Here is a 57,671-nt window from a genome sequence, read left to right as displayed (position 1 = left end):
CCCCAACCAGTACGCCCCCGGCACGGGCGACCCCGTGCTGCGGCAGGCCGTCGCAGAGCACCGCCGGCGCCACTGGGGCGTGACGGAGGACCCCGCCACGCAGGTCATGATCACCACGGGTGCCACCGAGGGCATCGCCGCGACGGTCCTGGCGTTCGTGCGCCCGGGCGACGAGGTCGTCACGGTCGAGCCGTTCTACGACTCGCACGCCGCCACGATCGCCCTGACCGGCGGCCGACACGTGAGCGTGCCGGTGGAGGCGCCGGACTTCCTGCCGGACCCGGCGCGGGTGGCGGACGCGATCACCGACCGCACGCGCCTGCTCATCGTGAACACGCCGCACAACCCCACGGGCGCGGTCTATCCGCGGGAGCTGCTCGAGGAGCTCGTGGCCCTGTGCCGGTCCCGGGGCGTGCTGATCCTCTCGGACGAGGTCTACGACCACCTCGTCTACGAGGGCGAGCACGTCAGCCTGCGCTCGGTCGCGGGCGCCGAGGACATCGCCCTGACGGTCTCCAGCGCGGGCAAGGCGTTCGCGGTCACCGGGTGGAAGGTCGGCTGGCTGACCGGCCCGGCCGAGCTCGTCGGGGCCGCGCGCGCCGTCAAGCAGTTCCTCACCTACTCCTCCGGCCCCGCCTTCCAGCGCGCGCTGGGTGCCTACCTGCCCACCGACGACGCCGAGCGGCACCTCGCCGGCCAGCGCGAGCGGTACCGCGACGCCCGGGATCGGCTCGTGGCGGGCCTGCGGGAGGCGGGCCTGGACCCGGTCGTCCCGGCGGCGGGCTACTTCGTCGTCGTGGACCTGGCCCCGTGGGGTGTGACGGACGCGGCCGAGGCCGCGGTGCGGTGGACGCGTGAGGCCGGCGTCACGGGCATCCCCGTGGGCGCGCTCTGCCGCCCGGACGGGGGCCACCTGCGGTCGTGGCTGCGGCTGGCGTTCTGCAAGTCTCCCGATGCGATCGACGAGGCGATGCGCCGCCTGGCCGAGGCGGCCCCGCGGCTGCGCACGCCCTGACCCCCGACGCTTTCGTTGACGAAACGGCGGCCCCCGGAGCACTTTCGTTCGGGAAACGGCGGTCCCCGGAGCATTTTCGTTCGGGAAACGGCGGCCGCCGTGCTCGCGGTTCCGTGCTGAGCCCAGTCCGTTCCGCCCTCCCGTCTCCCCGGTGAGAACGGGCCGAGATGCCGCCGTTTCCCGAACGAAAACGGGCCGACACGCCGCCGTTTCCCGAACGAAAGCGGGTGGGCGGGGTCAGCGCTCGTCCTGCCAGAGGTACAGGGCGGTCTCGCCGTAGACGCGCACCTCGACCTCCTCGAGGCCGCGCGGCCGGCGCGGCGCCGCGTCTCGGGCCGCCCGCTCCAGCACGAGCAGCCCGCCCGGGGCGAGCCGCCCGGCCGCCGCCTCCACCGCCGCCTCGAGCGGCGGGCCGGCCACCGGGTACGGCGGGTCGGCCAGGATCAGGTCCACGGGCGCGGTCTCCGCCGCGAGCGCCTGCTCCACGCTCCCGGCACGCACGCGCACGACGTCGGCCCCGCGCGCCCGGTTGACCAGCGCGGCGTTCGCGCGGCACGCGGTCACGGCCTTCCGGTCCCGCTCGACCAACAGCACCGATGCCGCTCCGCGGCTGGCGGCCTCGCACCCCAGGGCGCCGGAGCCGGCGTAGAGGTCGAGCACGGCCGTCCCGTCCAGCCAGTCGCGGGCCTCGAGCCAGGAGAACAGGGCCTCCTTGGTGCGGTCCGTGGTGGGGCGCGTGCCGGTGCCGGGGACGGCGGTCAGGGGCCGCCCGGCGGCCGCGCCGGCGATGATGCGGGACATGGCTCAGCCCTTCTCGAGGTAGTCGGCGGCGGTGAGGTGCTCGGCCTCCCAGCGGGCCACCTCGGCGGCGAGTGCCGGGTGGGCGGAGAGCCCGGGGCCGGCCGCCATGACCTGCGCGACGGCGTCGGCGGCCACGGCGATCAGCGGGGCGTCGGCGATGACGTCCACGTGGTGCAGCCCCGAGGCCAGCCCGGACTGGGCGGCGCCGAGCACGTCGCCGACGCCGCGCTGGGCGAGGTCCTCCTGCGCAATGCGCATGCCGTCCTGCTCCTGGGCCAGGACCTCGAGCCGGCGCAGCGACGGGTGCCCGTCCGGCAGGCGCGTGGCCAGCAGGCAGACCGCCGCCCCGGGCCCGCGGCCCACGCGGCCGCGCAGCTGGTGCAGGGTGGACAGGCCGAAGTCGTCGGCGTCGAGGATCGCCATGACCGTCGCGTTGGGCACGTCCACACCCACCTCCACGACGGTGGTCGCCACGAGCACGTCCGTCTCCCCGCGCGCGAAGGCCTGCATCGCCGCGTCCTGCTCGGCCTGGTCCATGCGCCCGTGCACGGCGTCGATCCGCAGCCCCGCCAGCGCGGGGAGACCCCGCAGCCGGGGTGTCATCTCCTCCACGTTGGCGTGACCCGGGTCGGCGTCGTCGGGGTCGATGCGCGGGCACACCACGAACGCCTGGTGGCCGGCCGCCACGTGCTCGGCGATCAGCTCCCACACCCGGCCGATCACGCGCGGGCCGTGGGCCATCCGCGCCACGTGCGTGGTGACCGGCTGACGCCCCGACGGCAGCCCCTCGAGCACCGACAGGTCCAGGTCGCCGAACACCGTCATCGCCACGGAGCGCGGGATGGGCGTGGCGGACATGACGAGCAGGTGCGTGCCGGGATTGGCCCGCCGCAGGGCCTCGCGCTGGTCCACGCCGAAGCGGTGCTGCTCGTCGACGACGGCCAGGGCCAGCTCGGCGAAGCCCACCTTCTCGGAGAGCAGCGCGTGCGTCCCGACGGCGATCCCGGCCTCGCCGGAGGCCAGGGCCAGCAGCGCCTCCCGGCGCGCGGCGGTCTTGAGCGAGCCGGTGACCAGCACGACCCTCGTGGCCGGGCCATCGCCGGCCCCGAGGGTGCCGGCCTCCGCAAGCGGGCCCATCAGGCGCAGCAGGGCACGGTGGTGCTGCGCGGCGAGCACCTCGGTGGGCGCCACCAGGGCGGCCTGGCCGCCGGCGTCCACGACCTGCAGCATCGCCCGCAGGGCCACGAGCGTCTTGCCCGCGCCCACGTCCCCCTGCAGCAGCCGGCTCATCGGGGCGTCCCGGGCCAGCTCGGCGGACAGCTGCTCCCCCACCGCCACCTGGCCGGGCGTGAGCGCGAACGGCAGACGGGCGTCGAGGGCCTCGAGCAGGCCCCCGGGCCGCGGCGGGCGGGGCACGGCGGGCACCGCCCGTTCCCGGTCCCGGCGCCAGGCGAGCGCGGCCTGGACGAGCAGCGCCTCACGCAGGGCGAGCGCGGTCCGCGCCGGGCCGGTGGCGGCGACGTCGTGCGGGGCGTGCAGGTCCCGGTACGCCTGGGCGGTGCCCGGCAGCGGCGCGTCCAGGTCGAGCGCCGCGGCGGCCTCCGCGCGGATCCGCTCGGTGAGCAGCTCGGGGATCCGTCCCAGGTCGACGGTCTCGAGCACCCGGGCGACGGCGGAGCGGACCGTCCACGAGGGCAGCTTCCCCGTGGCCCGGTAGAGCGGGACCGGTCGCACGTCCACCTCCCCCGGGGCGACGTCGTCGTCCAGGAGCGCGAAGTCCGGGTTGTTCAGCGTGATCCGGCCGCGGTACTCGGTCGTGCGGCCCTGGAACATGGCGGTCATCCCGGGGGCGAGGCGGCGGCGGGCGTCGTGGCCGTTGAAGAAGGCCATGGACAGGCTCGCCCCCGGCACGCCGGCCACGGACGGGTCCGCGACGGTGACGTCCACGATGAACCCGGGCCGGCTGTGCATGCGCCGCGTGGTGACCGACTCCACGACGGCGACGACGGTCACCTCGGCGTCGTAGGGCAGCGCGGCGATGGGGGTGAGCTCGCCGCGCTCGATCCAGCGGCGCGGCACGTGGTCCAGCAGGTCCCCGACCGTGGTCAGCCCGAGCTCCCTCTCGAGGCGGGCGGGCAGCTTCCCACCCAGCACCTCGGACAGGGGCAGGTCGGTGACGGGGGCCTCAGCGGCCATGGCACCCGTCCGGTGCGGCGTCGTCGCCGTGCGACGGCCCGGCCAGGTCGGTGACGGTCAGGCCCTCGACGTCGCCGGCGGCCCGCAGGGGGCCGATCGCGTCCTCGGCGCGGGGCACGTGCACGTGGACCCGCCACGGGACCCGGCCCTGCCCGTCACGGGCGGTCCCAAGGGGGGCCAGGATCACGGCGTCCCCCACCTCCGTCAGCCGACGGCGCAGCTCGGCCGCGGCGAGCGGGGTGAGGGCCAGGGTGCCCATCACCTCGACGGCCCCCTCGGCCGGCGCCTCCGCCGCGGCGGCAGGCTCGGCCTCCGCGGCGTGGGCGCCCTCGCCGTAGCCGGGGAGGGCGGTGGCCAGCTCCTCGTCCACGGGCGTGCCCGTCACGACGGCGCGCAGCGCCTCGAACACCCAGAGCAGCCCGACGGCGCCGGCGTCCACGACGTGCGCCCGGGTCAGCGGGGCGAGCAGCGACTCGGTCTCCTCCACGGCCTGCACGCAGTCGGCCAGCATGAGGGTCACGGCCGGGCCGAGGCGCACGGCCGGGTCCGCGTCGCCGGCCACCGCGGGCGTGTCGGGAGCCTGGGTGGACGAGCGCGCGAGGCTGCGGGCGGCCGCGGAGAGCACCGTGAGGATCGTCCCCTCGCGCGGATCCGACAGGGCCTGCCGGGCGGCCCGGTCGGCGGCTCCGAACGCCGCCGCCAGGGCGAACGCGTCGACGCGCTCCCGGCCGCGCAGGGGCTCGGCCATCCCCGCCAGACTGACCGCGAGCAGCATGCCCGAGTTGCCCCGGGCCGAGTCCAGCGCGGCCGCGCCCGCGTGCGCGAGCACGGCGCCGGCGTCGTCCTGTGCGGGGCAGGCGTCGGCCGCGGTGCGGGCCGCCGTCAGCGTGGCGAGCATGTTCGTGCCCGTGTCCGCGTCCGGGACCGGGAAGAGGTTCAGGGCGTCGAGTCGCGGCGCGGCCCGGCCCACGAGCTCCTCCGCGAGCGCGAGCCAGTGCCGTACCAGTGACGGCCGGGACGGCGTGCTCACTGCGCGACGGTCTCCCCCAGGGTGCCGGTGCGGATGCCCTCGCCGAGGCGGGCGATCGCCGCCCAGTCCGGCCACACGACGTCCTCTCCGGTGTCCGTGTAGCCCACGCCCACGGACGGCACCGTGCTGGTCACGATCGGGGCGTCGCGCGCATCGCGCAGGGACCACGCCAGGTTCGCGAGGGTGCTCGAGTCGAGCTCGTCGTCGAGGGTCAGGAAGGGGGCGAACTCCTCGACGGCGGCCTGCACGCGGCTCGGGTCCGAGAGGGTGTCGCGGGAGAGGAACGCGGCCACGATGGCCTTGACCAGGCGCTGCTGGTTCTCCACACGGTCGAAGTCGCTGCGCGGCAGGTTGTACCGCTCCCGTGCGTAGGCCAGGGCCTTGTCCCCGTCCATCTGCACGGTGCCCGCGGGGAAGTCGATGCCGCCGGTCGAGACGAAGGCGCTGGGGTTGTCCACGCTGACGCCGCCCAGGGCGTCCACGAGGCCCTTGAAGCCGGCGAGGTCCACGGCGATCACGTGGTCCACGCGTGCCTGGAACATGTTCTCCGCGGTGGCCACCGTCAGCGGGATGCCGCCGTACTGGTAGGCGGCGTTGACCTTGTGGTCCCCGTGCCCCGGGATCGGCACCCACATGTCGCGCATGATGGACATGACCTGGATCTCGCTGCGGTCCCCGGGCACGTGGACCCACATGAGGGTGTCCGACCGGCCGGCGGAGTCACGGCCCTCCGCGCCCGCGTCCTCGCCGACGAGCAGCACGTCGAGTGCCTGCTCGTCCGCCTTCTCGTCCGCGTCCGGGGCGACGGGGCCCTGGGCGCCCTCGGCGGCCTGGTCCGCGTCCATGCCGGGCGGCGGCGCGGTGGGCTGCTGGGCGGACGCCCCCGCGGCACCCGGGCGGCCCGACTCGGCGGGGAACGCGCCGCCGTCGAAGCGCTGGGTGTCCTGGTCGATGGTCCGGGCGATCCCGCCGACGTACACCGCCGCCGCGATGCCCACGGCCAGCAGCGCCACGAGCACCACCGCCAGGGCGATCAGCCACGGGCGGCGACGACGACGGCGCCGCCCGACGGCGACGTCCTCCTGCGGGGGGCGGGGGCGGGGGTCCGCGGTGCTGCTCACGTGGGCTCCTGAGGCGGGGACGGGAACGGTCTCGCCCATGCTAGGGCACGGGCCCCCGCGGGTCCCGGCGCCGCACGTATCCTGGGCGGATGGAATCCCGCCGTCTGCGTCGTCTCGTGCCCCTTCTGACCGCGATCGCCCTCGGCGCCACGGCCTGCACCGGACGGGTGGCCACGGTGGAGGCCGCGCCCCACGCCGCTGACCCGGCGTGTGCCCCGGCCATGGTGGCCATGCCCGACGCCCTGGGCGACCTCGACCTGCGCCCCACCGACAGCCAGGCGACGGCCGTGTGGGGTGACCCGGCCGCCGTCGTCCTGCGCTGCGGCGCCGAGGTCCCCGGCCCCACCACGGACCGCTGCATCTCCGTGGACGGGATCGACTGGGTCGTCCGGGACGAGGACGAGAACTGGCGGATCACCACCTACGGCCGTGACCCGGCCGTGGAGGTGCTGTTCGGCAAGGACCAGGCCAGCTCGGACACCGTGATGGTGGGCCTGTCCTCGGCGGTCGCGCAGATCGAGCCCAGCGGCGGCTGCGTCGGCGTGCAGGACGCCACACCCGTCGGCTGAGACCGGCGCGGACCGCGTCAGTGCAGGCCGACGCCCCGTTCGAGGGCGAGGTCCAGCAGCTCCGAGATCAGATCGTCGTAGGACAGGCCCGTCCGCTCCCACATGGCCGGGTACATGCTGATGGGCGTGAAGCCCGGCATGGTGTTGATCTCGTTGACCACCCAGCGCCCGTCCGGGGTGAAGAAGAAGTCGCAGCGGCCCAGGCCGGATCCGTCCACGGCCTCGAAGGCGCGGATCGCCAGGGCGCGCAGCCGCTCGATCTCCTCCTCCGGCAGCTCGGCCGGGCAGGACAGCTGGGTGGTGCCGGTGTCCTGGTACTTCGACTCGAAGTCGTAGAACTGCGTCTCGCCCTCGTCGTGGGCCACGACGATCTCCCCCGGCAGCGAGGCGCGCGGGGCGGCGGAGCCGTGCCCGTCGAGGACGGCGCACTCGATCTCGCGGCCGACGATGCCCGCCTCCACCACGACCTTGGGGTCGAAGCGCCGGGCCTCCTCGACGGCGGCGCGCAGACCCGCGGGCTCGGTGACGCGGGTGATGCCGAAGGAGGAGCCGGCGCGGGCGGGCTTGACGAACAGCGGGTAGGCGAGCGCCCCGGCGCGGGCGAGGGCCGCCTCCGGATCGCGCGCCCAGTCGCGGGCGGTGATGGTCTCCCACGGGCCGACCTCGAGGCCGGCGGCCTGGAAGGCGACCTTCATGAAGTGCTTGTCCATGCCGACCGCGGAGGCGAGCACGCCGCAGCCCACATAGGGCAGACCCAGCGACTCGAACATGCCCTGGAGGGTGCCGTCCTCGCCCCAGGGGCCGTGCAGCAGCGGGAACACGACGTCCACCGGGCCCAGCGAGGAGCCGTCGGCCGCGGTCAGCTCGACGGTGCCGTCCGGCAGGGCGCGCAGGCTCACCGGGGCCTCGGGCTCCGGCACCTCCGGCAGGGCGTCGCCGTCCAGGCGGAACGAGGCCACGTCCAGCTCGTCGTGCGACCACAGGCCGGAGCGGGCCACACCCACCGGCACGACGTCCCAGCGCTGACGGTCGGCCGCGTGCAGCACGCCCGCCGCGGTCACGCAGCTGATGGGGTGCTCGCTCGAGCGGCCGCCGAAGAGCAGGAGCACGCGGGGACGCGCGTCGGCGGCGGCCTCCGGGGCGGGGGTGGCGGTCATGCGGTGCGTCCTTCCGACTTCAGGTCACGGGCGAGCAGCAGCTCGGCGAGGCGGTCCACGGCCACGTCCCCGGCGACCACCCGGTCCATCAGCTCGCTGATGGGCATCTCCACACCGTGGGCGCGGGCGGCGTGCACGATGGCGGAGACGGACTTGATGCCCTCGGCCGTCTGGCTCATGGCGGCCACCGCCTCCTCCGCGCTGAGGCCGGTGCCGATGTGGCGGCCGGCCGTGCGGTTGCGGGAGAGGGGCGAGGCGCACGTGGCCACGAGGTCGCCCAGGCCGGCGAGCCCGGCCATGGTGTCCGTGTCGCCGCCGAGCGCGACGGCCAGCCGGGTGGTCTCGGCCAGGCCCCGGGTGATGACGGAGGCCTTGGAGTTGTCCCCCAGCCCCTGCCCGTCGCAGATGCCCACGGCGAGCGCGATGACGTTCTTCACCACGCCGCCGATCTCCACGCCCACGACGTCCGTGTTCGTGTAGGGCCGGAAGGTCCGGCCGGCCGTGAGGGCGGCGATGCGCTCCGCCGTCGCGCGCGAGGCCGAGGCGACCACCGTGGCGGTGGGCTCGCCGCGCGCGATCTCGAGGGCGAGGTTGGGTCCGGAGACCACCGCGAACCGGTCCGGGCTGAGGCCCAGCTCCTCCGCGCAGACCTGCGACATCCGCGCGTCGGTGCCGCGCTCGAGGCCCTTGACGAGGGAGACCACGACGGCGTCCGGGGCCAGGTCGGCGCGCACGGTGCGCAGCGTCTCGCGCACGTGCTGCGCGGGCACGGCCACCACCACGACGCCGGCGCCCCGGACCGCCTCGGCGGCGTCGGTGACGGCGCGCACGCAGGTGGGCAGGGTGATGCCGGGCAGGTACTCGGGGTTCTCGTGTCGCTCGGTGATGGCCTCGGCGACCTCGGCCCGCCGGGACCACATCACGATCTCGGACGCGCGGGCGGACTCGGGGCTGGTGCTCAGGCCCAGGACGCGGGCGAAGGCCGACCCCCAGCTGCCGGCCCCGAGGACGGCGACGGTGCGCGGATCGCTCATGCCTCGGCCACCCGCGCTCCGGCCGTGGGATCCCAGCGGCCCTCCGGGGCCGGTTCTCCGCGCAGCTCGGCGACCAGGTCGGTGATCGCGCCCATCATGCGGCCGGTGCCCTCGCGCAGGGTCCCCGCCGTCACGGGGCGGTCCCGCAGGTCCGCGAGGTCGACGGGCGCGCCGACCCGGATCCGGGCGGTCTTGCGCGGGAGGACGCGGAGGGAGCGGCCGCCGTACGGCAGCAGCTCCTGGATGCCCCACTGACCGACGGGGATGAGCGGGGCGCCGGTCTGCAGGGCGAGGCGCACGGCCCCGTTGCGCCCGGCCATGGGCCAGCCGTCGGGATCGCGGGTGACGGTGCCCTCCGGGTAGACGATGATCGCCCGGCCCGTGGCGACGGCCTCGCGGGCGGCGGCGAGCGAGCGGCCGCCGTCGCGGGTGCGCTCGACCGGGATCATGCGGGTGGCCTCGAGGACCTGCTTGAGCACGGGCACCTTCCAGAGCTCGGCCTTGGCGAGGAAGGTCGGCAGCAGGCCCTGGTTGTAGACCATGTGGGCCACGGAGAGCGGGTCCACCTCCGAGATGTGGTTGACGGCGAGGATCGCGCCGGTCTCGGGCAGGTGCTCGGTCCCCTCCCACACCTGGCGGACGAGGGCCCGCATCGCCGGTCGCACGATCACCCCCGGGATCACGTAGGGGGCCCGCGCGGTACGCGTCGGACGACCCCCCGCGGCGGCAGGGCTCTGCGCGTCCACGCCGCTCACCGGTCGCGTTCGGTCAGTTCGACGTCGGCGCCGAGGCCCTCGAGCTTCGCCATGAAGTGCTCGTAGCCGCGGTTGATGATCTCCAGGCCCGTCGCCGTGGAGGTGCCCTCGGCGGTGAGGGCGGCGATCAGGTGGGAGAAGCCGCCGCGCAGGTCCGGGATGTCGAACTCGACGCCGTGCAGCGGCGTCGGGCCGGAGATCACGGCCGAGTGCAGGAAGTTGCGCTGACCGAAGCGGCACGGCACGGAGCCGAGGCACTCGCGGTGCAGCTGGATGGAGGCGCCCATCCGCACGAGGGCGTCGGTGAAGCCGAAGCGGTTCTCGTACACGGTCTCGTGCACGATGGAGACCCCCTTGGCCTGGGTCAGCGCCACCACGAGGGGCTGCTGCCAGTCGGTCATGAAGCCGGGGTGCACGTCCGTCTCGAGCACGAGCGGGTTGAGATCGCCGCCGGCGTGCCAGAACCGGATGCCGTCGTCGACGACGTCGAACTCGCCGCCGATCTTGCGGTAGGTGTTCAGGAACGCCGTCAGGTCGCGCTGCTCGGCGCCGCGGACGTAGATGTCCCCCCGGGTGGCCAGGGCGGCGGAGGCCCACGAGGCGGACTCGTTGCGGTCGGGCAGCGCGATGTGGTTGTAGCCGCGCATCTCGCTCACGCCCTCGATGCGGATGGTGCGGTCCGTCTGCACGGTGATGATCGCGCCCATCTTCTGCAGGACGGCGATGAGGTCGTGGATCTCCGGCTCGACGGCGGCGCCCTTGAGCTCGGTGATGCCCTCGGCCTTCACAGCGGTCAGCAGCACCTGCTCGGTGGCTCCGACGGAGGGGTACGGCAGCTCGAGCTTGGCGCCGTGCAGGCCCTTGGGGGCGGAGATGGAGATGCCGCCCGGGCGCTTGTCCACGACGGCGCCGAAGTTGCGCAGCACGGCCAGGTGGTAGTCGATCGGGCGGTCGCCGATCTTGCAGCCGCCGAGGTCGGGGATGAAGGCCTCCCCGATCGCGTGCATGAGCGGGCCGCAGAAGAGGATCGGGATGCGCGAGTCGCCGGCGTGGGCGTCGATCTCGGCGGTCAGGGCCGACTTCACCCCGGCCGGGTCCATCGTGATCCGCCCGGTCTCCTTGTCCCACTCCACGGACACGCCGTGGATCTCGAGGAGGGAGCTGACGACGTCCACGTCCTTGATCTCGGGGATGTTCCGGAGCACGGACGGCGAGTTGCCGAGCAGGGCGGCCACCATGGCCTTGGGCACCAGGTTCTTGGCGCCGCGCACGGTCACCTCACCGGTCAGCGGCTTTCCGCCATGGATGGTCAAGAGCTTCGCCATGCGCGTCCTTCCTCAGCGCGGCCGCAGGGCCACGGTCTCGGCCACTCCGCCGGAGCGGGGAGGTCTCTGAACGGGACCGCCCGCCGTGTGCGGCGGGCGGTCCCGGAATCGCCTCCCAGCATAGGGCGTCGCCGGGCACGCGCGGCAATGGTGCGCTCCCGGCGGCGGCCGGTCAGCCGGCCGTGCGGGCCGGCAGGGTGGTGGGCTTGTACGCGGGGCGGTCCGCCTCGTAGGCGTCGATCTCGGCCTGGTGCCCCAGGGTGACGGCGATGTCGTCCAGGCCCTCGAGCAGCCGGTGACGGGTGTCGTCGTCGATCTGGAAGGGGGCGGTCACATCCCCGCACTCGACGGTGCGTGTGACGAGGTCCACGGTGACCGGGGTCCCGGGACGGTTCTCCAGCTCCTTCCAGATGCGCTCGACGTCCTCCTGCTCCACCTGGGCCGCGACGAGCCCCTGTTTGGCGGAGTTGCCGCGGAAGATGTCCGCGAAGCGCGGGGAGATCACGGCGCGGAAGCCGTAGTCCTTGAGCGCCCACACGGCGTGTTCGCGCGAGGAGCCGGTGCCGAAGTCCGAGCCCGCCACGAGCACGGTGCCTCCGCTGAACGGCTCGGTGTTCAGGATGAAGTCGGGGTCCTGGCGCCAGCCGGCGAACAGGGCGTCCTCGAAGCCCGTGCGGGAGATCCGCTTGAGGTACACGGCCGGGATGATCTGGTCCGTGTCCACGTTCGAGGCGCGCAGCGGCACGCCGACGCCGGTGTGGGTGGTGAACTTCTCCATGGCTCAGGCCTCCTGGGGGGTGAGGGCGGGCAGGTCGGACGGGCTGGCGAGGCGGCCCAGCACGGCGGTGGCCGCGGCGACCACCGGGGACACCAGGTGGGTGCGCCCGCCCTTGCCCTGCCGGCCCTCGAAGTTGCGGTTGGAGGTGGACGCGCAGCGCTCCCCCGGGGAGAGCTGGTCCGGGTTCATGCCCAGGCACATGGAGCAGCCGGCGAACCGCCACTCGGCCCCGAAGTCCTCGAACACCCTGTCCAGGCCCTCGTCCATGGCCTGCAGACGCACGCGCGCCGAGCCCGGCACGACCATGACGCGCAGCCCCTCGGCCTTGCGTCGGCCCCGGACGACCTCGGCGAACGCCCGCAGGTCCTCGATGCGGGAGTTGGTGCACGAGCCCATGAACACGGTGTCGACCTCGACCTGCTTCATCGGGGTGCCGGGGGCCAGGTCCATGTAGGACAGTGCCTTGCGGGCCGCCTCCTGGGCCACCGGGTCGGCGAAGTCCTCGGGCGCGGGGACGGTGTCGTTCAGGCTCACGCCCTGCCCCGGGTTGGTGCCCCACGTGACGAACGGCTCCAGCGTGTCCGCGTCGATGACCACCTCGGCGTCGAACTCGGCACCCTCGTCCGTGGCGAGGGTGCGCCAGTGCTCGACGGCGGCATCCCAGTCGTCGCCCTCGGGGGCATGGGGACGGCCCTTCAGGTAGGCGAAGGTGGTCTCGTCCGGGGCGACCATGCCGGCGCGGGCGCCGGCCTCGATGGACATGTTGCAGATGGTCATCCGGCCCTCCATGGAGAGGTTCCGGATGGCCTCACCGCGGTACTCGAGCACGAAGCCCTGGCCCCCGCCCGTGCCGATCTTCGCGATGACCGCGAGGATGATGTCCTTGGCCGTCACACCCGGGCGCAGCGTGCCGTCCACGGTGACCGCCATGGTCTTGAAGGGCTTCAGCGGCAGGGTCTGGGTGGCCAGGACGTGCTCGACCTCGGAGGTGCCGATGCCGAACGCCAGGGCGCCGAACGCGCCGTGGGTGGAGGTGTGGGAATCGCCGCAGACCACGGTGAGGCCGGGCTGGGTCAGACCCAGCTGGGGGCCGACGACGTGGACGATGCCCTGCTCGGCGTCGCCCAACGGGTGCAGGCGGACGCCGAACTCGGCGCAGTTGGCCCGCAGGGTCTCGATCTGCGTGCGCGAGGTGGCATCCGCGATCGGCTGGTCGATGTCCAGCGTCGGGGTGTTGTGGTCCTCCGTGGCGATGGTCAGGTCGGGCCGGCGCACCGGACGCCCGGCCAGACGCAGCCCCTCGAAGGCCTGCGGGCTCGTCACCTCGTGCACGAGGTGCAGGTCGATGTAGAGCAGGTCGGGGGTGCGGGAGGCGCCCTCGCCCTCGCCACGCACCACCACGTGTTCGTCCCAGACCTTCTCGGCCAGCGTCCTGGGCCGCGTCGTCGCCGTCGTCATGTGCCGCACCTTCCTGCTCACGCACCTGTCGGTCGTCGCCCGGCGCGGGGCGCCGGTGCTCACGGACCACTGTGGGGCGCGGCGGGGCCGTTCTCGACCACGCGGCGCGATATTCCATATCGTGAGATTTCGTCTCACATGCCGGACCTGGCCCCGGCCGGCCCGGTCACATGCGACGCACACCGACACCCCCGGCCGTCCGCGCAGTGAGACGACTACGATCACCCCATGACCACCGAGCCCGTGCGCCCGCCCACCGAGGACGACCTCATCGGCCCCTCGCTCCACCGGCATCCCAGCGGTGTCGGCGTGGTGGACAAGTCGGTGGCGATCCTTGACGCGCTCGAGTCCGGCCCGGCCACGCTCGCCCAGCTCGTCATCGCCACCGGGATCGCGCGGCCCACGCTGCACCGGCTCGCGGCCGCCCTCACGCACCACCGCATGGTGGGCAAGGACCTGCAGGGCCGCTACGTGCTGGGCACCCGCCTCGCCGAGCTCGCCTCCGCCGCCGGCGAGGACCGGCTCACCACGGCCTCCGGCCCGGTGCTGCTGTGGCTGCGCGACGCCACGGGCGAGAGCGCCCAGGTGTTCCGTCGGCAGGCGGACTCCCGCGTGTGCGTGGCCAGCGCGGAGCGGCCCTGGGGCCTGCGCGACACCATCCCCGTGGGCGCTCGCATGTCCATGAAGGCCGGCTCCGCCGCGCAGGTGCTCCTGGCCTGGGAGGACCACGAGCGGCTCGTCGAGGGGCTGGCCGGCGCCGTGTTCACACCCACCGTCCTCGCGGCGGTGCGGCGGCGCGGCTGGGCCCAGTCCCTGGCCGAGCGCGAGCCCGGGGTCGCCTCGGTGTCCGCACCGGTGCGCGGCCCCAGCGGCCGCGTCATCGCGGCGGTCTCGATCTCCGGCCCCCTCGAGCGGCTCTCCCGTCAGCCGGGCCGGCTGCACGCGGACGCCGTCGTCTCCGCCGCGACGCGGCTCACCGAGCTCATCCGCGCCGGCGAGGCCTGAGGCCCGCCCGCGCCACCGACGGGACGCGCCGCGGAGACACCCCGTTCTTCCCGCGTTCACCCGCGGGGCCTAGCGTCAACCAGGTCCCCGACCGCCGCCCCCCGCACCACCGAGGAGTCCGCTGTGACCGAGACGACCGCGCCCGCCGCCCCCGCCGAGCAGGAGGCCGCGCCGCGGCTGTCCGTGATCGGCACGGGCTATCTGGGCGCCACGCACGCCGCCTGCATGGCCGAGCTGGGCTTCGAGGTCCTCGGCGTGGACGTGGACCCGGCCAAGATCGAGCGCCTGGCCCGCGGCGAGGTGCCCTTCCACGAACCCGGCCTGCCCGAGCTGCTGCGCACCCACGTCGCCTCCGGGCGGCTGCGCTTCACCACCGACGTCGCGGAGGCGGCCCGCTGGGCGGACGTCCACTTCATCGGCGTCGGCACCCCGCAGAAGGTGGGCGAGACCGCGGCGGACCTGAGCTATGTGGACGCCGCCGTCGCCTCCCTCGCCGCGGCGATCGACCGCGACGCACTGATCGTCGGCAAGTCGACCGTGCCCGTGGGCACCGCGCGCCGCCTGGCCGAGCTCGTGCGCACCGTGCGCGCCGAGGCCGGACTGCCGGGCGAGGTCGAGCTCGCCTGGAACCCCGAGTTCCTCCGGGAGGGCTTCGCCGTGAGGGACACGCTCACCCCGGACCGCCTCGTCATCGGCATGCACGGGCCCCGCGCCGAGGGCATCCTGCGCCGCGTCTACGCGCGGCAGCTCGCGGCCGACACCCCGTGGATCAGCACAGACCTCGAGACGGCCGAGCTGGTGAAGGTGGCCGCCAACGCCTTCCTGGCCACGAAGATCTCGTTCATCAACGCGTTCTCGGAGATCACCGAGAACGTGGGCGGGGACATCGGCACCCTCGCGGACGCGATCGGCCACGACGCGCGGATCGGACGCCGGTTCCTCAACGCGGGCGTGGGCTTCGGGGGCGGCTGCCTGCCCAAGGACATCCGCGCGCTCCAGGCCCGCGTCTCCGAGCTGGGCCTGGACCGGACCATGCGGTTCCTGGCGGAGGTGGATGACATCAACCTGCGCCGCCGCGACCGCGTGGTGGACCTGGCCGTGCAGGTGCTCTCCGCGGCTCGCGACGGCCGGATCCGCCGGGCCGAGGCCTCCGGGCCCGCCCCCACCCCCGCGAGCGTGCAGGTGCTCAACGGCACGAGGATCGCCGTGCTGGGCGTCACGTTCAAGCCGGACTCCGACGACGTCCGGGACTCCCCCGCCCTCGACGTCGCCAACCGTCTCTACACGGCCGGCGCCGACGTCCGGGTATACGACCCCGAGGGCAACGCCAACGCGGCCGCCCGCTTCCCGCGGCTCGACTACGTGGACTCGCTCGAGGCGGCCGTGGACGGCGCCGAGCTGACCCTGCTGCTGACCGAGTGGCGCCAGTTCCGCGAGATGGATCCGGACACCGTGGGCGCACGCGTGGCCTCCCGCCTGCTGATCGACGGGCGCAACGTCCTGGACGTCGCCGCGTGGCGCGAGCACGGGTGGGACGTCATCGGCCTCGGGCACCGCTTCGACCCGGAGCGACTCCTCCGCGCGGCCTGACCCGCCCGCGGACCCCGGCCCGGGCGCTCAGCCGGCGAACGGGTCCCAGCCGGACCCGGGCAGCGGCCGGTGCCCGGCCGGCGCCCGGGCCCCGGCCGGCACGAGCCGGCCGATCCGCGTGAACCCCCGGGGCAGCTCGGTCTCGGGCCACGCCAGCCCCAGGAGACCGTAGTCCTCGCCCCCGCCGGTCACGAGCGCCTCCGGACTGGTCCCGGCCAGGGCGGCCACGCGGCGCAGGGGTGCGGCGGCCTGCGCCAGCCAGGCCTCGTCCAGCCACGGTGCCGGCGCGGGGCCTGCCCCGCCGGTGGCGGCCGCCATGCGGTGCGCGTCCTTGCCCAGGCCGTCGGAGACGTCCATGAGGGTGAGCAGGCCGGCCGTCACCGCGGCGGGTCCGAGGGCCAGCGGCGGGCGGGGTCGCAGCTGGGCGCGGACGGCGCGGGCGAGCTCCCGCGGTGACGGCCGGTCGGCGGCGGGGAGGGCGTCCGCCCGTCGCTCCAGCTCCGCGCGGTCGGTGAGCAGCACGGCGAGCCCGGCGGCGGCCCACCCCGGCCCCGGGGGCGCGGCGGCCCGGGGACCGTCCGGCACCGCCTGGGCATGGACGAGGTCGGCGCCCTCGGCGAGCACGCGGTCCCGGTCCGCCGCGGCCGGCGTGCGGCACAGCACTCCGCCGGGGTGCGGGTCCCCGAGCACCGTCACCGCGGCGTGGACCCGTCCGCCGGTGCCCAGGTCGCCCCCGGCCACCCGGCAGTCCGGCGCGCCGAGGTGACGCACCGCGCCCACGATGCCCGCGGCGAACGACCGAACCCAGGCGACCGGCGTCGTCGGCGGCAGGGTGAGGGCGGTGACGAGCGCGGAGGCGCTCCCGCCCATCGCGTTGACGTCCGAGAGGTTCTGGGCGACGGCCTTCCAGCCGGCGTCGTGGCCGCGGGTGCGGGGGCCGGCCGGCCAGCGGTGCAGGAAGTCCGTGCCCTCCCCCATCGCGTCCGTGGAGATGAGCGTCCCGCCGCGGGGCGCGGGCACGAGGGCGGCGTCGTCGCCCGGGGCGACGGTGCCGGCGGGCCAGTGGCCGTCCCGGACGGCGGGAGCGAGCCCGGTCAGGACGACCTCCAGCAGCTCGGCCTCCGTGAGGTCGCCGACGGTCGCCCCCGCCGCGGCCGCGGGGTCGCGCACCGTCATCGGCGGCCCCGCCGGACCGGGGCGCCGGAGGCCCGGGCGAGGGCGTCGCGGAAGGCGCGGAAGCGGTCCACCTCGGCGCGCACCGGGTCGACGACGAGCCGCCGGCCGACGTCGGTGGTCGCCTCCTCGAGGCGGCGGCGCGCGCGGCGTCCCCGCGCCGCGGCGGTCCACCGGGTCAGGGGGATCGCCAGCAGGGCCAGCAGCACGCCGAGCGCGAGGCCGCCGACGAGCAGCAGCGTCGGGAGGGGGAAGCCCTCGACCGTGGGCGCGGGCGGCAGGGGGAACTGCAGGTACCCCGCCAGGGCGAGGACGCCCAGCCAGCCGGCGCCGACGACGGCGGTGAGGAGGGCGAGCCACTGCAGCACGTCCAGCACGGGGTGCCACCAGCTGCCCCGACCGGCCCCGAGGTCGGTGGCGGCGATCGCCTGGTCCACGGCGCCGGGGAGCTCCTCGGCGTGCTCCCGGCCCGCGCGGCGGATGGCGGCGGCCCACGGCTCGGAGGCTCCCGCGCCGGCCGCGGCGGCCAGCGTGCGGACCGCGCCGTCGACGACGGCCCGCTGGGTGCCCGAGCGCTCGGGCAGGGAGGTGCGGTGCAGCGCGGGGTCGCGGGCGACCTCGTCCCGGTCGCGGCGGGGGGCGGCGCTCTCGGGCATCAGGTGCAGGCGCCGCAGGGGGTCCGCGCGGAAGGAGTGCATCCAGCGCAGCACGGGCCAGCTGGTGCGCTTGGCCGAGCGCAGCCGGTACGAGCCCTCCACCGCCCGGACGACGGCCGGCACGCCGCCGGCCACGGCCAGCTCGCGCCCGAGCCGCTGCTCGTCCCCGGGCCCGACGCCGGCCGGCTCGCCCTCGCCCGAGGCGGCGGCGAGGTCCGCGGCACGGGCCGCGACGTCCGCGCCCAGGCGTTCGGCGGCCGCGCCGCGCTGGGCGACGATCGCCGCGACCTGCCGGCCGACCTCCTCGAGGCCCTCCCCCGTGCGCGCGGACACGGGCAGCACCCGGACGTCGCCGAGGCCGTGCCCCGAGAGCATCCGGCGCAGCGAGGCCAGCACGACGTCCCGGTCACGCACCGAGAGCCGGTCCACCTGGTTGAGCAGCACGAGGGTCACGGCCGCGTGCGAGCCCATGGTCGCCAGGAACTCGCGGTGCAGCACGGCGTCCGCGTACTTCTCCGGGTCCACGACCCACACCAGCACGTCCACGTGGCCGGCCAGCCGGGAGGTGATCTCGCGGTTGCCCCGCTCGACCGAGTCGATGTCCGGCAGGTCCAGCAGGATCAGACCGGTGGCGTCGGCGCCGTCACGGCGGCCGACGCCGAGGAAGCCGGGGCGGCCGTCGTCGAGCACGGGCGCCTCGTCCAGCAGGTGGCGGCGGCGCACGCCGAGCCAGTCGAGCAGGGCGGCCGCGCCGCCGCCCTCGCCGGTGCCGTCGCCGTGCTCCGCGTCCGGGTCCAGCCCCTGTCCCCGGCCCACGCCCCAGACCGCGGCGAGCGGCTCGGACGTGGTGGGCCGGGTGGCGGCCACGCGGGCCAGGTCGCGGCCGGTGAGCGCGTTGAACAGGGAGGACTTGCCGGAGCCCGTCGCCCCGAAGAATCCGACCACGGTGTGCTCCGCGGAGAGTGCCTGGCGCTCCCCGGCCGCGCGCACGACGGCGTCGGCCCCGGCCACGACGTCCTCGGGCAGGCGGCCCGCGGCCAGCTCGGCGGCCTCGCCGAGGGCGTCCAGGCGGGGGGCCAGGGCGGGGGTGTCGCGGCGGCTCATCGGGACTCCTCCCCCGCCTCGGCGGCGGACGGGGCGTGCTCGGGTTCGGTCGGGCCGTCGACGCCGGCGGCCACCCCGCGGCGCAGCACCGGCACGAGGGCGCGCAGCTCCTCGGTGGCCTGCGGCTCGCGCTCGAGGTGGAGCAGCGGCAGGAAGCGGTCCGCGAGCACGGTCTCGAGGAAGGCCCGCACGCGGAGCTCGAGCAGCTCATCGGCCCGCCGGGCCATGCGGCGCACGGCGTCCTCGCCGAAGATCGACTCGAGCAGCTTCTGCCCGACGACGGCGGCGCCGCCGGCGATGCCGACCTCGATGCCCGCGAGTCCGCCGGTGGAGGCGAACGAGATGATCATGAGGGCCACGGCCGCGCCGTTCACGCCGGTGGCCGCCAGGCGGGCGCGCGTGCGCTTGCCCGCGCCCTCCTCCTGGATCAGCGCCAGCACGTCCGACTGCCAGTCCCGCACGACGTCGGCCGCCCGCGCCGACGCGTCCGGCGTCAGGGCACCCAGGTCGCGCCCGGCCACGAGGGCCCGGCCCGCCGGCTCGGACGCCCAGCGCCGCTCGATCTGCTCGGCGGCTGCGGCGGCCGCCTCGACCATCACGGCGTGCAGGCCGGTCTCCAGGGCGGTCTCGACCTCCTCGGGCGGTGCCGGGCGCCCGCGCACGAGGGCGCCGAGGCGGTCCCGCAGCCGGCCGATCGTGGTCTCGACGCCGCGGAAGAACTCCCCCGTGCCGACGAAGTCCTGCCAGCGGGAGAGCACCTCGCCGCGCAGCAGCGTGCCGTCCGAGGTGGCCTCGCGGACCCGGCCGACGGCCTGGTCCGTGGAGTCCCCCACGATCCGGGCGAGCAGGTCCGCGGCATGCCGCTGCTCCTCCTCGGCGCGGGCCAGGTCGGCGACGCGGGCGGCCAGCTGGCCCAGCACGCCGTCCACGGTCCGGCGGGCGACGGCGCCGCGCGCCTGGGCGTCGGCGGCGAGGGTCTCGAGCCAGGCGCGCAGGCCCGCGACGTGCTCCTGCGGGAGCAGGCCGCGCTCGTCGAAGCGGGTCTCGGGGATCACGTGGATCCGGGCGTCGGCGAGGCCGCGCTCGGTGAGCATGCGCCGCAGGTCCGGGGTGATGTCCTCCGCCGCGCCCTCGGGCACGCGGCCGAGCACGACGGCCACGGTGATGTCGCGGGCGGCGGCCTCGTCCAGCAGCTGCCAGGGCACGGCGTCGGCGTAGCGGTGCGCCGTCGTCGTGAAGATCCACAGGTCGGCGGCTTCGAGGAGCTGCCGGGCCAGCGCGCGGTTCTGGTCCGCCACGGAGTCGATGTCCGGGGCGTCCACGAGGGCGATGCCCGAGGGCAGTGCGGGCTCGGCCACGAGCGCGACCGTGTCCATCGCGGACTGGTCGGGTTCGACGGGGCCGGCGGCCGCGTCGCGGTGCACGCTGACGCGGGCGAGGTCGGGCAGCACCCGCGGGCCCGTGAACCAGTGGGTGTCGGCGGGGTTGTGCAGCAGCAGAGGCTGCCGCGTGGTGGGCCGCAGGGCGGAGGAGCGGGAGACCTCGTGGCCGACGAGCGCGTTCACCAGCGTGGACTTGCCCGCACCGGTGGAGCCGCCGACGACGGCCAGCAGCGGCGCGTCGAGCGAGTCGAGGCGGGGCAGCACGTAGTCATCGATCTGGTGCAGGGTGCGCTCTCGCTCGGCGCGGTCCTGCCCTGCGGTGACGGTCTCGAAGGGCAACTCGAGCGCGGCGAGGTGCTCGCGCACGCGGCGGACGGCCGTGTCGACGCCGAGGTCTGGGGCGTTCTGATCCGTGTGTGGCACGTGGGCCATCGTCTCACGGGCGCGCGCCGGCCGCCCATCCCGCCGGCCCGGCGGACGGAGACGACGGAAGCCCGGTCCGCAGGGACCGGGCTTCCTGTCACTCGGGTGACCCCAGCGGGATTTGAACCCGCGTTACCGCCGTGAGAGGGCGGCGTACTAGGCCGCTATACGATGGGGCCGAGCGCGCTGTCCGCGTGTGCGGAAGCGATGCCGTGGAGACCTTCTGCTGCGCCTGCGTCTCCTGTTCAGGCGACGGATGCGTTCATCCGCCCGTGCCGTTCCGGTCCGAGGACCGGGCGGCGACTGCGTGACCCCAGCGGGATTTGAACCCGCGTTACCGCCGTGAGAGGGCGGCGTACTAGGCCGCTATACGATGGGGCCGTGCGCCACGTCCGAGCGTCTCCGCCCGTGCGCGTTCACTGAGTCCGAAGACTCGCTGGGGTACCAGGACTCGAACCTAGAATGACGGTACCAGAAACCGTTGTGTTGCCAATTACACCATACCCCACTGTCGGTCAAGCATGCCTGACCGATGTGCATCATATTCATGAGCTCGGTGTTCCCGGATCTCTCCGGCAACGAGAAAGAACTCTACACCCTCCGGGCGGCACGTGCAAAATCGGCGGGTCAGGCCGCCAGCCAGGTCTGCAACCCGCCGATCGCCCGCATCCGCCAGCACGCGTGCTCCTCGTCCCAGAGCGGCTCCTCCGCCCCGCCGTGGGCGGGGGCGTCGGGGCTCATCCACACCGGGACGAGCCCCGCCGACCGGGCCCCCTCGACGTCGTGACGCAGACTGTCCCCCACCATGAGGGTGCGTCCCGGGTCCGTGCCCAGGCGGGAGCAGCCGGCCAGGAAGGGGGCCGGGTCCGGCTTCGGGGCCCCGGCCGTGTCCGAGCCGATCAGCACCTCGACCCACTCCAGACCGAGGGCGTCGGCCTTGCCGCGCTGGTAGGCCTCCACGTTGTTCGTGACGATCCCCACGCCACGGCCTGTTCCCCGCACCTCGGCGAGGACGTCGGCGGTCGCGGGGAACAGCGCCCAGTGCCCGCGCACGACCTCTTCGTAGTCGGTGGTCCACAGGCCGTCGAGCGGGGTCGCCGCGTCCTCGGGCACGCCGAGCGCGCGCAGGGCGTCGGCCACGCGGGCCAGCCGCTGCTCCTCGAACGTCAGCTCCCCGGCCACGTAGCGCCCGAAGTGGCCGCCGGCGTCGGACGCGAAGGCCTCGGTGGCCTCGGCCAGCACCGCCGGATCGACGTCGGCGGCCCCGGCCCACTGCCGGCGCACCGTCGCGTCGAACGCGGCGTGCTGGGCGGAGCGCAGATCCAGCAGCGTGTCGTCCAGGTCGAAGAGGACGGCGTCCCAGGCCGGCGGCGCGGGCGCGCCCGCGGACCCGTCGGCCGGCGTCGTGCTGGCGCCCCGGCTCATGCGTCGGTGGGCTGGTCCTGGTCCAGGCCCTGCTCCGCGGCGAAGCGGTCCAGGCGGGCGAGCGCGGAGTCCCGGCCCAGGATCTCGAGCGACTCGAAGAGCGGCGGGGACACCTTGCGGCCGGTCACCGCGACGCGCACGGGGCCGAACGCCTGGCGCGGCTTGAGGCCCAGGCCGTCGATGAGGGCGGCCCGCAGCGCCGCCTCGATGCGCTCGGTGGTGAACTCCTCCTCGGGCAGGGCGGCCAGCGCCTCCCGGGCCGCGGCGACGGCGGCGCCCAGGTCCGCCGGCATCCCCTTGAGGGCGCCCTCGGCCGTCCGGACGTCCCGGTCCGCCGTGAAGAGGAAGGCGAGCATCTCGACGGCCTCGCCGAGCAGCTGCACGCGCTCCTGCACGAGCGGGGCCGCGGCGGTGAGGACCTCCATCTCCCGCTCCGTCAGGTGCTCGCCCACGAGGCCGGCCGCGTGCAGGTAGGGCACGAGACGGTCACGGAAGTCGGCCACGTCGAGCATGCGCACGTGCGTGCCGTTGATCGCGATCGCCTTCTTCTCGTCGAAGCGGGCGGGGTTGGCCAGCACCTTGTGCACGTCGAAGTGCTCCACGAACTGCTGCGGGGTGAAGATGTCCTCGTCCGCGGAGAGGGACCAGCCCAGCAGGCCGAGGTAGTTCAGCAGGCCCTCCGGGATGAAGCCGTTGTCCCGGTGCAGGAACAGGTTGGCCTGCGGATCGCGCTTGGACAGCTTCTTGTTGCCCTCGCCCATCACGTAGGGCAGGTGGCCGAACACCGGCATGTACCGGGCGACGCCGATCGCGTACAGGGCGCGGTAGAGCGCGATCTGGCGCGGAGTGGACGAGAGCAGGTCCTCGCCGCGCAGCACGTGGGTGATGCCCATGAGCGCGTCGTCCACCGGGTTCACGAGGGTGTACAGCGGTGAGCCGTCCGCCCGGACCACCACGAAGTCCGGCACGGAGCCGGCCTTGAAGGTGATCTCCCCGCGCACCAGATCGGTGAAGGTGATGTCCTCGTCCGGCATGCGCAGCCGCCAGACCGGCGCGCGGCCCTCGGCCTCGAAGGCGGCGATCTGCTCGTCCGTGAGGTCGCGGTCGTGGCCGTCGTAGCCGAGCTTGGGGTCGCGGCCGGCGGCCCGGTGGCGGGCCTCGGTCTCCTCGGGGCTCGAGTAGGACGGGTAGATGTGTCCGCCGGCCTTGAGCTTCTCGATCACGTCCGCGTAGATCTGTCCGCGCTGGGACTGACGGTACGGCTCGTGCGGGCCGCCGACCTCGACGCCCTCGTCCCAGTCGATCCCGAGCCAGCGCATCGCCTCGAGCAGCTGCTGGTAGGACTCCTCCGAGTCGCGCTTGGCGTCCGTGTCCTCGATGCGGAACACGAGGGTGCCGCCGGTGTGCCGCGCCCAGCCCCAGTTGAACAGGACCGTGCGGATCAACCCCACGTGGGGGGTGCCGGTGGGCGAGGGGGCGAACCGTACGCGCACGGGGGTCTCGGCGTCCACCTGGGGGACGTCGACGAAGGGGGCGGGGGCGTTCTCGGACACGGGAGCGGTGGCGTCAGTCATGATGCCCCGAGTCTACGCGGGGGCCCGGACGCCGTCGTCGGGCGCCTGCGTCAGCGGCGGAAGACGGTGGCGAGGATGCCGATGCCCTCGACCTCGGCCTCGACGCGCTGGCCCTCCTGGACCGTCCCGACCCCGCCCGGGGTGCCGGTCAGGATCACGTCGCCGGGCAGGAGGGTGAACATCTCCGAGGCCGCGGCCACGAGCTCGCGGACGCCGAAGACCATGTCCGCGGTCGTGCCGTCCTGGCGGGTCTCACCGTCGAGGCGGGACGTGATGCGCAGGCCGCCGGCCGGCTCCACGTCCAGCTCGGTCTCGATCCACGGGCCCAGCGGACAGGCACCGTCGAAGCCCTTGGCGCGGGCCCACTGCAGGTCGGTGCGCTGGGCGTCGCGGGCGGTGAGGTCGTTGCCCACGGTGTAGCCGAACACGACGTCGTCCACGCGGCTCACCGGCACGTCCTTGCAGATGGTGCCGATGACGACGGCGAGCTCGGCCTCGTAGGAGACCTCGTCCGACCAGCTGGGCAGGGTGACCGGCTCGTTCGGCCCCACGACGGCGGTGTTCGGCTTGAGGAAGAACTGCGGCGAGGCGGGGACCTCGTTGCCGAGCTCCTTCGCGTGGTCGGCCCAGTTGCGGCCGACGCCCACGATCTTCGAGCGCGGGATGATCGGGGCCACGAGACGCACATCCTCGAGGCGGTGCGTGGTGCCGGTGGGCTGGATCCCGTGGAAGAACGGGTCGCCCTGCAGGGCGGTGATGCTCAGCTCGGAGGGGTCGGCGTCGGCCGGGCCCTCCACGATGCCGTAGGTCGGTTCGGCCTGGTCCACGAAACGGGCGATGCGCATGGCCGCCAGCCTAGTGGGTGAGCGGCGGGCGCCGTCGCCGGACACCCCACCCGATGCCGACCCCGCTGACGCCGCGAGCCAGACGATTCGGCCGCGCCCGACGGTCCGGGGCGACCGATTCGTCTGGCTCGCGGGCGGATTCGTCTGGCTCAGCGCGGTGCGGGGCGGTGCAGGGCGGGTCGAGACCGCTCAGCAGCAGCGGCTGCCCGGATTCGCCTCTTGGCGGGCGTATTCGGCCCGCCAGAATTCCCGCTCGGTCATCGGTGCCCGCCCCGGGTGGTGGGCCCGGTGATGGGCCACGTACGCGTCGTACTTCCCCTCTCCGGAGAGCTGGCGGACCCACCAGCGCACCCGGGCCCACACCCCGGGCCGAGACGGGCCGGCCGGGCCCTCCGCGGTGGAGGGCCCGGCCGGCGTCGCGCGCGGATCGGCCACGTCAGTGACCCCGCACCGGCTGCCGGTCCGCCGGCAGGGCGTCCCACTGCCGCTGCAGCTCCTTCTCCTCGGCCGTGGCGAACAGCCCGGCCGGGGCGAAGCGCTGCGAGGGCACGTACGGGTCCTGGTGATCGATGACCTCGGTGCCGCGGAAGGCGCGCACCGTGGCGAGCACCGACGTCGTGATGACGATCAGCGCCAACACCAGGAAGACGACGGAGAGCGTGCCCTGGATGAAGGTGTTGCGGACCACGGCCTCCATGGCCGGCACGGACTTCGCGGCGCCGAAGCTCGTCTTCCCCGCCGCCAGCGCGTCCTGGAACGCGCGATGCTGCGCCCAGTAGCCCACCGCCGGGATGGAGGAGAAGATCTTCTGGAACGACGCCACGGTGGTGACCACGGTGATGAACGCCAGCGGCAGCGCCACGATCCACAGGCCCCGGAAGTCCCGGCGGCGCGCGACGATCGTCAGGACGACGGCGAGCGCGATCGCCGCGAGCAGCTGGTTGGCGATGCCGAACAGCGGGAACAGCGTGTTGATGCCGCCCAGCGGATCGGTGACGCCCATGATCAGCACGGCGCCCCACGCGGCCACCATGATAGCCGTGCAGACCCACGCGCCCACGCGCCACGAGGTGTCCTTGAAGCGCGGGACCACGTTGCCCAGGGAGTCCTGGAGCATGAACCGGGCCACGCGGGTGCCGGCGTCGACGGCGGTGAGGATGAACAGCGCCTCGAACATGATCGCGAAGTGGTACCAGAAGCCCATGAGCGCGTCGCCGCCCACGAGCTGGCCCATGATGTGCGCCAGGCCGACCGCGAGGGTGGGGGCGCCGCCGGTGCGGGAGACCACGGTCTCCTCGCCCACGAGGTCGGCCAGGTGGGTCAGGTCCCCGGGGGTGAGGTTCACGCCGGCCAGGCCGAGGCCCATGACGAAGTCGACGGCGGTCTCCGGGGTGCCGCCGGTGAGGGCGGCCGGGGAGTTCATGGCGAAGTAGATGCCGCGGTCGAGCGAGACGGCGGCCACGAGCGCCATGATGGCCACGAAGGCCTCCATGAGCATGCCGCCGTAGCCGATGAAGCGGGTCTGCCGCTCCTTCTCCACCATCTTGGGCGTCGTGCCCGAGGCGATCAGCGCGTGGAAGCCGGAGAGCGCACCGCACGCGATGGTGACGAACAGGAACGGGAACAGCGAACCGGGCCACACCGGGCCGGTCTGGCCCGAGGCGAACTCGGAGAACGCGGGGGTGCCGATGCGCGGCTGCACGACGACGATGGCCAGCGCGAGACCGGCGATCACGCCGATCTTCATGAAGGTGGACAGGTAGTCGCGCGGAGCGAGCAGCAGCCACACGGGCAGCACGGCCGCGACGAACCCGTAGATGATCACGGCCCAGGCGATGGTGGTGCGGTCCAGGGTGAACAGGGCCGCGCCCCACTCGGTCCCGGCCACCCAGCCGCCGCCGATGATGGCCGCCAGGAGCAGGACGAACCCGATCACGGAGATCTCGGTGATGCGGCCCGGGCGGATCCAGCGCAGGTACACGCCCATGAAGAGCGCGATCGGGATGGTCATGGCCACGGAGAACACGCCCCACGGGGACTCGCCCAGGGCGTTGACCACCACGAGGGCCAGGATGGCCGTGATGATCACCATGATCAGCAGGGTCGCGACGATCGCGGCGGTGCCCCCGACGCGGCCCAGCTCGTCCCGGGCCATCTGGCCGAGCGAGCGGCCGCCGCGGCGCATCGAGAAGAACAGGACGAGGTAGTCCTGGACCGCGCCGGCCAGGATCACGCCGACGATGATCCAGATGGTGCCGGGCAGGTAGCCCATCTGCGCGGCGAGCACGGGGCCCACGAGCGGACCGGCGCCGGCGATGGCCGCGAAGTGGTGGCCGTAGAGCACGTGGCGGTCGGTGGCCACGTAGTCCCGGCCGTCGGCCCGGTACTCGGCCGGGGTGGCGCGGGTGTCGTCCGGGTGGACGATCATGCGCTCGACGTACTTCGAGTAGAAGCGGTAGCCGATCGCGAACGTCGCCACGGCGGCGAACACGAACCAGATCGCGTTGATCGTCTCGCCGCGGTGCAGGGCGAGCATGGTCCAGGCGACGCCGCCGAGCAGGGCGACGGCCACCCAGACGGCGATCTTCGCGGGCGTCCAGCGGGGCCGGCCGGCGGCCTCGGTGGGCGGGAGGTCTTCCGGCGTCGTGGCCGGGAGTGGGGCGCCCTCGGCGGCCGCGGAGGAGCGGTGCGAGCTCACGGGGGTCTCCGTTCGTGGGGTGGGGTCAGACGAGGCGGTGCAGCCAGCCGTGGCGGTCCTCGACGCGCCCGGTCTGGATGCCCTCGAGCTCGGTGCGGATCTTCAGGGCCACGTCGGCCCCGCCGGCGGACTCGATCACGTCGTCGCCGTCGAGCAGACGGCCGATCGGGGTCACGACGGCGGCGGTGCCGCACGCGAAGACCTCGGTGATCTCGCCCGAGCGGACGCCCTCGGCCCACTCGGCGAGGGTGACGCGACGCTCCTCGACGGTCAGGCCCATGTCCCGGCCGAGCTGGAGGATCGAGGAGCGGGTGACGCCCTCGAGGATCGTGCCGGTGAGCGCCGGGGTGACGAGGCGGCCGTCGGCGTGCACGAAGAACACGTTCATGCCGCCGAGCTCCTCGATCGCGTCGTCGTGGTACTGGTCGAGGAACACGACCTGGTCGGCGCCCTTCGCCGCGGCCTGCAGCTGGGGCAGCAGCGAGGCGGCGTAGTTGCCGCCGGTCTTGGCCGCGCCCGTGCCGCCCTTGCCGGCGCGGGCGTAGTCACGCGAGACCCAGATGGTCACCGGCTTGAGCTCGCCGCCGAAGTAGTTGCCGGCCGGCGAGGCGATCACCATGTACCGCACCTGCCGGGCCGGGCGGACGCCGAGGAACGCCTCGGAGGCGAACATGAAGGGGCGCAGGTAGAGGGACTGGCCCGGGCCGGTGGGCACCCAGGCCCGGTCCGCCTCGAGCTGGGCCTGCAGCGAGCCGAGGAACAGCTCCTCGGGCAGCTCCGGCAGGGCCAGGCGGCGGGCGGAGCGGTTCAGGCGGGCCGCGTTGGCCTCGGGGCGGAACGTCCACACCGAGCCGTCCTCGTGCCGGTAGGCCTTCAGGCCCTCGAAGATCTCCTGGCCGTAGTGCAGCACCGCGGCCGAGGGGTCCAGGGACAGCGGTCCGTAGGGCTCCACGCGGGCGTCGTGCCACGCGCCCCCGTCCTCGTCCCAGGTCCAGTCGATCGAGACCATGTGGTCCGTGAAGACGTTGCCGAAACCGGGGTCCTGGAGGATCTCGACGCGCTGCTGATCGGACATCGGGGACAGATGCGGTTGCCGCGTGAACACGGTCTCGGACACGGTGGGATCACTCCTCGTGACGGGTGGCGGATGGGGACGGCTCCGGTGCCGGGCACGACGCGCGGGGGCCACGGCGCCGGGCGTGGCACACGCCACAGGCCGTCGCCCCATCCTAGACCCGGCGTCGACGCGCCGGGCCCGCGCGTCAGACCCGCGCGGCGACGTCGGCGCCCACCTCGGCGGTGGTGCCCCGCGCGCCGTCCACCCGGTCCTTCAGGTGCGCCCACACCGCGGTGCGCACGCGCGCCGCGGCGCCGGTCTCGCCCACGTGCTCGAGCAGCAGGGCGGCGGAGAGGATGGCGGCCACGGGGTCGGCGATCCCCTGGCCCGCGATGTCCGGAGCGGAGCCGTGGACCGGCTCGAACATCGACGGCGCCGTGCCCTCGACGTTGATGTTGCCGGAGGCGGCGAGCCCGATGCCGCCGGTCACGGCCGCGGCGAGGTCCGTGATGATGTCCCCGAACAGGTTGTCCGTCACGATCACGTCGAAGCGGGCCGGGTCCGTCGCCAGGAAGATCATGGCGGCGTCGACGTGCATGTAGTCCCAGGTGACCGCGGGGAAGTCGGCCGCCACGGACTCCACGGTGCGGCGCCACAGGTGGCCGGCGTGGACCAGGACGTTGTGCTTGTGCACGAGCGTGAGGCGCTTGCGCTCGCCCGCGTCGGCGCGACGGAAGGCGTCCTCGACGACGCGGCGCACGCCGAACGCCGTGTTCACGGAGACCTCCGTGGCGATCTCGTGCGGGGTGTCCACGCGGATCGCACCGCCGTTGCCCACGTACGGCCCCTCCGTGCCCTCGCGCACCACGGTGAAGTCGATCTCGCCGGGCGCGGCCAGGGGGCTGACGGCGCCGGGCAGCAGGGTGGCCGGGCGCAGGTTCACGCCGTGGTCCAGCGCGAAGCGCAGCTTGAGCAGCATGCCGCGCTCGATCAGCCCGGACGGGATGCGCTCGTCCCCGGGCGCGGCGCCGACGGCCCCGAACAGGATCGCGTCGTGGCGGCGCAGGGACTCGAGGACCTCGTCCGTGAGCGCCTCGCCGGTCTCGAGCCAGTGCTCCGCACCCAGCGGATACGGGGTGAGCCGGGCCTCCGGACGCCCCTCGGCACGCAACGCCGCCTGCAGGACGGCGGCGGCCTGGTCGGTGACCTCGGGGCCGATGCCGTCGCCGCCGATGACGGCGATGTCCAAGGGGTCTGCGGAGCTGCGTGTGGTCTCGGTCATGGCCCTCAGGCTACGCGGGGCACGCGTGAGGACCACATCGTGTGACACCCGGTCTCACCCTCCGGACGGGCTCAGTCCTCGGCGGGCTCCTCGTGCCGCGGGAAGACCGGCTGCGGGGCGGGCAGCGGCGTGCCGGGGACCAGGTCCTCGTGGAACGCGGCGAAGGACCGCGGGCCGGTGCCGGACGCGCCGGTGCGGCCGGCGTCGCCCTCGGCGGGGACGCCGAGCAGGTCCAGCAGCCGCGAGGCCGAGCCGGGCATCACCGGCTGCGCGAGCAGGGCCACCCGGCGCACGGCCTGCAACGTCACGTACAGCACCGTGCGCATGCGCGGCTCGTCCGTCTTGCGCAGCACCCACGGGGCCTGGTCCGCGAAGTAGGCGTTGATCTCACCGAGCACGCGCCAGGTCTCCTCGAGCGCGTCGTGGAAGTCCTGCACCGCGTACGCGGACCGGGAGCGCTCCAGCAGGGCGTCGACCTGGGCCAGGACGGCGCGGTCCGCCTCGGTGAACTCGCCCGGCTCGGGCACGGCGGCGCCGCAGTTCTTGGCCACCATGGACAGCGAGCGCTGGGCGAGGTTGCCGAGGTTGTTGGCCAGGTCCGCGTTCTTGCGGCTCACCACGGCCTCGTGGCTGTAGGAGCCGTCCGCGCCGAACGGGAACTCGCGCAGCAGGAAGAAGCGAATGGCGTCCAGGCCGTACCGGGCCACCCATTCCCGCGGGTGCACCACGTTGCCCAGGGACTTGGACATCTTGGCCCCGTTGTTGTTCAGGAAGCCATGGATCATGACGCGGCGCGGCAGCTCGAGGCCGGCCGACATGAGGAACGCGGGCCAGAAGATGCAGTGGAACCGGGAGATGTCCTTGCCGATCACGTGCAGGTCCGCCGGCCAGTAGCGCGCGAACGCCTCCGGGTCCTCCGCCGGCCAGCCCGCGCCGGTGAGGTAGTTCGTCAACGCGTCGACCCAGACGTAGGTGACGTGGTCGGCGCGCCGGTCGGCGTCGGCGGCGTCGGGGTCCGCGGGCGCCGGCAGGTCGATGCCCCACTGGAAGGAGGTCCGGGAGATGGACAGGTCCTCGAGCCCGGCCTCCACGAAGCGGATGACCTCGTTGAAGCGGTACCGGGGGGCGGCGAAGTCCGGGTGCTCGCGGTAGTGGTCCAGCAGCGGCTGCTGGTACTTGGACAGGCGGAAGAAATAGGACTCCTCCTCCGTCCACGTCACCTCGGTGCCGGTCTCGACGGCGCGGCGCACCCCGTCCTGACCCACCTCGGTCTCGTCCTCGCCGAAGTAGCGTTCGTCCCGCACGGAGTACCAGCCGGCGTAGGAGCCGAGGTAGATGTCCCCGTTGGCCTCCATCCGCCGCCAGATCTCGCGGACGGCCTCGGCGTGGTCCGTGTCCGTGGTGCGGATGAAGCGGTCGTAGGAGATGTCCAGGACGTCGTCGTCCATCTCCTTGAAGACGGCGGCGTTGCGCGTGGCCAGCTCGAGGGCGCTCACGCCCTGCTGCTGCGCCGTCTGCTCCATCTTCTGGCCGTGCTCGTCCGTGCCGGTCAGGAAGCGCACGTCCCGCCCGTCGAGCCGCTGGAAGCGGGCCATCGCGTCCGAGGCGATGTACTCGTAGGCGTGGCCGATGTGCGGCTCGCCGTTCGGGTAGGAGATGGCCGTGGTCAGGTAGTACGGGGCGCGGGCGTCAGTCACAGTCGTCGAGTCTAGCGGCGGGCCTGGGGCCCGCGCCGAGGACGACGTCGTCCGCGTCGGCGTCCGGGACGCCGTCGGCGGTCACCTGCAGATGGCCCGGCGCAGGCCGCAGGTGGAGGTGGGCCCACGGGGCCACCACGAGCACGGACGCCCCGATCATCTCGGTCAGCTCCTCCGCGTGCGTCGCCACGTGGTAGGCCAGGGTGCTGCGCCCGATCCCGAAGACGAGCGGCACCGCCTCGAGGACGATCGCGCCGACGAAGAACACCGCGCCGCCCGCCACCGTCAGCGCTCGGGTCCGGCGGGGCAGGGCGACGGTGCACAGCGCGAGCAGCCCGAGGACGACGATCGCGGCCGGCGCGCCGAGGATCAGCCACTGGAACGCGGGCAGCGGGTTCTCCCCCGCGAACGGCAGGGCCTCCCACAGCCGGCCGGCCTGCTCGTGGAGCTGCGTCGATTCGTCCAGGCTCATGGCCGCCAGCAGGGCCGCGGGGGTCAGCCACGCGAGCAGGCTCCGCCGCCGGTCCGCCCCAGCGCGCGGCGCACGAGACCCACCGTGGTGAAGCCCGCGGCCCCCAGCAGGAGCAGGCCCGAGCTCCACCACGCCGTGAGGTTGGCCTCGTGGTTCACGTCGAAGACCTCGCGCCACCACGGCACCTGCCGCGGGCCCAGCCCGAACACGAAGGGGAGGGCGAACGACCAGGCGGCGAGCAGGACACTGACGCCGATCAGCCCGCCCGCCGCGCGCCGGGCCCAGCGGCCCTGCACACCCGGAGGCGTGGCGGGGCGGGCCGCTGCGGCGCGCGCGGTCGGGGCGGGTGCGGGGGTGCGGGGCGGGGCTCGGGTGGACGCGACATGGACACCATCTCAACACAGGGCGACGCGCGCCGGCCCCGCGATGCCCGCCCGGGCGTCGACGGGTCAGGCGGAGAGGTCCACCTCGGCCGCACGGGCGGCGCCGATGGCCGCGGCCAGCGTGGCCGCGGTGTCTCCGGACAGCGCCCCGTCCAGGGTCAGCACGGCCAGGGCGGCGCCCTCGTCGTCGCGCGAGACGTCCATGCCGGCGATGTTCACGCCCTGCACCCCGAGGGCCTGGCCCAGGACGCCGATCACGCCCGGGCGGTCCTGGTAGGCGAACACGAGCAGGTGGTCGGCCAGCGGCACCTCGAGCTCGTGCCGGTCCACACCGACGAGCTTCTGCACCTGGCGCGGGCCGGTGAGCGTTCCGGTGACGGCGGTCTGGGTGCCCTGCGCGGTCGCGGCGCGCACCGTGACGGTGTTGCGGTAGGACTCGGACACCGCGGTGGTGGTGAGGCGGCACTCGACGCCGCGCTGCTCGGCCAGCACGGGGGCGTTCACGTAGGAGACCTGGTCCGAGACGATGTCCGTGAACACGCCCTTCAGGGCGGCCAGGCGCATCGCGGAGACGTCGTGCTCGGCGATCTCACCGGCGATCTCCACCTCGACGGCCGTGATGGACTGCTCGCCCACCAGCGCGGTGAGCACGCGGCCCAGCTTCTCGGCCAGCGGCAGACCGGGGCGCACGTCCTCGTGGATCGCGCCGCCGGCCACGTTCACGGCGTCCGGCACGAGCTCGCCGGAGAGGGCCAGGCGCACGGAGCCGGCGACGGCGACGCCCGCCTTCTCCTGGGCCTCGGCGGTCGAGGCGCCCAGGTGGGGGGTGACGACGGCGGAGTCGTGCGCGAAGAACGCCAGGTCCGTGGCCGGCTCGGAGCTGAAGACGTCGATGCCGGCGCCCCCGATGGTCCCGGCCTCGAGCGCGCGGGCGAGGGCGTCCTCGTCCACGAGGCCGCCGCGGGCCACGTTCACGATGATCGCGGTGTCCTTCATGCGGGCGAACTGCTCATCGCCGATCATGCCGACCGTCTCGGGGGTCTTGGGCATGTGGATCGTCACCACGTCGGCGCGCTCGAGCAGCTCGTCCAGCTCGACGAGGCTCGCGCCGAGCTGCTGCGCGCGGGCGGTGGTCACGTAGGGGTCGTAGGCGAGGATCTCCATGCCGAACGCCTTCATGCGCTCGGCCACGAGCGCGCCGATGCGGCCCAGGCCGATCACGCCCAGCCGCTTGCCGTAGAGCTCGACGCCCGTGTACTTCGAACGCTTCCACTCCCCCGCCTTGAGCGAGCCGTGGGCGGCCGCGATGTTGCGGGCGGCGGCCAGGATGTGGCCGCAGGTGAGCTCGGCGGCGGAGATGATGTTCGACGTCGGCGCGTTGACGACCATGACGCCGGCCTCGGTGGCGGCGGGCACGTCCACGTTGTCCAGCCCGACGCCGGCGCGCGCGATGACCTTCAGCTGCGGCGCGGCGGCGATCGCCTCGGCGTCCATCTGGGTGGCCGAGCGGATCAGCACCGCGTCGACGTCGCGCAGGTCCTCGAGGAGTCGGGCGCGGTCGGCGCCGTCCGTGCGGCGGATCTCGAAGTCGGGGCCGAGGGCCTCGACGGTGGCGGGTGAGAGTTCCTCGGCGATCAGGACGACGGGCTGGGCTGCGCTCACGGGTGCTCCTGGAGGTGTGGTGCGGTGGGATGGGAGGCGGGCCGGCCCGCGCTCCGGTCCGAGCCTAGACGCGTGACCGGACCGTGGCCGGAATGCGACGCCGGCCCCGAAGCGCGATGCCCGGGGCCGGCGTCGGGGGCTCAGGCGGCTCAGCGGGCCGCCGTGCCCTCGGTGTAGTCGTCGTCCGCGTCCTTGAGCCAGGAGAACATCTGGCGCAGCTCGCGGCCGGTCTTCTCGATCGGGTGGGCCTCGCCCCGGGCGCGCAGCTCCTTGAACTCGGGCGCACCGGCCTTCTGGTCGTCCATGAAGCGCTGCGCGAAGGCGCCGGACTGGATGTCGGCGAGGACCGCCTTCATGTTCTCCTTCACGTCGGGGGTGATGACGCGGGGGCCGGAGACGTAGTCGCCGTACTCCGCGGTGTCGGAGATGGACCAGCGCTGCTTGGCGATGCCGCCCTCGACCATGAGGTCGACGATGAGCTTCAGCTCGTGCAGCACCTCGAAGTAGGCGATCTCGGGCTGGTAGCCGGCCTCGGTGAGGGTCTCGAAGCCGTACTGCACGAGCTGGGAGGCGCCGCCGCAGAGCACGGCCTGCTCGCCGAACAGGTCGGTCTCGGTCTCCTCGGTGAAGGTCGTCTCGATGACGCCGGCGCGGGTGCCGCCCACGGCCTTGGCGTAGGACAGGGCGAGGGCGTGGGCCTGGCCGGAGGCGTCCTTCTCGACGGCGATCAGCGCGGGCACGCCGCGGCCGGCCTCGAACTCGCGGCGCACCACGTGGCCCGGGCCCTTGGGGGCGACCAGGGCGACGTCGACGCCCTCGGGGGCCTGGATGTAGCCGAAGCGCACGTTGAAGCCGTGCGCGAAGAAGAGGGCGTCGCCCTCCTGCAGGTTGCCGGCGATGTGCTGGTCGTACACGTCGGCCTGGACCTGGTCCGGGGTGAGGATCATGATCAGGTCGGCCTCGGCGGCGGCGGTGGCGACGTCGACGACGCGCAGGCCCTCGGCCTCGGCCTTGGCGCGGGACTTGGAGCCCTCGGCGAGGCCGATGCGCACGTCCACGCCGGAGTCGCGCAGCGACAGGGCGTGGGCGTGGCCCTGGGAGCCGTAGCCGATGACGGCCACGGTGCGGCCCTGGATGATCGACAGGTCGGCGTCGTCGTCGTAGAACTTCTTCACGGTCATGCTGTTCTCCTCACGGGATGGGTGGATCGGGACGGGTCAGCGGGCCAGGGCGCGGTCGGTCATGGACCGCGGCCCCCGGGCGAGGGCGAGGGTGCCCGAGCGGACGAGCTCACGCACGCCGTAGGGCTCCATCATCTCGAGGAAGGCCTCGAGCTTGTCACGGGTGCCGGTGGCCTCGAGGGTCAGGGACTCCGGGGCCACGTCGACGACGTGGGCGCGGAACAGGTCGGCCGCCTGGACGACCTGACCGCGGGTGGCGGCATCGGCGCGCACCTTCACGAGCAGGTGGTCGCGCTGAACGGAGGAGTCGGGCGTGAGCTCGACGACCTTGATCACGTTGATCAGCTTGTTCAGCTGCTTGGTGACCTGCTCGAGCAGGTCCGTGTCGGCGTCGACGACCACGGTGATCCGGGACAGGCCCTCGACCTCCGTGACGCCCACGGCCAGCGAGTGGATGTTGAATGCGCGCCGGGCGAAGAGGCCGGCCACGCGGGTCAGGGTGCCGGGCACGTCCTCGACGAGCACGGACAGGGTGTGGCGTTCCATCGGTTGCCCTCCTCAGTCTTCCTGGTCCCAGTCGGGCGTCATGCCCCGGGCCACCTGGATCGCGTCGTTGCTGACCCCCGCGGGGACCATCGGCCAGACCATGGCGTCGCGGGAGACCACGAAGTCCACGATCACGGGGCGGTCGTCGATGGCCAGGGCCTGGCGGATGGTGTCGTCCAGGTCCTCCCGACGGTCGCAGCGCAGGCCCGCGGCGCCGTAGGCGTCGGCGAGCTTGACGAAGTCCGGCACCCGGGCGGTGTCGTAGCCCGTGTTCAGGTCCGTGTTCGAGTAGCGCCCGTCGTAGAAGAGGGTCTGCCACTGACGCACCATGCCCAGCGAGGAGTTGTTGATCACCGCGATCTTGATGGGGATGCGGTTGATCACGCACGTGGCGAGCTCCTGGTTGGTCATCTGGAAGCAGCCGTCGCCGTCGATGGCCCAGACCACGCGGTCGGGCTCGCCCACCTGCGCCCCCATCGCGGCGGGGACGGCGAAGCCCATCGTCCCGAGGCCGGCCGAGTTGAGCCACTGGCGCGGGCGCTCGTAGGCGACGAACTGGCTGGCCCACATCTGGTGCTGGCCGACGCCGGCCACGTAGGTGGCCTCGGTGCCGGACAGGGCCGACAGACGCGAGATCACCTCCTGGGGCGCGAGGAGGCCGTCCTCGGTCTCGGTCCAGCCCATCGGGTAGGTCTCCTGCAGGCGCCGCAGCACCGCCCACCAGTCGGCGAGGTCGGGCAGCGCCTCGGTGTCCGTCGCGAGCTCGGCCACCAGGTCCGGGATGATCTCCTTGACGTGGCCGACGATCGGCACGTCCGCGGTGCGGTTCTTGGAGATCTCGGCCGGGTCGATGTCCGCGTGGATCACGCGGGCGCCGGGGGCGAACGAGGGCAGGTGACCGGTCACGCGGTCGTCGAAGCGGGCGCCGAGCGTGATCAGCAGGTCGGCCTGCTGGAGCGCGGCCACGGCGGGGACGCCGCCGTGCATGCCCGGCATGCCCAGGTGCTGGGGGTGCGAGTCGGGGAAGACGCCGCGGGCGGTGAGGGTGGTGACCACCGGGGCGCCCGTGAGCTCGGCGAGGGCGCGCAGCTCCTCATGGGCCTCGCCGCGGGCCACGCCGCCGCCCACGTACAGCACGGGGCGCCGGGCCTCGCGGACCAGCCGGGCGGCCTCGCGGATCTGCCGGGGGTGGCCGCGCAGGACGGGGCGGTAGCCGGGCAGGTCGATCCGGGGCGGCCACGCGAACTCGAACTCGCCCTGCTGGGCGTCCTTGGTGACGTCCACGAGCACGGGCCCGGGCCGGCCCGTGGCGGCGATGTGGAACGCCTCGGCGAGGGCCTGGGGGACGTCCTCGGGCCGGGTCACGAGCCGGGAGTGCTTGGTGATGGGCATCGTGATGCCCACGATGTCCGCCTCCTGGAAGGCGTCCGTGCCGATCGCGGCGGAGGAGACCTGGCCGGTGATGAACACGACCGCCTGGGAGTCCATGTGGGCGTCCGCGATGGCGGTCACCAGGTTGGTGGCGCCGGGACCGGAGGTGGCGATGGCCACGCCGACCTTGCCGGTGGCCAGGTGGTAGCCCTGCGCCGCGTGACCGGCACCCTGCTCGTGGCGCACCAGGATGTGGCGGATCCGATCGGAGTCCATGAGCGGGTCGTAGGTCGGCAGGATGGCGCCGCCGGGCAGCCCGAACACGTCCGTGACCCCCAGCTCCTCCAGGGAGCGGATGATGCCCTCGGAACCGGTCATCCGGGTCGGCTCGACGCGGGAGCCCTCGCCGGGCACCCGCGGCTCGACGATCTCGGGCCGAGGGGCCGGACGGCGCTCCTGGACCCGGGCCGTCTCCGTCGGGCGGGAGGCCGGCGTCGGGACCTGCGGGACCGCCGCGCGGGCGTCGCGGGGGGTCGTGCTCATGGGGTCACCTCACTGCGTTCGTCGCTGCGTGTCCGTCGCGGGGGCGTCGGACGGTCGTCGTTCGGATCCGTCGGGCGTCGGGGACCGTGGCCGCGTCGATGACGGATCGGGCCGGCGTGGCGGAGTCTGAGGTGGGGACACGGGCCGCCGGGTCCTTCGGGGGTGGTCTCAGTATCGACAGCCGTGCGCCCCGCCCGCCATCGACCACCCGCCTGTCTCGCAATGTGAGATAAAGCGTCACATCGTGAGACGACCGGGCGGTCGGGATCGGATCCCGGGCCTGAGCCCACCCTAGTCAGCCGCCGCGGGGGCGGCCGCCTCCACCCACGCTCCGTGACGGAGCACCCCGCGCACCTCGAGCTCCGGGCCGAAGACGACGGCGTCCGCTCGGCTCCCGGCTCGGAGCCGGCCGACGTCGGGAAGCCCCAGGGCGTCCGCGGGCGCGGCCGTCGCCGCCCGCAGCGCGGCGTCGAGGTCGACCCCGGCGGCGACGGCGGAGCGCACCGAGCCGGCGACCGTGGCCGTGGACCCGGCGATGGCCCCGGCTGCGCCATCCGCGCCGACCACCCGCGCGACGCCGTCGTGGACCCGGGCCCGCAGGGGTCCGAGGGAGAAGTCGCCGTCGCCGCAGCCGGCGGCGGCCATCGCGTCCGAGACGAGGATCCACCGCTCCCCCGCCTCCCGGGCGACCCGCCGCACCGTGGCCGGATGCAGGTGGACGCCGTCCACGATGGTCTCGATCCCCACGCGGGGGTCCTCCAGCAGGGCGACGGCGGGCCCGGGCTCGCGGTGGTGGGCGGGCCGGCACGCGTTGTGCAGGTGGGTGGCCATCCGCGCACCCGCCTCGATCGCCGCGCGCGTGACCTCGTAGGACGCGTCGGTGTGGCCGATCGCGACGAGGACGCCCGCCTCCGCCAGCCGGCCCACCGCGTCGAGGGCGCCCGGCAGCTCGGGGGCCAGCGTCACCATCGCGAGGCTGCCCGCGCCGGCCTCGACGAGGCGCGCGACGTCCTCGGGCTCCGGAGCCCGCAGGGACGCGGCCCGGTGCGCGCCGCGGTGCAGGGGCGAGAGCCAAGGGCCCTCGAGGTGCACGCCGGCCAGGACGCCCTCCGCGCGCAGGGGCGCCAGGGCCGTCAGCTGCGCGACGAGCGCGTCGACCTCGTCCGTGACGAGGGAGGCCACCACCGTGGTCGTGCCGGCGCGGGCGTGCGCCGCGGCCGCCGCGCGGGCCGCGTCCGGACCGGACTCGACGGCGTGCCCGCCGCCGCCGTGGCAGTGCACGTCCACGCAGCCGGGCGCGAGCAGGGCGTCGCCGAGCTCGTGGACGGGGCCGTGGGTGCGCGGCGGGTCCCCGGCCCCGACCGCCGTGACCCGGCCCTCCGCCAGGGCGATCCAGCCGGGGCCGCCGAGGCGCTCGCCGTCGTGGACGCGGTCCGCTCGCAGCACCGACGGCGGCACGTCGGCCGGCGGGGTCGCCGGCTCGACGCGCGGCGGGGCGGGGTGCGGGTTGCACTGCCACGGCGGCCTCCTGGGGTGGGTGGATCGGCGGACGGGTGACGCTCAGAGGCCCTGCCAGCGCGGCTTGGCCTCCCACATGTGGCGGTAGTCCCCCGCGAGCTCGAGCCGCCCGGCGGCGGCGTCGTCCACGAGGACGGTCACGTGCGGGTGCAGCTGCAGGGCGGTGACCGGCCAGCGGGCGCTCACGGGGCCCTCCACGAGCTGCCGCACCGCCTCGGCCTTGCCCTCGCCCCGGGCCAGCAGGACCAGGTGTCGGGCGTCGAGGATCGTGCCCACGCCCTGGGTGAGGCAGTGGGTCGGGACCTGGTCGAGGTCGCCGTCGAAGAAGCGGGCGTTGTCCCGCCGGGTCTGCTCGGCGAGCACCTTGATGCGCGTGCGGGAGGCGAGGGAGGAGCCGGGCTCGTTGAACGCGATGTGCCCGTCCGTGCCCACGCCGAGCAGCTGCACGTCCACGCCGCCGGCCTCGCGCAGCGCCTCCTCGTAGGCGGCGCAGGCGCCCGGGACGTCCGCCGCCCCGCCGTCCGGACCGTGCACGGCCTCCGGGGCGATGTCCGTGCGCGCGACGAACTCCCGCTCGATCACGGTGCGGTAGGACTCGGGGTGTCCCGCGGGCAGGCCGACGTACTCGTCCAACAGGAACGCGCGGCAGGAGCGCAGGGACAGCTCCCCGTCCCGGACCCGGCGGGCGAGCTCGTCGTAGACGGGCAGCGGCGAGGAGCCGGTGGCCAGCCCCAGGACGGCCTCGGGACGGGCCGCCACGTGGGCGGCCACCGCGTCCGCGCCGTGCCGGCCCAGGGCGGCGGCGTCGGGCAGGATGACGACCTCCATCAGCGCGCCTCCCGCCCGGGACGAGGCGCGGGTCCCCCGGCCCGGGCGTCGATCGCGTGCATGCTCATCCTCTGCTCGTCTCGGCGTGCAGGCCGACCGGGCCTCAGCCCAGGTAGGCACCCTCGGCGGCGGAGTGCACCAGCTTGGCGTACTTGCCCAGCACGCCCGTGGTGAACTTCGGCTCCACCGGCTCCCAGGACTCGCGGCGGGCGGCGAGCTCGGCCTCGTCCACGAGCAGGTCCATGGTGCGTCCGGCGATGTCCACGCGGATGCGGTCGCCGTCCTGCACCAGCCCGATCGGCCCTCCCTCGGCGGCCTCGGGGGCGATGTGGCCGATGCACAGGCCGGTGGTGCCGCCGGAGAAGCGCCCGTCGGTGATCAGCAGGACGTCCTTGCCCAGACCCGCCCCCTTGATCGCGCCGGTGATCGCGAGCATCTCGCGCATGCCCGGGCCGCCCTTCGGCCCCTCATAGCGGATGACCACCACGTCGCCGGCGGCGATGGTCCCGTCCTCGAGGGCGTCCATGGCGGCGCGCTCCCGGTCGAAGACGCGCGCGGTGCCCTCGAAGACGTCCGCATCGAAGCCGGCGGACTTCACGACAGCGCCCTCCGGGGCCAGCGAGCCGTGGAGGATCGCGATGCCGCCGTTGGGGTGCATCGCGTCGTCCATGGTCCGGATGACCTTGCCGTCCACCGGGTCCGGATCGAGCGCGGCCAGGTTCTCGGCGAGGGTCTTGCCGGTGACGGTGAGGGTGTCCCCGTGCAGCAGGCCCTCGTCCAGCAGGGCCTTCATGACCACCGGGACGCCGCCGATGCGGTCCACGTCCGTCATGACGTACTGACCGAACGGCTTGAGGTCGGCGATGTGCGGGGTGCGGTCGGCGATGCGGTTGAAGTCGGACAGCTGCAGGTCCACGCCCGCCTCCCGGGCGATGGCGAGCAGGTGCAGCACGGCGTTGGTGGAGCCGCCGAACGCCATGGTCACGGCGATCGCGTTCTCGAACGCGGGCTTGGTCATGATGTCCCGGGCCGTGATGCCCTGGCGGAGCATGTTCACCACGGCCTTGCCGGAGCGGCGCGCGAAGGCGTCGCGGCGGCGGTCCGCGGAGGGGGCGGCGGCGGAACCGGGCAGGGACATGCCGAGGGCCTCACCGATGGAGGCCATGGTGTTGGCGGTGTACATGCCGCCGCAGGCGCCCTCACCCGGGGCGATGGACTTCTCGATGCGGAGCAGGTCCTCCTCGGACATGAGACCGCGGGCGCAGGCGCCGACCGCCTCGAAGGCGTCGATGATGGTCACCTGCCTCTCGGTGCCGTCGGTCAGGCGGGCCACGCCCGGCATGATCGAGCCTGCGTAGACGAACACGGACGCCAGGTCCAGGCGGGCGGCGGCCATGAGCATGCCCGGCAGCGACTTGTCGCAGCCGGCGAGCAGGACGGAGCCGTCCAGGCGCTCGGCCATCATCACGGTCTCCACCGAGTCCGCGATCACCTCGCGGGAGACGAGGGAGAAGTGCATGCCCTCGTGGCCCATGGAGATGCCGTCCGAGACGGAGACCGTGCCGAACTCCAGCGGATATCCACCGGCGGCGTGGACGCCGTCCTTCGAGGCCTGGGCGAGGCGGTCCAGGGAGAGGTTGCAGGGGGTGATCTCGTTCCAGGACGACGCGATGCCGATCTGCGGCTTGCCGAAGTCCTCGTCCCCCATGCCGACCGCGCGGAGCATGCCGCGGGCGGCGGTGCGCTCCATCCCGTCGGTGACGTCGCGCGAGCGCGGCTTGATGTCGGGAGCGGCGGACGGGGTGCTGGGAGTCGACGCGGCGGAGTCCATGCCGCGGAGTCTAGTGAGCACGGCGCCACCGGGCCGACGCGACGTCCCCGTGTGACGGGTGCCGCGGCATGACACGTGCGGACGGGTCCGCGTACGTTGGGCCCATGGACACGCCCACCCTGCACAGACGGCTGCGCCGCGTCTTCGATGCGCGCGTGTTCAACCACGGCGACTACAACGTCGTCTACGGCCAGCCCTCGGGCTCCTCCTCCCCCCTCGTGATCGGCTACCGCCACCAGCCGCTCGAGATGCTGCTGTGCCCGTTCGACCCCACCTCCACCCCGGACGACCACGACCGCCGCGCGCCGGGCGTGGCCGAGGACGACCCGCACGGCCCGGTGACCGAGGCCTCCGCGGACCGCGCCGACGTCGTCGAGGTGGGCCTGGCCAACGTGGCCACCGTGGCGGACACGGGCAGCGGCTATCAGGTGGAGACCGTCACGGGCTTCCGGACGTGGTTCGACGTCCCGGAGCACACGCGGGTGCCGGTGGGCGACCTCACGGAGGACGGCACCGCGGAGCTCGACCAGGCCGAGGACGCCACCGACTTCCACGCCTTCATGACCGCCTTCATGGACGAACTGGACCGCCTCTACGCGACCCCGGAGACGGACGCGACGGACGTCACGCCCCCCGATTTGCACGGCGTCTGAAACCCCTGGTAGGGTTTCACCTCGTTGCACGGCGCACCGGAGAGATCCGAGAGGCGGTGCGGCACCTGCACCTCTAGCTCAACCGGTAGAGCATCTGACTCTTAATCAGCAGGTTCCGGGTTCGAGTCCCGGGGGGTGCACCCACCGAAGCGAAGGCCCCGTCTCCACGGAGACGGGGCCTGCGTCGTCCCCGCTCCCCGCCCGGGCCCACCGTAGGCTGGGGCCCATGACCGACACGACCCAGCACCGCCTCCAGCCCGGCGACACGGCACCCGCGTTCACCCTCCAGGACCAGGAGGGCCGGCCCGTCTCGCTGCGCGACAGCGCGGGCAAGCACACGATCGTCTACTTCTACCCGGCCGCGTCCACGCCCGGCTGCACCACGCAGGCCTGCGACTTCCGGGACAGCCTCGCCTCCCTGACCGCGGCCGGCTACGTCGTCCTGGGGATCTCCCCCGACCCGATCGGCAAGATCATCCGGTTCGCCGAGCAGGAGGGCCTGACGTTCCCCCTGCTCTCGGACGAGGACCACGCGGTGGCCGAGGCCTACGGCGCCTGGGGTGAGAAGAAGAACTACGGGCGGACCTTCGAGGGTCTGATCCGCTCCACGATCGTCGTCGGCCCGGACGGGAAGGTCACCCACGCGCAGTACAACGTGAAGGCGACCGGCCACGTGGCCCGACTGCGCCGCACCCTCGGCCTCGACGAGGCCTGATCCGCGCCCGCCGCGCCCGGGCGCCGCACGGTAGGATCGGGCCTCGCCCCGCCCGCGCGGGGTGTGCGCGGGCGTGGCGGAACTGGTAGACGCGCTGGATTTAGGTTCCAGTGTCCTGGACGTGGGGGTTCGAGTCCCCCCGCCCGCACTCCCCGGGCCCCCCGGGCCCGCCCGACCCCGACGTCACCTGCCAGAGGAGGCCGCCATGCAGCCCACTCGCCGCGCCTTCCTCGGCGGGGGCCTGGGCCTGCTCGGCCTGGGCGTGGCCGGCTGCACGACGTCGCCCGCGGCGCCGTCCTCGGCCGCCCCGAGCTCCTCGGGCCCGGGCCGGCTGCTCGTGGTCGGCGCCCCGGCGCGGGCGCTGACGCGGGACCCGGCCCGCGCGCTGGACGTCGAGTCCTTCCGTCTGATCCGCCAGGTCTTCGAGACGCTGCTCGGCGTGGACGCGGACACCGGCGCCCCCACGCCCCGCCTCGCCGAGCGGCACGAGGAGTCCGACGGCGGCCGCCTCCACACGTTCCACCTGGTCTCCGGGGTGGTGTTCGACGACGGCGAGCCGTGCGATGCCGCCGCCGTGGTCGCGAACATCGAGCGGTGGGCCGCCGCACCTGCGCCCGTGGACGGGACCGTCTCCCCGCCCTCCTCGTTCGTCTCGGCCTTCGGCGGATACGCCGGGGACGCGGACTCCGCCTTCGCCGGCGTCGAGGCGCACGGAGAGCTCGAGGTGCGGCTGCGCCTGCACTCCCCGCGCCGTCACCTCGCGGCCGCGCTGGCCTCGCCGGCCTTCGCGATCTCCTCGCCGGCCTCGTGGGACCGCACGGTCGACGTGGACGGCTCCGAGGTCACCACCCCCGCCGGCACCGGCCCCTACCGCTGGGCCGACGCCGCGGAGACCGCCGAGCTCACGCGCGCCCACCCGGGTGCCTCGGGCGCAACGTTCCTGGTCCCCAGCGCCCGCCACCGCGGCTCCGATCCGGCGGCGCATCCGGTGGCCGTGCAGGCGTGGGGTCGGGCCTCCGTGCGCCTGCGGGAGCTGCGGCGCGGCACGGCGGACGTGATCGACGTCGTCGCCCCCGGCCAGCTGCGCCCCCTCGTCGAGGCCGGCACCCAGGTGCTGCCCCGGGACCCCCTGGGCGTGCTCTACGTGGGCATGAACCTGGACCATCCGCTCGTGCACGCGCAGTACCTGCGCCAGGCGATCGCGTACGCGGTGGACCGCCCGCGCATCGCCGGCAGCGACGTCTTCCTCGAGGGCACCCGCCTGGCCCACGACCTCGTCCCCCCGTCCCTCGGCGTCGGCGACGAGGAGGCTCGGCGCTACGACGTCAACCCGGGCCGGGCCCGCGAGTTCCTCGGCCTGGCGGGATACGACGGGGAGCCGTTGGAGTTCCTCTACCCGGCTGGCACGGCCCGTCCCTCCCTGCCCGAGCCTGAGCGGGTCTACGCGATGGTCGCCCGCGACCTCGGCGCGGTGGGGATGCACATCGTGCCCGTGCCCGTGCCGGAGGACCAGGACTACCTGCACGCCGTCGTCTCCCGACCCACCCGAGCCCTGCACCTGATGGGCCGCACCGGCGACTACCGAGACCCGCACGCGTTCCTCGAGCCCTTCGCGCGCTCGGGCCGCGCCGAGACCGGCTACCGCAACCCGCGCGTCGTCGAGGACGTGGACGCGGCGGCGGCCGAGACCGACGACGACACACGCCGCGCCCTGTTCCGCCGCGTCGTCCGGGCCATGGCCCTCGACCTGCCGGCGCTGCCGCTGGTCTATCCGATCTCGGCCCTGGCCACCGGCCCGCGCGTGGCCTCCTACCCGACGTCGCCGCAGCTGGACGAGCCCTTCTCGCGCGTCAGGCTGACCGAAGGCTGAACGCACCGGTAGTACAGTGGGAGATCACGGCGCCCGGCCCGACCGCCACTGCTCGGCCTGGTCGCACTGCGCCCACCCGCCGTCGTTCTGCTTCAGGAGTTGACCGTGCCCACCACCTCGTCCACCGCCACCCACGACGTCGTCCTGATCGGCGGCGGCATCATGAGCGCCACCCTGGGCGTGCTGCTGCAGAAGCTCGAGCCCACCTGGTCCATCGCCCTGTACGAGAGCCTCGATCAGGCCGGCCTGGAGTCCTCCGACCCGTGGAACAACGCGGGCACCGGCCACGCCGCCCTGTGCGAGCTGAACTACTCGCCCATGGACAAGAACGGACGGGTGGACGTCACCAAGGCGCTGGGCATCAACGAGCAGTTCTGGACCACCCGCCAGTTCTGGTCCTCCCTGGTGGCGGACGGCACGCTCAAGGACCCCAAGTCCTTCATCAACCCGCTGCCGCACATGTCCTTCGTGTGGGGTGACGACCACGCGGACTACCTCCGCACCCGCTATGAGGCCATGTCCGCCCAGCCGCTGTTCGCCGGCATGGAGCACAGCGAGGACCCGGAGCAGATCCGTGCCTGGGCCCCGCTGCTGATCGAGGGCCGTGAGCCGGGCCAGCGCCTGGCGGCGTCCCGCAACACCGGCGGCACCGACGTCGACTTCGGCTCCCTCACCCGCCAGCTCATCACGGCCATGGCCGGCGCCGGCGCCGAGGTGCGCTTCGGTCACAAGGTCACCGGCCTCACCCGCGGCACGGACGGCCGCTGGGAGGTCAAGGTCAAGAACAAGGCCGCCGGCTCCGAGCTCGTGGACCGCGCCCGCTTCGTCTTCGTCGGTGCCGGCGGCGGCGCCCTGCCCCTGCTGCAGAAGTCCGGCATCCCCGAGGCCAAGGGCTTCGGCGGCTTCCCGGTCTCCGGCCAGTTCCTGCGCTGCACGGACGAGTCCGTGGTCAACCAGCACATGGCCAAGGTGTACGGCCAGGCCGCCGTCGGTGCCCCGCCGATGTCCGTGCCCCACCTGGACACCCGCTTCGTCAACGGCAAGCGCTCCCTGCTGTTCGGCCCCTACGCCGGGTTCTCCACGAACTTCCTCAAGACCGGCTCCTACCTGGACCTGCCGCTGTCCGTGCGCCCGCACAACCTCAGCACGATGCTGGACGTGGCCAAGGACAACATGGACCTGACCAAGTACCTCGTGACCGAGGTGCTGAAGTCCCGGGACAAGAAGATCGACGCGCTGCACGAGTTCTACCCGGAGGCCGACGGCGGCGAGTGGGAGCTGATCACCGCGGGCCAGCGCGTGCAGGTGATGAAGCGCAAGGGCCGCTTCGGCGGCGTCCTGCAGTTCGGCACCGAGGTCGTCACGCACGCGGACGGCTCGCTCGGCGGCCTGCTCGGCGCCTCGCCGGGCGCCTCCACCGCGGCCCCCATCATGGTGAAGCTGCTCGAGCGCTGCTTCCCCGCGAAGATGGCCGGCTGGGACGGCACGCTCAAGGAGCTCATCCCGTCCCTGGGCCACACGCTCAACGACGACCCGGCGCTGCTGGACGAGGTCCGCACCGTCACGGACGCCGCACTGAAGCTGGCCTGACGCCCCGATGGGAGCGCTCGCACGGTTCTCACTCGGTCGGCGGGCGCTCGTGGCGCTCGTCACCGTGTTCATCGCGGTGTTCGGCGTCCTCTCCGCCGGGCAGCTCAAGCGGGAGCTGATCCCCCCGCTCGAGCTGCCCGTCATCTCCGTCTCGACGCTCTACCCGGGGGCGTCCCCCGAGGTCGTGGACGCTCAGGTGGGCGAGCCCCTCGAGACGGCCCTGCAGGCCGTGGAGGGGCTCGAATCCTCGCGGTCCACGTCGCAGTCCGGCTTCAACGCGGTCCAGCTGGAGTTCGCCTACGGCACAGACCTGAACCGGGCCCGGTCCCAGGTGGACCGCGTGGTGGCCAACCTGGGGCCGCAGCTGCCGGAGGAGGCGGAGACCTCGTCCTTCGCGGGCTCCGTCTCCGACTTCCCGGTGGTCTTCCTCGCCCTGTCCGGGGACGAGGACCTCAACACCCTGCGCCGCCGTGCCGAGGACGTCCTGGCCCCGCGGCTGCAGAAGATCGACGGCGTCCGTGGCGCCGACGTCCTCGGCGGCACGGACGAGAACGTCTCCGTGGTCCCGGACCCGGCCGCGCTCGCCGCCGCCGGGCTGACCACCTCCGACATCACCGACGCACTCGAGGAGAACGCCGGCCTCTTCCCCGTCGGCCAGGTCACCGAGGGGGCGACCACCTATCCCGTCCAGGCGGGCGCCGCCGTCGAGGACCTCGAGGGCCTGCGCGGGATCGTCGTCGCTCCCTCCGGCGACGGCGAACCGCGCACCCTGGACGAGGTCGCCGACGTCACCCTCGTGGCCGCGGCCCCCACGTCCCTGACCCGCACCGACGGGGTGCCGACGCTGTCCGTCTCCGTGACCGCGACCCCGGACGCCGACCTCGTGGCGGTCTCGCAGGCCGTGCGCGACGCCCTGCCGGAGCTGGCGTCCCTGGTCGGCGGCGGCGCGGACCTGACCGTGGTGTTCGACCAGGCCCCGTTCATCCAGCAGTCCATCGACACGCTGTTCCAGGAGGGCCTGCTGGGCCTGGCGTTCGCCGTGCTGGTGATCGCCGTGTTCCTGCTCTCGGTGCGCTCCACCCTCGTCACCGCCGTGTCCATTCCGCTGTCCCTGCTGGCCGCCCTCATCGGGGTGGCGGCCTTCGGCTACTCCCTCAACACGCTGACGCTCGGGGCGCTGACGATCTCGATCGGCCGAGTCGTGGACGACGCGATCGTGGTGGTGGAGAACATCCGCCGGCACCTCGGCCTGGGTGCCGACCGGCGCACCGCGATCCTGGACGGCACGCGCGAGGTCGCCACCGCGATCACCGCCTCCACCCTCGTCTCCGTGGCCGTGTTCCTGCCCATCGCCTTCGTGGGCGGCCTGGCCGGCGAGCTGTTCCGGCCCTTCGCCGTGACCGCCACGGTCGCCCTGCTGGCCTCCCTCGTCGTCGCCCTGACGATCGTGCCGGTGCTGTGCTGGTGGTTCCTGCGCTCCCCGCGGCGCGGGGCCGAGACCACGGCCGCGCCCGCCGTCCCCGGCGACCGGCCCGTGGCGGCCGGCGGATGGCTCACCCGGGCCTACCGCCCGGTGCTGCGCTGGACACAGCGGCACACCGTGGTCACCCTCGCCGCCGCCCTGGCGCTGCTGGCCGGCACGGCCGCGCTGGTCCCGCTGATCCCCACGAACCTCCTGGGCGACTCGGGACAGAACTCGTTCGTCGTCACGGCGGAGCAGGAGCCGGGGACGTCGCTGGAGACCACGGCCGCCGCCGCCGAGCGCATCGAGCGGGTGCTGCTGGACACCGACGGCGTCGAGACGGTCCAGTGGACGGCCGGCACCGCCGCCGGTCCGATGGGGGCCTTCGGCGGCTCCTCGGCGGACCGGGCGCGGTTCACGGTGGTGACCGACCCGGATGCGGACCAGGTGGCCCTCCAGGACGGGGTGCGCGCCGAGCTCACGGGTCTCGACGGCGTGGGCGACGTGTCCGTCTCCACACAGCAGGGGCCGAGCGGCGGCCAGGACATCGAGGTGGCCGTCTCCGCCCCCGACCCGCAGGCCCTCACCGCGGCCGCCGATCAGGTCGCCGAGGCGCTGCGGCCCGTCGAGGGTGCCCGCGAGGTGACGACGCCGGCTTCGGACCTGCGCCCGACGTTCCAGGTGGACGTGGACACCGTCGCCGCCGCCCGGCTCGGCCTGACCGAGGAGGCGGTGGCCGGCCAGGCCGCCGCCGCCCTGCAGGCCGTGCCCGTGGGCGACGTCCGCTTCGGGTTCGAGAGCTTCGCGGTGCAGCTGGGTGACCCGGAGCCGGTCGAGTCCCTCGACGCCCTGCGCCAGGTGCCCGTGGAGACGGCCGAGGGGCCCGTGCCGCTGGGGGACCTCGCCGAGGTCTCGCGAGTGCCGGTGCCCGCCCGGGTGACGTCCTCGAACGGCGAGCGGACCGCCGTCGTCACGGTGACCCCGGACGACGAGGACCTCGGGGCCGTCTCGCGCCGGGTCACGCAGGCCGTGGCGGAGCTGGACCTGCCCGAGGGCGTCACCGCGGCCGTGGGCGGCGCGGCGGAGCAGCAGGCGCAGACGTTCCGGGACCTCGGACTGGCGCTGCTGGCTGCCGTGGCGACCGTGTACGTCGTGATGGTGGCGACGTTCAACTCGCTGCGCCAGCCGCTCGTGCTGCTCGTGTCGATCCCCTTCGCCGCCACGGGCGTGTTCCTGGCGCTGCTGGCCACCGGCACGCCGCTGGGACTGTCCACGATGATCGGGCTGCTCATGCTGGTGGGCATCGTGGTGACGAACGCGATCGTGCTGATCGACCTGATCAACCAGTACCGCCGCGACCGCGGCATGACCTTGGACGAGGCGATCGAGGTGGGCGCGCTCAACCGCGTGCGCCCGGTGGTGATGACGGCCCTGGCCACCATCCTGGCCATGACCCCGATGGCCCTGGGCATCACGGGGCACGCGGGGTTCATCTCCCAGCCCCTCGCGGTGGCCGTGGTGGGCGGCCTGGTGTCCTCCACCCTGCTCACGCTCGTGCTCGTGCCCGTGCTGTACCGGCTCACCGAGGTCCGCGGGGAGCGCCGCCTGCAGGAGGAGCGCCGTGTCGCGGCCGAGCGGGAGGCGCAGCGCGTCGCGGCCGAGCGCGCGGCCGAGCAGGCGCGCCGGGCTGAGGAGCGTTGGGCGGCCCCGTCCGAGCTCGACGCCGGACGCCTCGGCCGACTCCGGCAGCGCCTCCGCCGGCGGTGGCGCCGGGCCTGACCTCACGCGTGGCGCGGGCCGGGGCGGCGGGGCGCACCCCCGTCGCTCAGGCGCCGTCGTGCACCGCGAGGCTCGAGCCGCGCCGGTCCTTGCGCACCTCGAGGCGCACGCCGATCTCCTGCCTCATCCGTTCGACGTGGGAGACGAGGCCCACGGTCCGGCCACCGGTCCGCAGGGTGTCCACGACGTCCAGGACGTCGTCGAGGGTGTCCGCGTCGAGCGAGCCGAAGCCCTCGTCCACGAAGAGCGTGTCCAGTTCGATGCCGCCGGCTTCGGCCTGCACGGTGTCCGCGAGCCCCAGGGCGAGGGCGAGGGAGGCCATGAAGGTCTCGCCGCCCGAGAGCGTGGCCGGGTGGCGCGTCTCGTCCACGTAGTGGTCCCGGATGACGAGTTCGAGGCCCTTGTTCCCGCGCCCGCCCACGGCGTCGGAGTACTCGATCGAATACCGCTGGTCCGTCATGGCGAGCAGACGCTCGGTGGCCGCGGCGGCGACCTCCTCGAGCCGCCCGGCGAGGACATAGCTCGTCAGGGGCATCTTGAGCAGGTTCTCCCCGCCGCCGCGGACGAGGTCGAGCAGCCCCCGCACCCGCGTGTGCTCGGCGATGAGCCCGGCGGACCGCTCCAGGACCTCGGTCAGGGCGGCCGACTGCCGGCGCACCGTGGCGACGAGCGAATCGAGCCGCCCGACCGCCGTCGCCCGGGACGAGCTCGCGGCCTCGGCCGCGGCGAGCGCCTCGGCGGCGGCGCGGGTCTGCTCCTCGGTCGGCGGCTCGACGCCCGCCTCGGCGAGGGCGCGGCCCCGGCGGACGGGCTCGCTCGCCTCGAGCTCGGCGAGGCGGGCCCGTTCGGCGTCCCACTCCTGCACGGCGGCCGTGCGGTCGGCGGCCTCCGTCTCCTCGAGGCGGGCCGCGCGCGCCGCGTCGACGTCGTCGAAGCGCTGTTCGGCCAGCGCGGCGGTGAGCGCCTGTCCGGTCTCGTCGGCGACCGCCCGGGCGCGCGCGTCCTCGTCCTGCGCCGCAGCGAGGGCGGCCAGGACCCGGCGTGCGGCGGTGACCTGGTCGCGGCGGGCGTCGAGGGTCTCGGCGTCGCCGCGGGCGGCCTCGACGGCGTCCCGCAGCTCGGTCAGCCGGGCGGCGCGGTGGGCGGCGGCCTCGGCGAGCCGGCCGTCCTCGGCCGCGAGCGCGGCGGCGGTCTCGTCGGCCCCGGCGAGCGTCTTCTCGGCGGCGGTCAGCCGGCGGCGGTCCGCGGCGAGGTCCTTCGCCGCCTGGTCCAGCGCGGCCCGTTCGGTCTCGGCGCGCTCGAGCGCCTCCCGCGCGGCCTCGGGTGCGAGCCCGGCGGCGGCCTCGCCCGCCGAGCGGAGGGTCTGCTCGGCGGCGCGCAGGGCGGTCTCGGCGTCGGTCGCGGCCCGGTCGGCCGCGGTCCGGGCCTGCTCGGCGTCCCGCACGTCCGCCTCGGTCACCGCGGTGTCCGCGGTCGCGGCCGGGGCCGGGTGCTCGGGCGAGCCGCACACGGCGCACGGCTCGCCGGGCACGAGCCGCTCCGCCAGTTCGGAGGCGGCCTGCTCGTACCGGGCACGCAGCAGACCGACGTGCCGTTCGGCGGCCTCACGTCGCCGCTCCTGTGCCTCCCGGTGGGCCCGGGCCGCGGTCTCGACCTCGACGGCGCGGGCGGCCGCGGCCTCGGCGGCCGTGCGGCGAGCGGCGGCCTCGGACACGGCGCGGTCCACGGCCTCCCGGGCGCCGAGACGCTCGGTGCCGCGTTCGACGACCGCGCGGTGTGCCGCGACGGCCGCCTCACGCTCGGGGCGGGACTCGACCAGGGCGGCGCGGTCGCGGTCGATCTCGGCCCGACGCTCCGCCGCGGCGGCCGCCTCCTGCTCCAGCTCGCGCATCCGGTCACGGTCCCGGACGGCGCGCGCCACCGCCTCCGCGGCGCGCTCGGCCTCCCCCAGCGCCTGGCGGGAGGCGGGCGCATCGGCGGCCCCGTCCGCCCGGGCGGCGGCGAGCCACGCCGCCGCGGTCGGCTCGTCCTCGACGTGCGCCAGGGCCTCCGTCACCGCCTCCGACGCGGTGCCGGCGGCGTCCGCCGCCGCGGAGGCCCGCTGGGCGGCCGCGAGCACCCGCCCGGCGCGCTCATGGGCGTCGACGGCGCGGCGCCGCGCCGCGGCGGTCTCGGCCTCGGCGTCGTGGTCGCGTCGACGGCTCGCCCACGCCTCGGCCGCGGCCAGGTCCCGCCCGCGGGTCTCCAGCTCACGCGCCGTCACCCGGGCCCGCTGCTCCGCGGCGCGGGCCGTGGCGAGGTCGGCCCGCGCGTCCTCGTGGGCGCGACCTGCGCGCTCGGCGGCGAGGGCGAGCAGCCGGTCGTCCGTGTCCGGTGACGGCTCCGGCGCATGCCAGTCCGGGCCGAGCGCCTCGTGGAGCGCCTCGGCCAGCTGTGCCCGCGCGGTCCGGGCCACGTCCGCGTCCACGGCCACCGCGGTGTCCAGCCGGGCCGTCTCGACGCGCAGGTGCTCCTCGACGCCGTCGAAGCGCTGCGTGCCGAAGAGCCGCCGCAGCAGGACGCGGCGCTCATCCGACTTCGCGGTGAGGAACTGGGCGAACTGTCCCTGGGGCAGCAGGACCACCTGTATGAACTGCTCGGCGTCCAGGTGCAGGACGGCCGCGATCTGCTGGCCGACCTCGTCCGCCCGGGTGAGCGGCGCCGTCCATTCCCCGGCCACGCGTTCCCGCAGGGAGACCGTGGCCTGCGTGGTGACGGTGGCGCCCCCCGCTGCGCTGCGTCGCCGGCGGGGCCGCTCGTGCTTGGGTGAGCGGACCACCTCGAAGCGCCGGCCCTGCACGGTGAACTCGACCTGCACCTCGGGGATCACCGCGCCCGGCTCGCGCAGCGTGGTCACGAGCGACTCGGCCGACCGTCCGCCTGGCACGGTCCCGTAGAGGGCGAAGCACAGCGCGGCCAGCACCGTGGACTTGCCCGCGCCGGTGGGCCCGTCCAGCAGGAACAGGCCGGCCGCGTTGAGCCGGTCGAAGTCGACGTCCTGCGCCTGGGCATAGGGCCCGAGCCCCTCCAGGCGCATCCGATGGATCCTCATGCGCGCACCTCCGCCGCACGGGCGGCCTCGAGGGCGTCCCGCAGCAGGTCCTGCTCCGCCTCGCTGGCCGGCCGCTGCCGGACGTGGTCCACGAAACCGACCGCGAGCGCGTGGTCCGAGGGTGCCTGCCGCAGGACCTGGGCGTAGGTCCGCTCCCGGGCCCGCCTCCCGCCGGCCGGTTCGTGGCGGAAGACGAGCACGGAGGGGAACCGGGTCTTCAGGCGCTCCAGGGCCCGCTCGGGGCGTTCGTCGTCGGTGACGGTGACCTGCACCCAGCACTGCTCCGCCCACGCGAACTCCGGGGACTCCAGCAGGTCCTCGATCGGCCCGGACAGCACCGCCAGGCGCCGTCCGGCGTCCCAGTCCACGGCCTCGACGTCGGTGACGGCCCCGCCCGTGACGTGGACGAGCCAGCCGCCCTTGCGGTGGCCCGCCTCGGCGAAGGAGTACGGCAGCGGTGAGCCGGAGTACCGCACGTGCTCTGCCAGCCGCTGGCGGCCGTGCAGGTGGCCCAGGGCCGCGTAGTCGAGCCCGTCGAACACGGAGACCGGCACCTGCCCCAGCGTGCCCACCAGCATCTCGGGCGGGGCGTCCGGCTCAACGTGCTCGCCCTCGCCGATGTCCCGTTCGGACTCGGAGCCGTGGCCCCCGGCCGCGAACAGGTGGGCCAGCACGACGGCGGCCACCGGCTCCGGCGTCTCGGCGCGGCGGGCGGCCAGATCGGCGTGGACGCGGCGGACCGCCTCCGTCAGCACGGCCGTGTGGTGGGGCTCCACGCCCCAGGCCGGTCCCTGGTGGCGCGGTTCGAGGTAGGGGATGCCGTAGACGGCCACGGTCTGGCCCGCACCGCCGTCGACCCCGGGCTCGGTGAGCAGCACGGGGCGGTCCAGCTCCGCCGCGTCCGCGCGCACGTGCACGCCCGCGGCCGCCAGGAGTCCGCCGCCGAAGCCGAGGCGCACCGCCGAGTCGTGGTTGCCGCTCGTGAGCACCACCTGGGCGCCGGCCGCGTGCAGCCGGGTGAGCGTCCGGTCCAGCAGCCGGACGGCGTCCGCCGGCGGCAGCGCGCGGTCGTACACGTCCCCGGCCAGCAGGACGGCGTCCACGCCGCGCTCCGTCACGGTCGCGACGAGGGCGTCCAGGACCTCCTCCTGGGCCTCGAGCAGTCCGGTGCCGTGGAACGACCGGCCCAGATGCCAGTCCGAGGTGTGCAGCAGGATCATGCGGCCCACTCTAGGGAGGGTGTGGACGGGATAAGCACGACGCGGTGCAGCTCGTACGATGGCGGCATGTCCGCCACCGCGCCCGAGCCCACCGCCTCCTCGTCCACGCCCCTGCCCGGCCCCGAGCACGCCGACCGGGTCCTGGCCCTCCTCGCGGCCGGTGCCGCCGGGGACGCGCTGGGCGGCGTCGTCGAGTTCACCCCCGCGTCGGGGATCGCGGCGGTGCACGGCCCCGCCGGCGTCACCGACGCCGCGGACCTGCTCGCCCAGCAGGGCGCCCACGCCCTGCCGATCACCGACGACACGCAGCTGACGCTGTACGTGCTCGACGGCCTGCTCGAGTGGATCGAGTGGCAGAACGACGGCGTCCCGGCCGATCCTGCGGCGTGCGTGTGGCTCGCGTGCCTGCGCTGGTTCGCCACGCAGGACGGCGCGCTGCCCGAGGGCGCTCCCCCGGCCCCGCCCCGCTGGATCGACGCGCACGCGGAGCTGAAGGTGCGCCGCGCGCCGGGCACCGCGTGCCTGAGCGGGCTCGCCGAACCGGGGATGGGCCTGCCGGGCGACCCGCACAACCCGGGTTCGAAGGGCTGCGGGACGGTCATGCGCTCGGCCCCGTACGGAATGGTGCCGGGGCTCGAGGACCCGCACGTCGTGTCCCTTGCCCGCCAGGGGGCCGTCCTCACGCACGGCCACCCCACCGCGTGGGTCGCGGCGGCCGCGTACGCCCTCGTCATCGCGGCCCTGCTGCGCGGCCTGGACCTGGCCGCCGCGGTCGCGCACGCCCGCGCGTGGCTCGACACCCTGGGCGAGGAGGCCGAGGAGACCCGCGCCGCCGTCACCGCGGCGGTCGACCTGGCCGGCACCGTCGACGCCGACCCCGGCGCCCCCGGCGCCCTCCCCACCGCGCTCGGCGAGGGCTGGGTCGCGGAGGAGGCCCTGGCCATCGCGCTGTATGCCGCGCTCACCGCGCAGGCGGCGCACCCGGCCGATCCGGCGGCGGCGCTCGCCCTGGCGCTGCGGATCGGCGTGAACCACGACGGCGACTCCGACTCCACGGCCTCGCTGGCCGGGCAGGTGCTCGGCGCGGCGCACGGCACCGCCGTGTTCGGCGCGCACGACCCCGCGGACCGCGCCGCGGCCGAGGCCTCCGTCCCGGGGTGGATCGCCGAGCGCGAGGTCGTCCTGGAGGCCGCCCGGCGCTGGAGCGCCGCGACCACCTGAGTGGTTCAGCGCGCGGCGTCCGGCCAGTTCCCGTCGAGCATCTGCAGGAACTCCCCCTCGGAGACCAGGGCGATGGCCTGCCCACGGTCCCGCCGGCGCAGGGCGTCCCGCGTCTTGCGGTGCGCCAGCGCCGTGGTCACGGCCTGCGGTGCCCCGTCCTCGGCGCGCGGGCGGTGCAGGTCCGCGGCCTCGAAGCCGTCCCCCACGACGAGCATCGTGGTGGCCGCGCCCACCCGGTTCGCGGTCTGCGCGCCGTGCGCGGCCGCGCGCGTCTTGGCACTCTGACGCGACATGCCGATGCCGCCCGTGAACACCACGGTCTGGCCGAACAGGGGGTGACCCGGGTCGGCGGTCGGGTTCGGGGGCGGATTGACGCCCTCGTCCGGCCAGCGCATGAAGTCGGGCATGGCGCGTTCGTCCCGCAGCGGGACCCGCGCGTCGAAGACGCCCTCAGTGCGCCGGGCCTGGCGGGTGGCCTTCGACTCGGCGCCCGATCCCGCCGCCCGGGGGGCGAGGACGCTGACGCCCAGCCCCTGGGCCCGCATCAGGCGGTCGACGCCGCGGCCGGCCGGCGCGTCGGTCAGCCCGGGCAGAATCTCCGCGTCGGCCGGCGGCGCCCCCAGCACGCGCCGGCCGATGTCCACGAGGATGGCCGCGCAGGCCTCGGCGTCGGCCAGTGCGTCGTGGTGGCGTCCCGGGGTGAACCCGGCCTCGCGCGCCGCGGAGGGCAGGGCGTACGAGGGCAGGTCGTAGACGCGGCGCGCCAGCACCAGGGTGCACACGAACTCCAGGCCCGGCACGTCCCGGCCGGAGACCTCGAGGCCGGACTCGATGACGCCGACGTCGAAGCCCGCGTTGTGCGCCGCGAGCACGTCCGTCCCCACGAAGTCCGCGAGCTCGTCGTACACCTGCGCGAACCGGGGGGCGTCCAGGACGCGGTCCTCGGTGATGCCGTGGATGCGCACGTTGCGGGGATCGAACCGGTCGAAGCCGACGGGCGGACGGATCAGCCACTCCGCACGGTCCACCATGACCCCGTCCCGCACCCGGACGGCGCCCACGGCACACGGGGAGCCGCGGAAGCCGTTGGCGGTCTCGAAGTCGATCGCGGTGAAGTCCAGCCCCGGCACGGGGGCGCGCCCGCCGCTCACGGGCGCGCGTCGAGCGCGTCCACCAGGTAGGGCAGCAGGGCGCGGAAGGCGTGCCCCCGGTGGCTGATCGCGTTCTTGTCCTCGGGGCTCAGCTGCGCGGTGGACACGTCCCGGCCCTCGGGGCGCAGGATCGGGTCGTAGCCGAAGCCGCCGTCCCCCACGGGCTCGCGCAGCAGGGTGCCGGGCAGGCGGCCGTGCTCGACGTGCTCGACGTGGATGGCCCGGGCGCCCGCGGCGTCCGGGCCGCTGGGGACCGCGAGCGCGGCGGCGCACACGAACTGGGCACCCCGATGCTCGTCCGGCACGTCGGCCAGCTGGGCCAGCAGCAGCTCGAGGTTGGCACGGTCGTCCCCGTGGCGCCCGGCCCAGCGGGCCGAGAAGATCCCGGGGGCGCCGTGCAGCACGTCCACGGCCAGACCGGAGTCGTCCGCGACGGCGATCAGCCCCGTGTGCGCGGCCACGGCGCGGGCCTTCTTCAGCGCGTTCTGGGCGAACGTGACGCCGTCCTCGACGACGTCCGGGGCGCCCACGGCGCCCGCGTCCACCACCGCGGCCTCCACGTCGAGGCCGGGCACGGCGCCGGCGAGCAGCTGCCGCAGCTCGCGCACCTTGCCCGCGTTGTGCGTGGCGAGCACGACGCGGGCGCCCTCCGGCAGGCCTGCCGACGAGGAGGCGGGCGCGCTCACGCCCGGTCCTCCGTGGCGGCGGCCAGGGTCTCGGCCTGGACGCGGGCCAGCTCACCCGTGCCGATCAGGGCCAGGTCCAGCAGGGTGTCCAGCTCGGCGCGGGTGAACGGCGCGCCCTCGGCGGTCCCCTGCACCTCCACGAACTCCCCGGCCCCGGTGACGACCACGTTCATGTCCGTCTCCGCCTTCACGTCCTCCACGTACGGCAGGTCGAGGACGGGCACCCCGTCCACGATGCCCACGGACACCGCGGCGACGGAGTCCTTGAGGACGGCGGCGCCCTTCGCGAGGATCCCCTCGCGCCGCGCCCAGGCCACCGCCTCGGCGAGGGCGACGTAGGCGCCCGTGATGGCGGCGGTGCGGGTGCCGCCGTCGGCGTCGAGGACGTCGCAGTCCAGGACGATGGTGTTCTCCCCCAGGGCGGACAGGTCGATGACGGCGCGCAGGGACCGGCCGATCAGGCGGGAGATCTCGTGGGTGCGCCCGCCGATCCGGCCCTTGACGGACTCGCGCTGGCTGCGCTCGTTGGTGGCCCGCGGGAGCATCGCGTACTCGGCGGTGACCCAGCCGGTCCCCTCGCCCTTGAGCCAGCGCGGCACGCCCTCGGTGAAGGAGGCGGTGCACAGCACGCGGGTGTTCCCGAACTCGATCAGGGCCGAGCCCTCCGCCTGCCGGGACCAGCCCCGGGTGATGGTGATGGGGCGCAGCTCGTCGACGGCGCGGCCGTCCGGGCGGGGGGCGGTGGGGG

Annotated in this window: 45 protein-coding genes and 5 tRNA genes (1 of these 50 running past the window's edge); 12 read left to right on the top strand and 38 right to left on the bottom strand. The window is 74.6% G+C overall.

Translation table 11 applies throughout. The annotated features are described in order from the left end of the window. Nucleotides 1-1,015, top strand: the 3' portion of a protein-coding gene (locus tag J1M39_RS01015; RefSeq protein ID WP_206496372.1) for an aminotransferase class I/II-fold pyridoxal phosphate-dependent enzyme. 239 nt of this gene lie to the left of the window's left edge; 1,015 of the gene's 1,254 nt are visible here — the last part of the coding sequence; the start codon falls outside the window, past its left edge; the stop codon is at nt 1,013-1,015. 237 nt (nt 1,016-1,252) lie between these two features. Here J1M39_RS01015 and rsmD read toward each other — a convergent pair whose 3' ends face one another. From rsmD to J1M39_RS00995, 4 genes are read right to left on the bottom strand one after another with little or no spacing between them, the layout of a single operon-like run. Next, complete coding sequence (rsmD, locus tag J1M39_RS01010) at nt 1,253-1,816, bottom strand: 16S rRNA (guanine(966)-N(2))-methyltransferase RsmD (RefSeq protein ID WP_182488458.1); 564 nt, start codon at nt 1,814-1,816, stop codon at nt 1,253-1,255. Nucleotides 1,817-1,819: 3 nt separating this feature from the next. Next, on the bottom strand, nt 1,820-4,012 hold the full coding sequence (locus tag J1M39_RS01005) for an ATP-dependent DNA helicase RecG (protein ID WP_182488459.1): 2,193 nt from the start codon (nt 4,010-4,012) through the stop codon (nt 1,820-1,822). Beyond that, complete coding sequence (locus J1M39_RS01000) at nt 4,002-5,042, bottom strand: DAK2 domain-containing protein (protein ID WP_078026047.1); 1,041 nt, start codon at nt 5,040-5,042, stop codon at nt 4,002-4,004. The genes J1M39_RS01005 and J1M39_RS01000 overlap by 11 nt, the downstream gene beginning before the upstream one ends. Continuing rightward, a complete protein-coding gene (locus J1M39_RS00995; RefSeq protein WP_078026046.1) occupies nt 5,039-6,163 on the bottom strand; it encodes an LCP family protein in 1,125 nt (374 codons plus the stop codon). The genes J1M39_RS01000 and J1M39_RS00995 overlap by 4 nt, the downstream gene beginning before the upstream one ends. An 89-nt stretch (nt 6,164-6,252) precedes the next feature. Between J1M39_RS00995 and J1M39_RS00990 the strand changes: the two genes are divergently transcribed. Next, nucleotides 6,253-6,732: a DUF3515 family protein gene (locus tag J1M39_RS00990; RefSeq protein ID WP_036382062.1), complete on the top strand. Its 480-nt coding sequence runs from the start codon at nt 6,253-6,255 to the stop codon at nt 6,730-6,732. 17 nt (nt 6,733-6,749) lie between these two features. On the opposite strand, the gene J1M39_RS00985 is transcribed toward J1M39_RS00990, so the two are convergent. From J1M39_RS00985 to leuC, 6 genes are all read right to left on the bottom strand, one after another. Beyond that, complete coding sequence (locus tag J1M39_RS00985) at nt 6,750-7,889, bottom strand: D-alanine--D-alanine ligase family protein (RefSeq protein ID WP_073115650.1); 1,140 nt, start codon at nt 7,887-7,889, stop codon at nt 6,750-6,752. After that, nucleotides 7,886-8,923: an NAD(P)H-dependent glycerol-3-phosphate dehydrogenase gene (locus J1M39_RS00980; RefSeq protein ID WP_078026045.1), complete on the bottom strand. Its 1,038-nt coding sequence runs from the start codon at nt 8,921-8,923 to the stop codon at nt 7,886-7,888. The genes J1M39_RS00985 and J1M39_RS00980 overlap by 4 nt, the downstream gene beginning before the upstream one ends. Next, a complete protein-coding gene (locus J1M39_RS00975) occupies nt 8,920-9,594 on the bottom strand; it encodes a lysophospholipid acyltransferase family protein (RefSeq protein ID WP_078026044.1) in 675 nt (224 codons plus the stop codon). The genes J1M39_RS00980 and J1M39_RS00975 overlap by 4 nt, the downstream gene beginning before the upstream one ends. 80 nt (nt 9,595-9,674) lie before the next feature. Next, nucleotides 9,675-11,003 carry a UDP-N-acetylglucosamine 1-carboxyvinyltransferase gene (murA, locus tag J1M39_RS00970; protein WP_002856412.1) on the bottom strand — a complete coding sequence of 443 codons (1,329 nt, stop codon included), beginning with the start codon at nt 11,001-11,003 and terminating at the stop codon, nt 9,675-9,677. 172 nt (nt 11,004-11,175) lie between these two features. Continuing rightward, nucleotides 11,176-11,781: a 3-isopropylmalate dehydratase small subunit gene (leuD, locus tag J1M39_RS00965; protein WP_036338085.1), complete on the bottom strand. Its 606-nt coding sequence runs from the start codon at nt 11,779-11,781 to the stop codon at nt 11,176-11,178. A gap of 3 nt (nt 11,782-11,784) precedes the next feature. Next, on the bottom strand, nt 11,785-13,239 hold the full coding sequence (gene leuC / locus J1M39_RS00960; RefSeq protein WP_036338082.1) for a 3-isopropylmalate dehydratase large subunit: 1,455 nt from the start codon (nt 13,237-13,239) through the stop codon (nt 11,785-11,787). Nucleotides 13,240-13,467: 228 nt separating this feature from the next. On the opposite strand from leuC, the gene J1M39_RS00955 reads away from it, so the two are divergent. Next, nucleotides 13,468-14,244 carry an IclR family transcriptional regulator gene (locus J1M39_RS00955; protein ID WP_078026043.1) on the top strand — a complete coding sequence of 259 codons (777 nt, stop codon included), beginning with the start codon at nt 13,468-13,470 and terminating at the stop codon, nt 14,242-14,244. Between the two features lie 123 nt (nt 14,245-14,367). Further along, nucleotides 14,368-15,834 (top strand): UDP-glucose dehydrogenase family protein, encoded by a 1,467-nt coding sequence (locus tag J1M39_RS00950; protein WP_078026042.1) that lies wholly within the window; start codon nt 14,368-14,370, stop codon nt 15,832-15,834. A 27-nt stretch (nt 15,835-15,861) separates the two neighbouring features. Here the strand turns inward: J1M39_RS00950 and J1M39_RS00945 are convergent, their stop codons facing one another. The 23 genes from J1M39_RS00945 to ilvD all read right to left on the bottom strand — a co-directional run bounded on the left by J1M39_RS00945 (nt 15,862) and on the right by ilvD (nt 41,485). Continuing rightward, nucleotides 15,862-17,010 (bottom strand): thiamine-phosphate kinase, encoded by a 1,149-nt coding sequence (locus tag J1M39_RS00945; protein WP_078026041.1) that lies wholly within the window; start codon nt 17,008-17,010, stop codon nt 15,862-15,864. Continuing rightward, a complete protein-coding gene (locus J1M39_RS00940; protein ID WP_206496371.1) occupies nt 17,007-18,767 on the bottom strand; it encodes a GTPase in 1,761 nt (586 codons plus the stop codon). The genes J1M39_RS00945 and J1M39_RS00940 overlap by 4 nt, the downstream gene beginning before the upstream one ends. Continuing rightward, complete coding sequence (locus J1M39_RS00935; RefSeq protein WP_206496370.1) at nt 18,764-20,572, bottom strand: dynamin family protein; 1,809 nt, start codon at nt 20,570-20,572, stop codon at nt 18,764-18,766. Before J1M39_RS00935 ends, J1M39_RS00940 begins: the two co-directional genes overlap by 4 nt. Before the next feature lie 106 nt (nt 20,573-20,678). After that, nucleotides 20,679-20,751 (bottom strand) — tRNA-Glu (locus J1M39_RS00930). Between the two features lie 129 nt (nt 20,752-20,880). Beyond that, a tRNA-Glu gene (locus J1M39_RS00925) sits at nt 20,881-20,953 on the bottom strand. 55 nt (nt 20,954-21,008) lie between these two features. Beyond that, nucleotides 21,009-21,080 (bottom strand) — tRNA-Gln (locus J1M39_RS00920). 119 nt (nt 21,081-21,199) lie between these two features. Then, nucleotides 21,200-21,997 carry an HAD family hydrolase gene (locus J1M39_RS00915; protein WP_122054204.1) on the bottom strand — a complete coding sequence of 266 codons (798 nt, stop codon included), beginning with the start codon at nt 21,995-21,997 and terminating at the stop codon, nt 21,200-21,202. Further along, a complete protein-coding gene (gene gltX / locus J1M39_RS00910; RefSeq protein ID WP_122054202.1) occupies nt 21,994-23,571 on the bottom strand; it encodes a glutamate--tRNA ligase in 1,578 nt (525 codons plus the stop codon). Before gltX ends, J1M39_RS00915 begins: the two co-directional genes overlap by 4 nt. A gap of 50 nt (nt 23,572-23,621) precedes the next feature. Further along, the gene (locus J1M39_RS00905) at nt 23,622-24,416 is read right to left on the bottom strand and encodes a fumarylacetoacetate hydrolase family protein (RefSeq protein WP_206496369.1); all 795 of its coding nucleotides are present in this window, start codon (nt 24,414-24,416) and stop codon (nt 23,622-23,624) included. A gap of 189 nt (nt 24,417-24,605) precedes the next feature. Continuing rightward, on the bottom strand, nt 24,606-24,767 hold the full coding sequence (locus tag J1M39_RS00900) for a YbdD/YjiX family protein (protein ID WP_342356354.1): 162 nt from the start codon (nt 24,765-24,767) through the stop codon (nt 24,606-24,608). Between the two features lie 85 nt (nt 24,768-24,852). Next, nucleotides 24,853-27,114: a carbon starvation CstA family protein gene (locus tag J1M39_RS00895; RefSeq protein WP_206496367.1), complete on the bottom strand. Its 2,262-nt coding sequence runs from the start codon at nt 27,112-27,114 to the stop codon at nt 24,853-24,855. Between the two features lie 25 nt (nt 27,115-27,139). After that, nucleotides 27,140-28,231 (bottom strand): branched-chain amino acid aminotransferase, encoded by a 1,092-nt coding sequence (locus J1M39_RS00890; protein ID WP_206496366.1) that lies wholly within the window; start codon nt 28,229-28,231, stop codon nt 27,140-27,142. Between the two features lie 145 nt (nt 28,232-28,376). Then, a complete protein-coding gene (locus tag J1M39_RS00885; protein WP_069941572.1) occupies nt 28,377-29,453 on the bottom strand; it encodes a 3-isopropylmalate dehydrogenase in 1,077 nt (358 codons plus the stop codon). Nucleotides 29,454-29,524: 71 nt separating this feature from the next. Next, the gene (metG, locus tag J1M39_RS00880; RefSeq protein WP_063190343.1) at nt 29,525-31,150 is read right to left on the bottom strand and encodes a methionine--tRNA ligase; all 1,626 of its coding nucleotides are present in this window, start codon (nt 31,148-31,150) and stop codon (nt 29,525-29,527) included. After that, a complete protein-coding gene (locus tag J1M39_RS12170) occupies nt 31,143-31,622 on the bottom strand; it encodes a hypothetical protein (RefSeq protein WP_223247528.1) in 480 nt (159 codons plus the stop codon). Before J1M39_RS12170 ends, metG begins: the two co-directional genes overlap by 8 nt. A gap of 23 nt (nt 31,623-31,645) precedes the next feature. Next, on the bottom strand, nt 31,646-31,918 hold the full coding sequence (locus J1M39_RS12165; protein ID WP_241253748.1) for a hypothetical protein: 273 nt from the start codon (nt 31,916-31,918) through the stop codon (nt 31,646-31,648). A 153-nt stretch (nt 31,919-32,071) separates the two neighbouring features. Further along, entirely contained in the window at nt 32,072-33,667 is a 1,596-nt protein-coding gene (gene serA, locus J1M39_RS00870) for a phosphoglycerate dehydrogenase (RefSeq protein WP_134416617.1), read from the bottom strand. 149 nt (nt 33,668-33,816) lie between these two features. Continuing rightward, nucleotides 33,817-34,848 (bottom strand): ketol-acid reductoisomerase, encoded by a 1,032-nt coding sequence (ilvC, locus tag J1M39_RS00865; protein ID WP_010078979.1) that lies wholly within the window; start codon nt 34,846-34,848, stop codon nt 33,817-33,819. A 36-nt stretch (nt 34,849-34,884) separates the two neighbouring features. Further along, nucleotides 34,885-35,394, bottom strand: a complete 510-nt coding sequence (ilvN, locus tag J1M39_RS00860; RefSeq protein ID WP_002854209.1) for an acetolactate synthase small subunit — start codon at nt 35,392-35,394, stop codon at nt 34,885-34,887. A gap of 12 nt (nt 35,395-35,406) precedes the next feature. Beyond that, nucleotides 35,407-37,308: an acetolactate synthase large subunit gene (locus J1M39_RS00855; RefSeq protein WP_122054190.1), complete on the bottom strand. Its 1,902-nt coding sequence runs from the start codon at nt 37,306-37,308 to the stop codon at nt 35,407-35,409. Nucleotides 37,309-37,599: 291 nt separating this feature from the next. Further along, nucleotides 37,600-38,754, bottom strand: a complete 1,155-nt coding sequence (locus J1M39_RS00850) for an N-acetylglucosamine-6-phosphate deacetylase (protein ID WP_036313124.1) — start codon at nt 38,752-38,754, stop codon at nt 37,600-37,602. A gap of 114 nt (nt 38,755-38,868) precedes the next feature. Next, complete coding sequence (gene nagB / locus J1M39_RS00845; protein WP_036312968.1) at nt 38,869-39,654, bottom strand: glucosamine-6-phosphate deaminase; 786 nt, start codon at nt 39,652-39,654, stop codon at nt 38,869-38,871. Nucleotides 39,655-39,757: 103 nt separating this feature from the next. Further along, complete coding sequence (gene ilvD / locus J1M39_RS00840; protein WP_036312970.1) at nt 39,758-41,485, bottom strand: dihydroxy-acid dehydratase; 1,728 nt, start codon at nt 41,483-41,485, stop codon at nt 39,758-39,760. Between the two features lie 104 nt (nt 41,486-41,589). Here ilvD and J1M39_RS00835 point away from each other — a divergent pair, with 104 nt between their 5' ends. The 7 genes from J1M39_RS00835 to J1M39_RS00805 all read left to right on the top strand — a co-directional run bounded on the left by J1M39_RS00835 (nt 41,590) and on the right by J1M39_RS00805 (nt 49,554). Continuing rightward, nucleotides 41,590-42,138 carry a hypothetical protein gene (locus tag J1M39_RS00835; protein ID WP_036312973.1) on the top strand — a complete coding sequence of 183 codons (549 nt, stop codon included), beginning with the start codon at nt 41,590-41,592 and terminating at the stop codon, nt 42,136-42,138. 67 nt (nt 42,139-42,205) lie between these two features. Next, nucleotides 42,206-42,278, top strand: a tRNA-Lys gene (locus tag J1M39_RS00830). An 86-nt stretch (nt 42,279-42,364) separates the two neighbouring features. Further along, on the top strand, nt 42,365-42,853 hold the full coding sequence (gene bcp, locus J1M39_RS00825) for a thioredoxin-dependent thiol peroxidase (protein WP_010078986.1): 489 nt from the start codon (nt 42,365-42,367) through the stop codon (nt 42,851-42,853). 67 nt (nt 42,854-42,920) lie between these two features. Next, nucleotides 42,921-43,001, top strand: a tRNA-Leu gene (locus tag J1M39_RS00820). A gap of 57 nt (nt 43,002-43,058) precedes the next feature. Next, nucleotides 43,059-44,723: an ABC transporter substrate-binding protein gene (locus J1M39_RS00815; protein WP_036312976.1), complete on the top strand. Its 1,665-nt coding sequence runs from the start codon at nt 43,059-43,061 to the stop codon at nt 44,721-44,723. A gap of 99 nt (nt 44,724-44,822) precedes the next feature. Next, a complete protein-coding gene (locus J1M39_RS00810; protein WP_205805183.1) occupies nt 44,823-46,313 on the top strand; it encodes a malate:quinone oxidoreductase in 1,491 nt (496 codons plus the stop codon). Nucleotides 46,314-46,320: 7 nt separating this feature from the next. Continuing rightward, the gene (locus tag J1M39_RS00805; protein ID WP_036312982.1) at nt 46,321-49,554 is read left to right on the top strand and encodes an efflux RND transporter permease subunit; all 3,234 of its coding nucleotides are present in this window, start codon (nt 46,321-46,323) and stop codon (nt 49,552-49,554) included. A gap of 46 nt (nt 49,555-49,600) precedes the next feature. Here the strand turns inward: J1M39_RS00805 and J1M39_RS00800 are convergent, their stop codons facing one another. Continuing rightward, nucleotides 49,601-52,645, bottom strand: a complete 3,045-nt coding sequence (locus tag J1M39_RS00800; protein ID WP_206496365.1) for an AAA family ATPase — start codon at nt 52,643-52,645, stop codon at nt 49,601-49,603. Continuing rightward, nucleotides 52,642-53,865 carry an exonuclease SbcCD subunit D gene (locus J1M39_RS00795; protein ID WP_036312989.1) on the bottom strand — a complete coding sequence of 408 codons (1,224 nt, stop codon included), beginning with the start codon at nt 53,863-53,865 and terminating at the stop codon, nt 52,642-52,644. The genes J1M39_RS00800 and J1M39_RS00795 overlap by 4 nt, the downstream gene beginning before the upstream one ends. Before the next feature lie 66 nt (nt 53,866-53,931). Here J1M39_RS00795 and J1M39_RS00790 point away from each other — a divergent pair, with 66 nt between their 5' ends. Next, entirely contained in the window at nt 53,932-55,086 is a 1,155-nt protein-coding gene (locus tag J1M39_RS00790) for an ADP-ribosylglycohydrolase family protein (protein WP_036312992.1), read from the top strand. Between the two features lie 5 nt (nt 55,087-55,091). On the opposite strand, the gene J1M39_RS00785 is transcribed toward J1M39_RS00790, so the two are convergent. The 3 genes from J1M39_RS00785 to rph form a co-directional block, all read right to left on the bottom strand. Then, nucleotides 55,092-56,237, bottom strand: a complete 1,146-nt coding sequence (locus J1M39_RS00785; protein WP_036312995.1) for an exonuclease domain-containing protein — start codon at nt 56,235-56,237, stop codon at nt 55,092-55,094. Further along, the gene (locus J1M39_RS00780; RefSeq protein ID WP_036312997.1) at nt 56,234-56,923 is read right to left on the bottom strand and encodes a non-canonical purine NTP pyrophosphatase; all 690 of its coding nucleotides are present in this window, start codon (nt 56,921-56,923) and stop codon (nt 56,234-56,236) included. Before J1M39_RS00780 ends, J1M39_RS00785 begins: the two co-directional genes overlap by 4 nt. Next, the coding region (rph, locus tag J1M39_RS00775) for a ribonuclease PH (RefSeq protein WP_060974091.1) at nt 56,920-57,671 on the bottom strand (752 nt) is incomplete at its 5' end. The genes J1M39_RS00780 and rph, both read right to left, overlap by 4 nt.

This window comes from Micrococcus sp. KRD077 (assembly GCF_017168505.1).
Classification (GTDB): domain Bacteria; phylum Actinomycetota; class Actinomycetes; order Actinomycetales; family Micrococcaceae; genus Micrococcus; species Micrococcus luteus.
The sequence above is the reverse complement of the archived record's forward strand: the minus strand, read 5'-3'. Positions and strand labels throughout refer to the sequence as shown.

Bases quoted from the DNA above. Each gene is read 5' to 3' on its own strand.
- ilvD (WP_036312970.1), bottom strand. From the start codon at position 41,485: ATGGACTCCGCCGCGTCGACTCCCAGCACCCCGTCCGCCGCTCCCGAC.
- J1M39_RS00835 (WP_036312973.1), top strand. From the start codon at position 41,590: ATGGACACGCCCACCCTGCACAGACGGCTGCGCCGCGTCTTCGATGCG.
- gltX (WP_122054202.1), bottom strand. From the start codon at position 23,571: ATGACTGACGCCACCGCTCCCGTGTCCGAGAACGCCCCCGCCCCCTTC.
- J1M39_RS00885 (WP_069941572.1), bottom strand. From the start codon at position 29,453: ATGACCGAGACCACACGCAGCTCCGCAGACCCCTTGGACATCGCCGTC.
- J1M39_RS00795 (WP_036312989.1), bottom strand. From the start codon at position 53,865: ATGATCCTGCTGCACACCTCGGACTGGCATCTGGGCCGGTCGTTCCAC.
- J1M39_RS12170 (WP_223247528.1), bottom strand. From the start codon at position 31,622: ATGAGCCTGGACGAATCGACGCAGCTCCACGAGCAGGCCGGCCGGCTG.
- J1M39_RS00800 (WP_206496365.1), bottom strand. From the start codon at position 52,645: ATGAGGATCCATCGGATGCGCCTGGAGGGGCTCGGGCCCTATGCCCAG.
- J1M39_RS00855 (WP_122054190.1), bottom strand. From the start codon at position 37,308: ATGAGCACGACCCCCCGCGACGCCCGCGCGGCGGTCCCGCAGGTCCCG.
- rsmD (WP_182488458.1), bottom strand. From the start codon at position 1,816: ATGTCCCGCATCATCGCCGGCGCGGCCGCCGGGCGGCCCCTGACCGCC.
- leuC (WP_036338082.1), bottom strand. From the start codon at position 13,239: ATGACGACGGCGACGACGCGGCCCAGGACGCTGGCCGAGAAGGTCTGG.
- J1M39_RS00990 (WP_036382062.1), top strand. From the start codon at position 6,253: ATGGAATCCCGCCGTCTGCGTCGTCTCGTGCCCCTTCTGACCGCGATC.
- ilvN (WP_002854209.1), bottom strand. From the start codon at position 35,394: ATGGAACGCCACACCCTGTCCGTGCTCGTCGAGGACGTGCCCGGCACC.
- bcp (WP_010078986.1), top strand. From the start codon at position 42,365: ATGACCGACACGACCCAGCACCGCCTCCAGCCCGGCGACACGGCACCC.
- J1M39_RS00985 (WP_073115650.1), bottom strand. From the start codon at position 7,889: ATGACCGCCACCCCCGCCCCGGAGGCCGCCGCCGACGCGCGTCCCCGC.
- J1M39_RS00940 (WP_206496371.1), bottom strand. From the start codon at position 18,767: ATGAGCCGCCGCGACACCCCCGCCCTGGCCCCCCGCCTGGACGCCCTC.
- murA (WP_002856412.1), bottom strand. From the start codon at position 11,003: ATGGCGAAGCTCTTGACCATCCATGGCGGAAAGCCGCTGACCGGTGAG.
- J1M39_RS00915 (WP_122054204.1), bottom strand. From the start codon at position 21,997: ATGAGCCGGGGCGCCAGCACGACGCCGGCCGACGGGTCCGCGGGCGCG.
- J1M39_RS00790 (WP_036312992.1), top strand. From the start codon at position 53,932: ATGTCCGCCACCGCGCCCGAGCCCACCGCCTCCTCGTCCACGCCCCTG.
- ilvC (WP_010078979.1), bottom strand. From the start codon at position 34,848: ATGACCGTGAAGAAGTTCTACGACGACGACGCCGACCTGTCGATCATC.
- J1M39_RS00980 (WP_078026045.1), bottom strand. From the start codon at position 8,923: ATGAGCGATCCGCGCACCGTCGCCGTCCTCGGGGCCGGCAGCTGGGGG.
- J1M39_RS00905 (WP_206496369.1), bottom strand. From the start codon at position 24,416: ATGCGCATCGCCCGTTTCGTGGACCAGGCCGAACCGACCTACGGCATC.
- J1M39_RS00945 (WP_078026041.1), bottom strand. From the start codon at position 17,010: ATGACGGTGCGCGACCCCGCGGCCGCGGCGGGGGCGACCGTCGGCGAC.
- J1M39_RS00955 (WP_078026043.1), top strand. From the start codon at position 13,468: ATGACCACCGAGCCCGTGCGCCCGCCCACCGAGGACGACCTCATCGGC.
- nagB (WP_036312968.1), bottom strand. From the start codon at position 39,654: ATGGAGGTCGTCATCCTGCCCGACGCCGCCGCCCTGGGCCGGCACGGC.
- J1M39_RS00805 (WP_036312982.1), top strand. From the start codon at position 46,321: ATGGGAGCGCTCGCACGGTTCTCACTCGGTCGGCGGGCGCTCGTGGCG.
- J1M39_RS01005 (WP_182488459.1), bottom strand. From the start codon at position 4,012: ATGGCCGCTGAGGCCCCCGTCACCGACCTGCCCCTGTCCGAGGTGCTG.
- J1M39_RS00815 (WP_036312976.1), top strand. From the start codon at position 43,059: ATGCAGCCCACTCGCCGCGCCTTCCTCGGCGGGGGCCTGGGCCTGCTC.
- leuD (WP_036338085.1), bottom strand. From the start codon at position 11,781: ATGGAGAAGTTCACCACCCACACCGGCGTCGGCGTGCCGCTGCGCGCC.